Source organism: Psychroflexus salarius, from assembly GCF_900129035.1.
GTDB classification, from domain to species: Bacteria; Bacteroidota; Bacteroidia; order Flavobacteriales; family Flavobacteriaceae; genus Psychroflexus; species Psychroflexus salarius.
In genome coordinates this window covers 1-57,671 of record NZ_FQTW01000004.1, presented here as the reverse complement: position 1 = coordinate 57,671, position 57,671 = coordinate 1, and the positions used below count along the sequence as shown (strand labels likewise).

47 protein-coding genes and 4 tRNA genes are annotated in these 57,671 nt (G+C 34.1%); 32 read left to right on the top strand and 19 right to left on the bottom strand.

Annotation, left to right across the window (positions count from 1 at the left end; translation table 11 throughout):
* Positions 1-20 precede the first annotated feature (20 nt).
* Positions 21-91, bottom strand: a tRNA-Cys gene (locus tag BUB82_RS06315).
* 52 nt (positions 92-143) lie between these two features.
* The gene (folB, locus tag BUB82_RS06310) at positions 144-500 is read right to left on the bottom strand and encodes a dihydroneopterin aldolase (RefSeq protein ID WP_073192762.1); all 357 of its coding nucleotides are present in this window, start codon (positions 498-500) and stop codon (positions 144-146) included.
* 105 nt (positions 501-605) lie between these two features.
* Between folB and BUB82_RS06305 the strand changes: the two genes are divergently transcribed.
* Both BUB82_RS06305 and hemB read left to right on the top strand, forming a co-directional pair.
* Positions 606-2,279 (top strand): glutamine--tRNA ligase/YqeY domain fusion protein, encoded by a 1,674-nt coding sequence (locus tag BUB82_RS06305; protein WP_073192761.1) that lies wholly within the window; start codon positions 606-608, stop codon positions 2,277-2,279.
* Between the two features lie 3 nt (positions 2,280-2,282).
* On the top strand, positions 2,283-3,278 hold the full coding sequence (gene hemB, locus BUB82_RS06300; protein ID WP_073192760.1) for a porphobilinogen synthase: 996 nt from the start codon (positions 2,283-2,285) through the stop codon (positions 3,276-3,278).
* 3 nt (positions 3,279-3,281) lie between these two features.
* Here hemB and BUB82_RS06295 read toward each other — a convergent pair whose 3' ends face one another.
* Positions 3,282-3,761: a UpxY family transcription antiterminator gene (locus BUB82_RS06295; RefSeq protein WP_073192759.1), complete on the bottom strand. Its 480-nt coding sequence runs from the start codon at positions 3,759-3,761 to the stop codon at positions 3,282-3,284.
* 1 nt (position 3,762) lies between these two features.
* A complete protein-coding gene (polA, locus tag BUB82_RS06290) occupies positions 3,763-6,579 on the bottom strand; it encodes a DNA polymerase I (RefSeq protein ID WP_073192758.1) in 2,817 nt (938 codons plus the stop codon).
* Positions 6,580-6,746: 167 nt separating this feature from the next.
* Between polA and hpt the strand changes: the two genes are divergently transcribed.
* Genes hpt through obgE form a run of 3 tightly spaced genes read left to right on the top strand, consistent with a single transcriptional unit; the run spans position 6,747 to position 8,869 of the window.
* Positions 6,747-7,271 carry a hypoxanthine phosphoribosyltransferase gene (gene hpt, locus BUB82_RS11910; protein WP_073192757.1) on the top strand — a complete coding sequence of 175 codons (525 nt, stop codon included), beginning with the start codon at positions 6,747-6,749 and terminating at the stop codon, positions 7,269-7,271.
* 2 nt (positions 7,272-7,273) lie between these two features.
* A complete protein-coding gene (locus tag BUB82_RS11905) occupies positions 7,274-7,846 on the top strand; it encodes an adenylate kinase (RefSeq protein WP_073192756.1) in 573 nt (190 codons plus the stop codon).
* A 3-nt stretch (positions 7,847-7,849) separates the two neighbouring features.
* On the top strand, positions 7,850-8,869 hold the full coding sequence (gene obgE / locus BUB82_RS06275; protein WP_073192755.1) for a GTPase ObgE: 1,020 nt from the start codon (positions 7,850-7,852) through the stop codon (positions 8,867-8,869).
* Positions 8,870-8,895: 26 nt separating this feature from the next.
* Here obgE and BUB82_RS06270 read toward each other — a convergent pair whose 3' ends face one another.
* On the bottom strand, positions 8,896-10,050 hold the full coding sequence (locus BUB82_RS06270) for a sensor histidine kinase (protein ID WP_073192754.1): 1,155 nt from the start codon (positions 10,048-10,050) through the stop codon (positions 8,896-8,898).
* A gap of 93 nt (positions 10,051-10,143) precedes the next feature.
* On the opposite strand from BUB82_RS06270, the gene BUB82_RS06265 reads away from it, so the two are divergent.
* Together BUB82_RS06265 and purE are read left to right on the top strand one after the other, a co-directional pair.
* Entirely contained in the window at positions 10,144-11,310 is a 1,167-nt protein-coding gene (locus BUB82_RS06265; protein WP_073192753.1) for a 5-(carboxyamino)imidazole ribonucleotide synthase, read from the top strand.
* Positions 11,297-11,791 carry a 5-(carboxyamino)imidazole ribonucleotide mutase gene (gene purE, locus BUB82_RS06260; RefSeq protein ID WP_073192752.1) on the top strand — a complete coding sequence of 165 codons (495 nt, stop codon included), beginning with the start codon at positions 11,297-11,299 and terminating at the stop codon, positions 11,789-11,791. The genes BUB82_RS06265 and purE overlap by 14 nt, the downstream gene beginning before the upstream one ends.
* Positions 11,792-11,799: 8 nt before the next feature.
* On the opposite strand, the gene BUB82_RS06255 is transcribed toward purE, so the two are convergent.
* The 5 genes from BUB82_RS06255 to BUB82_RS06235 form a co-directional block, all read right to left on the bottom strand.
* Complete coding sequence (locus tag BUB82_RS06255; RefSeq protein ID WP_073192751.1) at positions 11,800-12,582, bottom strand: DUF3050 domain-containing protein; 783 nt, start codon at positions 12,580-12,582, stop codon at positions 11,800-11,802.
* A gap of 80 nt (positions 12,583-12,662) precedes the next feature.
* Positions 12,663-13,841: an acyl-CoA dehydrogenase family protein gene (locus BUB82_RS06250; protein WP_073192926.1), complete on the bottom strand. Its 1,179-nt coding sequence runs from the start codon at positions 13,839-13,841 to the stop codon at positions 12,663-12,665.
* Between the two features lie 156 nt (positions 13,842-13,997).
* Positions 13,998-14,714, bottom strand: coding sequence for a tRNA1(Val) (adenine(37)-N6)-methyltransferase (locus BUB82_RS06245; protein WP_073192750.1), 717 nt, complete (start codon positions 14,712-14,714; stop codon positions 13,998-14,000).
* A 1-nt stretch (position 14,715) separates the two neighbouring features.
* Positions 14,716-15,243 (bottom strand): ribosome maturation factor RimM, encoded by a 528-nt coding sequence (gene rimM / locus BUB82_RS06240; RefSeq protein ID WP_073192749.1) that lies wholly within the window; start codon positions 15,241-15,243, stop codon positions 14,716-14,718.
* Between the two features lie 14 nt (positions 15,244-15,257).
* The gene (locus tag BUB82_RS06235) at positions 15,258-15,821 is read right to left on the bottom strand and encodes a 30S ribosomal protein S16 (protein WP_073192748.1); all 564 of its coding nucleotides are present in this window, start codon (positions 15,819-15,821) and stop codon (positions 15,258-15,260) included.
* 129 nt (positions 15,822-15,950) lie between these two features.
* On the opposite strand from BUB82_RS06235, the gene BUB82_RS06230 reads away from it, so the two are divergent.
* From BUB82_RS06230 to dnaE, 4 genes are all read left to right on the top strand, one after another.
* Positions 15,951-16,751: a DUF6252 domain-containing protein gene (locus BUB82_RS06230; RefSeq protein WP_073192747.1), complete on the top strand. Its 801-nt coding sequence runs from the start codon at positions 15,951-15,953 to the stop codon at positions 16,749-16,751.
* A gap of 6 nt (positions 16,752-16,757) precedes the next feature.
* Positions 16,758-17,219, top strand: coding sequence for a hypothetical protein (locus BUB82_RS06225; protein ID WP_073192746.1), 462 nt, complete (start codon positions 16,758-16,760; stop codon positions 17,217-17,219).
* A gap of 79 nt (positions 17,220-17,298) precedes the next feature.
* A complete protein-coding gene (locus BUB82_RS06220; RefSeq protein ID WP_073192745.1) occupies positions 17,299-18,318 on the top strand; it encodes a pirin family protein in 1,020 nt (339 codons plus the stop codon).
* Positions 18,319-18,372: 54 nt separating this feature from the next.
* Positions 18,373-22,722: a DNA polymerase III subunit alpha gene (dnaE, locus tag BUB82_RS06215; protein ID WP_073192744.1), complete on the top strand. Its 4,350-nt coding sequence runs from the start codon at positions 18,373-18,375 to the stop codon at positions 22,720-22,722.
* 109 nt (positions 22,723-22,831) lie between these two features.
* On the opposite strand, the gene BUB82_RS06210 is transcribed toward dnaE, so the two are convergent.
* On the bottom strand, positions 22,832-24,229 hold the full coding sequence (locus BUB82_RS06210; protein WP_073192743.1) for a dipeptidase: 1,398 nt from the start codon (positions 24,227-24,229) through the stop codon (positions 22,832-22,834).
* A gap of 101 nt (positions 24,230-24,330) precedes the next feature.
* Here BUB82_RS06210 and BUB82_RS06205 point away from each other — a divergent pair.
* Positions 24,331-24,412: transfer RNA gene (locus BUB82_RS06205), tRNA-Leu, on the top strand.
* 82 nt (positions 24,413-24,494) lie between these two features.
* On the opposite strand, the gene BUB82_RS06200 is transcribed toward BUB82_RS06205, so the two are convergent.
* On the bottom strand, positions 24,495-25,196 hold the full coding sequence (locus tag BUB82_RS06200; protein ID WP_143185656.1) for an aldose 1-epimerase: 702 nt from the start codon (positions 25,194-25,196) through the stop codon (positions 24,495-24,497).
* Between the two features lie 73 nt (positions 25,197-25,269).
* Between BUB82_RS06200 and BUB82_RS06195 the strand changes: the two genes are divergently transcribed.
* Positions 25,270-25,518 (top strand): type II toxin-antitoxin system ParD family antitoxin, encoded by a 249-nt coding sequence (locus tag BUB82_RS06195; RefSeq protein ID WP_073192741.1) that lies wholly within the window; start codon positions 25,270-25,272, stop codon positions 25,516-25,518.
* Positions 25,515-25,817: a type II toxin-antitoxin system RelE/ParE family toxin gene (locus BUB82_RS06190; RefSeq protein ID WP_317041051.1), complete on the top strand. Its 303-nt coding sequence runs from the start codon at positions 25,515-25,517 to the stop codon at positions 25,815-25,817. The genes BUB82_RS06195 and BUB82_RS06190 overlap by 4 nt, the downstream gene beginning before the upstream one ends.
* 125 nt (positions 25,818-25,942) lie before the next feature.
* On the opposite strand, the gene BUB82_RS06185 is transcribed toward BUB82_RS06190, so the two are convergent.
* A complete protein-coding gene (locus BUB82_RS06185) occupies positions 25,943-26,203 on the bottom strand; it encodes a hypothetical protein (RefSeq protein WP_143185655.1) in 261 nt (86 codons plus the stop codon).
* On the bottom strand, positions 26,166-27,434 hold the full coding sequence (locus BUB82_RS06180; RefSeq protein WP_073192738.1) for an SO_0444 family Cu/Zn efflux transporter: 1,269 nt from the start codon (positions 27,432-27,434) through the stop codon (positions 26,166-26,168). Before BUB82_RS06180 ends, BUB82_RS06185 begins: the two co-directional genes overlap by 38 nt.
* Positions 27,435-27,644: 210 nt before the next feature.
* On the opposite strand from BUB82_RS06180, the gene BUB82_RS06175 reads away from it, so the two are divergent.
* Positions 27,645-28,871 (top strand): BaiN/RdsA family NAD(P)/FAD-dependent oxidoreductase, encoded by a 1,227-nt coding sequence (locus BUB82_RS06175; protein ID WP_073192737.1) that lies wholly within the window; start codon positions 27,645-27,647, stop codon positions 28,869-28,871.
* On the opposite strand, the gene BUB82_RS06170 is transcribed toward BUB82_RS06175, so the two are convergent.
* Positions 28,864-29,340 carry a TspO/MBR family protein gene (locus tag BUB82_RS06170; RefSeq protein WP_073192925.1) on the bottom strand — a complete coding sequence of 159 codons (477 nt, stop codon included), beginning with the start codon at positions 29,338-29,340 and terminating at the stop codon, positions 28,864-28,866. The genes BUB82_RS06175 and BUB82_RS06170 overlap by 8 nt on opposite strands.
* Positions 29,341-29,470: 130 nt before the next feature.
* On the opposite strand from BUB82_RS06170, the gene mvaD reads away from it, so the two are divergent.
* The 4 genes from mvaD to BUB82_RS06150 all read left to right on the top strand — a co-directional run bounded on the left by mvaD (position 29,471) and on the right by BUB82_RS06150 (position 33,331).
* Positions 29,471-30,538, top strand: a complete 1,068-nt coding sequence (gene mvaD / locus BUB82_RS06165; RefSeq protein WP_073192924.1) for a diphosphomevalonate decarboxylase — start codon at positions 29,471-29,473, stop codon at positions 30,536-30,538.
* Positions 30,539-30,624: 86 nt separating this feature from the next.
* Positions 30,625-31,563, top strand: coding sequence for a mevalonate kinase family protein (locus BUB82_RS06160; protein ID WP_073192736.1), 939 nt, complete (start codon positions 30,625-30,627; stop codon positions 31,561-31,563).
* Between the two features lie 8 nt (positions 31,564-31,571).
* Complete coding sequence (locus BUB82_RS06155; RefSeq protein WP_073192735.1) at positions 31,572-32,474, top strand: geranylgeranylglycerol-phosphate geranylgeranyltransferase; 903 nt, start codon at positions 31,572-31,574, stop codon at positions 32,472-32,474.
* A gap of 53 nt (positions 32,475-32,527) precedes the next feature.
* Positions 32,528-33,331, top strand: coding sequence for a pseudouridine synthase (locus BUB82_RS06150; RefSeq protein WP_073192734.1), 804 nt, complete (start codon positions 32,528-32,530; stop codon positions 33,329-33,331).
* Positions 33,332-33,414: 83 nt separating this feature from the next.
* Here BUB82_RS06150 and BUB82_RS06145 read toward each other — a convergent pair whose 3' ends face one another.
* Positions 33,415-34,557: an acyl-CoA dehydrogenase family protein gene (locus BUB82_RS06145; RefSeq protein WP_073192733.1), complete on the bottom strand. Its 1,143-nt coding sequence runs from the start codon at positions 34,555-34,557 to the stop codon at positions 33,415-33,417.
* 114 nt (positions 34,558-34,671) lie between these two features.
* Between BUB82_RS06145 and BUB82_RS06140 the strand changes: the two genes are divergently transcribed.
* From BUB82_RS06140 to BUB82_RS06095, 10 genes are all read left to right on the top strand, one after another.
* Positions 34,672-35,736: an anhydro-N-acetylmuramic acid kinase gene (locus BUB82_RS06140; RefSeq protein ID WP_317041050.1), complete on the top strand. Its 1,065-nt coding sequence runs from the start codon at positions 34,672-34,674 to the stop codon at positions 35,734-35,736.
* Positions 35,737-35,812: 76 nt separating this feature from the next.
* Positions 35,813-37,039: a Glu/Leu/Phe/Val dehydrogenase dimerization domain-containing protein gene (locus BUB82_RS06135; protein ID WP_073192732.1), complete on the top strand. Its 1,227-nt coding sequence runs from the start codon at positions 35,813-35,815 to the stop codon at positions 37,037-37,039.
* Between the two features lie 8 nt (positions 37,040-37,047).
* Entirely contained in the window at positions 37,048-38,427 is a 1,380-nt protein-coding gene (gene nhaD / locus BUB82_RS06130; protein WP_073192731.1) for a sodium:proton antiporter NhaD, read from the top strand.
* A 65-nt stretch (positions 38,428-38,492) separates the two neighbouring features.
* Complete coding sequence (locus tag BUB82_RS06125; protein WP_073192730.1) at positions 38,493-39,185, top strand: MotA/TolQ/ExbB proton channel family protein; 693 nt, start codon at positions 38,493-38,495, stop codon at positions 39,183-39,185.
* Positions 39,186-39,194: 9 nt separating this feature from the next.
* Positions 39,195-39,587, top strand: coding sequence for an ExbD/TolR family protein (locus tag BUB82_RS06120; RefSeq protein WP_073192729.1), 393 nt, complete (start codon positions 39,195-39,197; stop codon positions 39,585-39,587).
* Between the two features lies 1 nt (position 39,588).
* Positions 39,589-40,467, top strand: a complete 879-nt coding sequence (locus BUB82_RS06115; protein ID WP_073192728.1) for an energy transducer TonB — start codon at positions 39,589-39,591, stop codon at positions 40,465-40,467.
* 5 nt (positions 40,468-40,472) lie between these two features.
* Complete coding sequence (locus BUB82_RS06110; RefSeq protein ID WP_073192727.1) at positions 40,473-41,693, top strand: bifunctional folylpolyglutamate synthase/dihydrofolate synthase; 1,221 nt, start codon at positions 40,473-40,475, stop codon at positions 41,691-41,693.
* Between the two features lie 85 nt (positions 41,694-41,778).
* Positions 41,779-41,853 (top strand) — tRNA-Val (locus tag BUB82_RS06105).
* A 39-nt stretch (positions 41,854-41,892) separates the two neighbouring features.
* Positions 41,893-41,967: transfer RNA gene (locus BUB82_RS06100), tRNA-Val, on the top strand.
* Positions 41,968-42,497: 530 nt separating this feature from the next.
* A complete protein-coding gene (locus BUB82_RS06095) occupies positions 42,498-42,908 on the top strand; it encodes a response regulator (protein ID WP_073192726.1) in 411 nt (136 codons plus the stop codon).
* On the opposite strand, the gene BUB82_RS06090 is transcribed toward BUB82_RS06095, so the two are convergent.
* The 3 genes from BUB82_RS06090 to BUB82_RS06080 are packed head-to-tail and all read right to left on the bottom strand — an operon-like array spanning position 42,905 to position 48,198.
* Positions 42,905-45,784, bottom strand: a complete 2,880-nt coding sequence (locus tag BUB82_RS06090; RefSeq protein ID WP_073192725.1) for a response regulator — start codon at positions 45,782-45,784, stop codon at positions 42,905-42,907. The two genes, BUB82_RS06095 and BUB82_RS06090, sit on opposite strands and share 4 nt — an antisense overlap.
* Complete coding sequence (locus BUB82_RS06085) at positions 45,778-46,854, bottom strand: FIST C-terminal domain-containing protein (protein WP_073192724.1); 1,077 nt, start codon at positions 46,852-46,854, stop codon at positions 45,778-45,780. The genes BUB82_RS06090 and BUB82_RS06085 overlap by 7 nt, the downstream gene beginning before the upstream one ends.
* Positions 46,855-48,198 carry a sigma-54-dependent transcriptional regulator gene (locus tag BUB82_RS06080; RefSeq protein ID WP_073192723.1) on the bottom strand — a complete coding sequence of 448 codons (1,344 nt, stop codon included), beginning with the start codon at positions 48,196-48,198 and terminating at the stop codon, positions 46,855-46,857. It abuts the gene before it with no gap.
* 492 nt (positions 48,199-48,690) lie between these two features.
* Here BUB82_RS06080 and BUB82_RS06075 point away from each other — a divergent pair, with 492 nt between their 5' ends.
* From BUB82_RS06075 to BUB82_RS06065, 3 genes are all read left to right on the top strand, one after another.
* Complete coding sequence (locus BUB82_RS06075) at positions 48,691-50,532, top strand: tetratricopeptide repeat protein (protein ID WP_073192722.1); 1,842 nt, start codon at positions 48,691-48,693, stop codon at positions 50,530-50,532.
* A gap of 285 nt (positions 50,533-50,817) precedes the next feature.
* Positions 50,818-51,150: a hypothetical protein gene (locus BUB82_RS06070; RefSeq protein WP_073192721.1), complete on the top strand. Its 333-nt coding sequence runs from the start codon at positions 50,818-50,820 to the stop codon at positions 51,148-51,150.
* A 3-nt stretch (positions 51,151-51,153) separates the two neighbouring features.
* Positions 51,154-57,671: thrombospondin type 3 repeat-containing protein (locus BUB82_RS06065; protein WP_200796292.1), on the top strand; the 6,518-nt coding region annotated here is incomplete at its 3' end.

Sequence of the window (57,671 nt, the reverse complement as noted above, 5' to 3'; positions counted from 1 at the left end):
AATATTAGAGGTTTATTTTGAGGTGTCGAGCGGATTCGAACCGCTGTAGATGGTTTTGCAGACCACTGCCTAGCCACTCGGCCACGACACCATTATTTTATAAGAATTGCAAATTTAATAAAACTCTTTAAAATTCAAGCAAATTATCTGCGTTTTGTCATTAAAATTGTAACACCTTCAACATCACCACCAATTGGTGGGTTTAGCTTGCAAACTTTTACTTCAGCAAAACTAACCAAGTCAAGCTCATTAAAAATGCGATCTAAAATACGTTTACCAACATGCTCAAGTAGTTTAGAGCGTATGGCCATTTCTTCTTTAACAATAGCGTTTAAGCTTACATAATCTACGGTGTCATTTAAATCGTCACTTTTAGATGACTTTGTCAGGTCGGCTTCAACCTTTAAATCAACACGATAATTACTGCCAATCTTAGACTCTTCAGTTAAGCAACCGTGGTTACTAAATATTCTAATATTTTCTAAAATAATAGCATTCATAGCTTTTTTCTTGCAAATATAAACTTATTTCAGGCGTTAAATATGTTTGTATCTCATCAATTCACTACATAAAAATCAGTAAATTTGTTGACTTAATTAATTACTATGTCTGAAGAAAAAAAGTCACTAAATTTTATTGAACAAATTATAGAAGACGATTTAAATAACGGCTATAATAAAGAGCAACTCAAATTTCGTTTTCCACCAGAGCCTAATGGGTTTTTACATATTGGTCATGCATCGTCTATTTGTTTAAATTTTGGTTTAGGGTTAAAATATAATGCACCTGTTAATTTAAGGTTTGACGATACTAATCCAATTAAAGAAGAAAAAGCTTACGTTAATGCTATTAAAAAAGATGTTGAATGGCTTGGCTTTAAATGGGCTAAAGAATGTTATGCTTCAGATTATTTTCAGCAGCTTTATGATTGGGCTGTTGAGTTAATTAAACAAGGTAGTGCTTATGTTGATAGCCAATCTTCTGAAGCTATTGCAGCTCAAAAAGGAACACCAACTGAGCCTGGACAATCAAGTCCCTATCGTGAGCGACCTATTACTGAAAATTTAGAGTTGTTTGAAGCCATGAAAAATGGTGAAACACCACCAAGAGCCCACGTTTTAAGAGCTAAAATAGATATGTCTTCTCCAAATATGTTAATGCGGGATCCTGTCATGTACCGTTGTTTACACGAACCACATCATCGTACAGGAAACGATTGGCACATTTACCCAATGTACGATTGGGCACATGGCGAATCTGATTTTATAGAACAAGTGTCACATTCATTTTGTACGCTCGAATTTCAACCACATCGTGAGTTATACAATTGGTTTGTTGAAAAAGTTAGTCACGAAGGAGAATTACTCCCAAAACAGCGTGAATTTGCTAGACGTAATCTAAGCCATACCGTAGTTAGTAAACGAAAATTACTTCGATTAGTAGAAGAAAACATAGTGAATTCTTGGGATGATCCGCGAATGCCAACAATTTCAGGTCTAAGGCGCCGTGGTTTTACGGCTGCATCAATTCGTAATTTTGCCAATGATATCGGTATTGGAAAACGTGAAAATATGATTGATGTTTCTCGTCTTGAATTTTCAGCAAGGGAAGACCTTAATAAAACAACGCCACGAGTTATGGCAGTTTTAAATCCCTTAAAACTTATTATTACTAACTATCCTGAAGATAAAACAGAGCAGCTAACTGCTGAAAATAACCCAGAAGACCCAGAATCTGGTTCTCGTCAAATACCGTTTTCTCGTGAAATTTATATTGAACAAGAAGATTTTAGAGAAGAAGCTAACCGAAAGTTTTTTAGATTAAAACTAGGAAAGGAAGTTCGACTAAAAAATGCTTATATCATTAAAGCTGAGAAAGCGATTAAAGATGATAACGGCAACATTATTGAAGTGCATTGTACTTATGATGAAGATAGTAAAAGTGGTAGCGGTACCGAAGCCTCAAAACGTAAAGTAAAAGGTACGCTGCATTGGGTTTCTGTTCCTCATGCTATTCCGGCTGAAGTAAGACTTTACGACCGTTTGTTTACTGTTGAAGATCCAACGGCTCATAAAGAAAAAGACTTTCTTGACTTCGTAAACCCGAAAAGTCTCGAAGTTATTACAGCACAAGTTGAACCAAGTTTAAAAACAGCTAAAGCACTAGAAAAGTTTCAATTTCAACGTATCGGCTACTTTTGTGTCGATCAAGATTCAAGCGAATCTAATTTAGTTTTCAATAGAACTGTTACACTCAGGGATTCCTGGAAAAATAAATAATATATGTACCCACTTAATCGCTTCCGAAGATTGCGCCAGAATGATAGTATTCGTCAACTAGTGCAAGAAAATCAGCTCAGTACAAACGATTTTATTGTGCCTCTTTTTATAGTTGAAGGTGAAAATATTAAGGAAGAAATTCCATCAATGCCAAATTACTTCAGGCAAAGCTTAGATCACATTCCTGCTGAAGTTAATAGTTTATGGGAACTCGGTTTAAAAGCGGTGCTGCTATTTGTTAAAGTAGATGAATCTCAAAAAGACAATACAGGAAAAGCCGCTACTAATCCACAAGGTTTAATGCAAAAAGCCATTAAACTTATAAAAAAAACCAGACCTGAAATGCTTGTAATGACCGATGTGGCACTTGATCCATTTTCAAATTTAGGTCATGATGGTATTGTAGAAAATGGCGAAATTGTTAATGATAAAACGGTCGAAAAACTTGCTGAAATGGCATTGAGTCATGCACAAGCAGGAGCGGACTTTGTGGCGCCAAGCGATATGATGGATGGCCGAATTTTAGCAATGCGTTCAAAATTAGAAGATGCTGGTTTTCATCATACAGGAATCATGAGTTATTCTGCCAAATATGCCTCAGCATTTTATGGGCCATTTCGAGATGCACTAGATTCAGCGCCAGTTGATGTTAAAGACGTACCTAGAGATAAAAAAACTTACCAAATGAATCCTGCTAATCGGCAAGAGGCAGTAACCGAGACTTTAGCTGATATTGATGAAGGTGCAGATATAGTAATGGTAAAGCCGGGTTTATGTTATCTTGATATTGTTAGAGATCTTGCTAATCATGTAGATGTTCCTGTGGCTGTTTACCAAGTTAGTGGAGAATACGCCATGTTAAAAGCTGCTGCAGAGAAAGGTTGGCTAAATCATGATGAGGTTATGCTTGAGCAACTAACAGCAATAAAACGCGCCGGAGCAAAATTAATTGCTACTTATTTTGCAAAAGATGCCGCTCAACTTTTAAATTCAAAGTAAATTTTAGCTTTCAAGTTTTAAAAGATAACCCAAGGGCTCAATAATTACCCAGCATTTATTGTCTTTAACATACTTGACAGTTCCTTTAATGTTTTTGAAGCCTTTCTCGGTTAAATCAACTTTATAACCAGGCTTTAAATCTTTTATATCATGAGATTTAAAGCCTTTTTTAAAATTGATAGACTGTTTTAAAATTTCAATCTCACTATCACTAATAATAGCAGCTTGTTTTTGCCAAAACAAATATCTTACAACATTTGGTACCTCAAAAACGCGCTCTCGCAAATGATTTTCGATGTGAACAAATAGCATTGAAGGTAAAACAGGTGTATCAACTTTCTTTTTTCTATCGCTCCATTGTTTTATGATTTTGATTGTAGGGCAATACACTTGAATACCTATTTTTTCAAGCTGTAGAGCTGTTTTCTTTTCAGCATTTGGTTTGGTGTAAATGACAAACCAATTTTTAAGTGATGTAGTCATGTTAATGCGCTTCTAGCCAGTTTTGACCGATTCCGATTTCAACATCTAATGGGACATCAATTTTAAAAGCATTTTCCATATGATTTTTGATGAGTGGTTGAAGTTCATCCAGTTCATCTTTATGTGCATCAAAGACTAATTCATCATGGACTTGTAGTAACATTTTAGATTTAAAACCACCTTCAATCAAGGCTTTGTGTATATTAATCATGGCAACTTTAATAATATCAGCGGCACTGCCTTGAACAGGTGCGTTGACGGCGTTTCTTTCAGCAGCATTTTTGACCACGTGGTTTCGCGCATTAATGTCTTTTAAGTAACGTCGACGACCCATAACGGTTTTTACATAACCATGTTCACGTGCAAACTCGACTTGATCGTCAATGTAATCACGCAATTTAGGATAAGTTTTGTAATAGGTTTCAATAAGTTCTTTAGATTCGTTTCGGCTGAGTTCTGTTTGGTTACTTAAACCAAATGCCGAAACGCCATAAATAATACCAAAATTTACTGTTTTAGCATTGCTGCGTTGTTGACGCGTCACCTCTTCAATTGGGACGTTAAAAACTTTTGCAGCTGTTGAGGCGTGTATATCTTCACCATTTTTGAAGGCATTTAACATGGTTTCTTCTTGACTTAATGCTGCAATGATGCGTAATTCAATTTGTGAATAATCGGCTGCGAGTAAAACGTAATTTTCATCTCTTGGGACAAAGGCTTTTCTAACTTCACGGCCACGTTCTGTCCTGATCGGAATGTTTTGAAGGTTTGGGTTGTTAGAGCTTAGTCTGCCAGTCGCAGCAACAGTTTGCATAAATTCGGTGTGTACGCGCTTTGTTTTAGGATGAATTTGTTTTGGCAAGGCATCAACATAAGTGCTTTTTAACTTAGAAAGTTGACGCCATTCTAAGACGTCTTTTACAATTTGATGGTCGTTTGCATGATAAGACAAAACATCTTCGGCAGTTGAATATTGCCCTGATTTAGTTTTTTTAGGTTTATCGGCTATTTGAAGTTTACCAAATAAAATATCGCCAAGTTGCTTAGGTGACCCAATGTTGAACTCTTCATCGGCGGCTTCAAATATGTTAGTCTCCAAACGCTTTAGGTCACTATTCAGTTCTGCAGATAAGTTTTCAAGTGCCGCTTTATCAAGTTTTATCCCTTCAATTTCCATAGCGGCTAAAACACGTAATAATGGAATTTCAATATCGCTATAAAGTGGTTTGTTGTGTGCGTCTTCTAATTCTTTTTCAAAATAGTTTTTGAGTTGAAAGGTGATATCTGCATCTTCAACAGCATATTGGGTTTGTGCATCAAGTTCAACTTCTCTAAAACTTTTTTGCTGTTTACCTTTTTTACCTATTAAATCTTTAATGGGTTTTGGTGAATACATTAAGTAAGTTTCAGCTAAAATATCCATGTTGTGGCGCATATCAGGATTGATGATGTAATGTGCCAACATGGTGTCAAACAATGGTCCTTTAACTGAAATGTTATGATTAGCTAAAACTTTGATGTCATATTTAAGGTTTTGTCCTACTTTTTCTATTGTTTCAGCTTCAAAAAAAGGTCTAAATTGTTCTAAAATTTCTTGGGCTTCAGCATCATTTTCGGGAATACTTATGTAGTAACCTTTGTGTTTTCCCCATGAAAAGGCCATGCCTACTAATTTGGCATCTAGTGTTTTTAAGCTTGTTGTTTCGGTATCAAAGCAAACAGAGGTTTGCTGCATTAACTTTTTAACAAATAAATTTAAGGCTGTTTTACCATTGATAAGCTGATAAAAATGAGGCGTGTTTTCAAGCGATTTATAGCCTTGGAAGTCAGCTGCGTTAGCGTCTTTAGAAGAAGTATCATTACCAAAAAGCGAAAATTGACCAGCACCAGCTGTCTGGGCGTCGTCTTCAGTTGAAGTTGGTGCGTCTTCCGATTGGTTATACATTTTCATAAACTGCTCGGTTAAACGTCTAAACTCCAATTCTTTGAAGATTGAAACTACTTTTTCGACATCTGGCGGTGAGAGTTCATAACTCTTTTCATCAAAAGTAACCTCACATTCGGTAAAAATGGTGGCTAATTTTTTAGACATTAGTCCTAATTCTTGATTGGCTTCAATTTTTTCTTTGGTTTTACCTTTAAGGTCGTCAATATTTTCAAACAAGCCTTCCATACTACCATATTTGGCAATAAATTTCTTGGCTGTTTTATCGCCAACGCCAGGCAAGCCAGGAATATTATCTGCAGAGTCGCCCATCATACCAAGATAATCGATCACTTGTTCAGGACGTTCGACTCCAAAACGTTTTTGAACTTCAGGAATACCCCATTTTTCAATGCCATTCCCCATTCGCGCTGGACGATACATGAAAATATGTTCTGAAACAAGTTGAGCAAAATCTTTATCAGGCGTCACCATGTAAACTTCATAATTCTGCTGCTCGGCTTGTTTGGCTAGCGTGCCGATAATATCATCAGCTTCCATTCCTGAAATTTCTTCGATAGGAATATGCATCGCCTTAATAATTTGCTTAATCACAGGAATCGACTCGCGAATGACTTGTGGTGTTTCGTCGCGATTAGCCTTATAGTCACTATACATTTCAGTTCGTTCTGCACTGCCGTCTTTGTCAAAACAAACCGCTAGGTGATCAGGCTTTTCACGCTTAATGACGTCAAATAATGAATTCATAAACCCCATAATTGCTGAGGTGTCTTGACCTTTAGAGTTAATTCGTGGATTTTTAATTAAGGCGTAATAACCTCTAAAAATTAAGGCATAAGCATCGATTAAAAACAAGCGTTTCTTGGCGGACATAGCAATAAGATTTAATGAAACGTAAATGTAATAATAAAGCGATTAAGGGCTAATAAATACCTTAGAAACTTCAGCTTTTAGCTCTAAATTTTAATCACCTGTAAATAACTTGAAGCTAACATTCAGTATTCAAATTACATCGCTTATATTTGCTACTTTTATAACGTATGAAACTTCACGATTTAACATTCGAGCCTTACATTTCAGCAGAAAAAATTCAAAACACCGTTAAATCTTTAGCAGTAACAATAGCAAAAGATTACACTACAAAAACGCCTGTTTTTGTAGGTGTTTTAAATGGTGCATTTATGTTTTTAGGCGATTTAATGAAGTATTATCAGCAACCTTGCGAAATTAATTTTACCAAATTAGCATCTTATCAAGGCACAAGTTCAACCGGTGAAGTGCAAACCTTAATCGGTTTAAATTCGCTTGAAGGCCGAGATGTTATAATTGTTGAAGACATTGTCGATACCGGTCATACGCTTGCAAAAATTATCGATTTGTTAACTGAAGCTAAGGTTAATTCATACAAAATTGCAAGTTTATTTTACAAACCCAAAGCTTATAAATATGACTTTAAAGTCGATTACGTTGGACTTGAAATTCCACCAAAATTTATAGTAGGATACGGCTTAGATTATGATGGTTTAGGTCGAAATTTACCAGAGATATATCAACTAAAATCATAACAATGACCAATATTGTTTTATTTGGCCCACCAGGCGCAGGAAAAGGCACACAAGCCGAACGTTTAAAAGAAAATTTTAAGTTGAAACACATTTCAACAGGCGACATATTTAGAAAAAATATTAAAAATCAAACAGACCTAGGAACTGAAGCTAAAGCCTACATTGATAAAGGTGAATTAGTGCCAGATGAAGTGACCATCGGTATGTTGAAAACAGCCGTTGAGGAAGATAAATTTGGAAACGGTTTTATCTTTGATGGCTTTCCTAGAACAGTGGCTCAAGCAGAAGCCTTAGATGAATTGTTAGCTGATTTAGACACCGAAGTTCATGCGATGTTATCACTTGAAGTTCCTGACCAAGTTCTTGTAGATCGCCTTTTAGAACGCGGCAAAACTTCAGGTCGAGCAGATGATGCAAACGAAGATGTTATAAAAAATCGTGTTAGTGTCTATTATAAAGAAACCTCAGTTTTAAAAGATTATTATAAATCAAAACATAAGCTGCACACAGTAAATGGTGTTGGTAGTATTGAAGAAATCGCTAACCGCTTAGCTGATATTGTAAAGACATTATAAGGAATGACTGAAGGTAATTTTGTTGACTATATTAAAATTTTTATCAAATCTGGAAAAGGTGGTAAAGGATCTACGCATTTAAGACGTGAAAAAGCCGTTGCAAAAGGCGGTCCAGATGGTGGTGATGGCGGTCGTGGAGGCCATGTTATTGTTCGTGGCAATAAAAATTACTGGACGCTATTTCATTTAAAATTTAAACAACATGTTCGTGCAACCCATGGCGGTGATGGCGGGAAACAAACCAGTACAGGACATGATGGTGAAGATGCGATTATTGAAGTGCCTTTAGGTACAATTATTCGTGATACAGAAACTAACGAGATTATAAAAGAAATCACCGAAGATCAGCAAGAATATATAGCTGCAAAAGGTGGTCAAGGCGGTAAGGGTAACGCACATTTTAAGACATCTACTAACCAAACGCCACGTTATGCGCAGCCAGGAATTGAAAGTGAAGAAAAACAAATTACGCTAGAGCTAAAAGTCTTAGCAGATGTTGGTTTGGTAGGTTTTCCTAATGCAGGAAAATCTACATTACTTTCGGTCATAACAGCGGCTAAGCCTAAAATTGCTGATTATGAATTTACGACTTTAAAACCAAATCTAGGAATAGTTAAGTACCGTGATTATAAATCATTTGTCGTTGCCGACATTCCAGGTATTATCGAAGGTGCGGCCGAAGGTAAAGGATTAGGCTATCGCTTTTTAAGACATATTGAGCGTAATTCAACTTTGTTGTTTTTAATCCCTGCAGATGCCGATAATGTTGTTAAATCTTACGAGATTTTACTCGACGAACTGAAGCGCTATAATCCTGAATTATTAGATAAGTCACGTTTGATTGCAATTTCAAAATCTGATATGCTAGACGAAGAACTGAAAGCGGAGTTAAATGAAGAACTGAAATTAGGCTTCAAAAACACACCATATTTATTTATTTCATCTGTGGCTCAAGAAGGATTACAGGAATTAAAAGACAAGCTTTGGGAGTCTGTTAATGCTGATAAAGCCAGGTTAAACTAGCTAAACTTGAAAACTAACAAAATAGGTTAAAGCATTTGTAATTTAATTTCAAAACAAGCGCCTTGTTTAACATCACTTTGTTTAACGCGTATTTTGCCTTTATGATAATCTTCAATGATTCTTTTGGCAAGCGATAAGCCAAGTCCCCAGCCGCGCTTTTTTGAGGTGTAACCGGCTTCAAAGATTTGCTTATGACGATGTTTAGGAATACCTTTTCCTTGATCACTTATCAATATTGATACCCAGTTTTTAGTGATTTCGCTGGTAATTTTGATCTTACCTTTGCCTTTCATAGCATCAACAGCATTTTTTATGATATTTTCTATTGTCCAACTGTATAAAACAGTATTCAGTTTAACATCAACAACTTCTTCAGTTAACTGAACTTCAAAATGAATTAGCTTACTGTGTTTATTTCGCAAATAGTCAATAGCAGATTTAGTTTCTTTAATTAAGTCTGTTTTTGTTAGTACAACTTCAGAACCAATTTTTGAAAATCTATTGGTGATGGTCTGTAACCGATTAACATCTTTTTCCATTTCATCAATATAACTTTTATCGACTGAAAGATTTGTTTTTAAAATCTCTATCCAACCGACCAAAGATGATAAAGGTGTACCAATTTGATGTGCTGTTTCTTTTGCCATTCCTGCCCACAGCTTGTTTTTTTCACTGTATTTTGAAGTCCGAAAAAATAAAAAAATTAAGCCTGTAAAAAGTGCGAAAATGAGTAGTAAAATGATAGGGTAATACTTGATTTTTTCAAGAATTTGAGAATTACCATAATAAATGTACTGGTAGTTGTTGTTACCTAAATCGACTTTTATGGGCTTATTCGTACTTTTTAGCTCTTTAAGAAATTGATACAACTTCAGTGAATCTTCTTCGATTTTTGGTGGAATATTGTTATATCGAAAAATGGTTCCTTGTTCATCAGTGTTTATAATTGGTATTTCAAGATCTGTACTTAAAATGTACAATTCTAAACCTAAATCTACATCTTTAGTAGAAGCATTGTTGAAGGATTTTTGGGCTTCAGACCAAATGGCCATTTTTTGGCGCTCATCTTTTTTAATTCGTTCATAGAATAAGGCCACATTCCAAGACACTAAAATGACAATACTTAGCGATGAAAAAATAATAAACCATCGCGCAAAGTCTTTATTTTCAAAAATTCGCATGGGTGCTTTTTTCAATATTACAAAAATAGAACGATAAATTACTGATTATATTTAATCAAGAACCCCTATTTTTACGCTGTAATATTTTAGGCTATGTATAATTATTTCTCTTCAAACTTTACACTTGGAATATTGGGCGGTGGCCAACTCGGCAAAATGTTGCTTAACGAGACTCGAAAATATGACATAAAAACGAAGGTTTTAGACCCAAATCCTGAAGCACCAAGTGCTATTGCATGCAATCAGTTTGTTTGTGGAAGTTTACTCGACTACAAAACAGTGATGCAGTTTGCTGAAGATGTAGATGTGTTAACTATTGAAATTGAAGCCGTTAATATTGAGGCTTTACGAGATCTTGCTCAACAAGGAAAAAAAGTTTATCCTTCAGCTGAAACTTTAGCAGTTATTCAAAATAAGCAAATACAAAAAGATTTTTATAAAAATAATAATATTGCAACATCAAGGCATTTCAATTTTGCGTCAAAAGTAGAATTAGTTAATCATCTCAAGGCTCATCCAAATTTATTTCCTCAGGTTTGGAAAGCTGCCACTGGCGGTTATGATGGTAAAGGCGTTCAAGTTATCAAGAATTTAGACGATGCAAAACAGTTACCAGATGTCGCTTGCTTACTTGAAGATCTCGTCGATTTCAAAACAGAATTAGCGGTTATTGTTGCACGAAACTCTTCAGGCGAAGTTAAGTCTTATCCAGTTGTTGAAATGGAATTTCATCCAGAAGCCAATCAAGTTGAGTATGTGTTATGCCCAGCAAGAATTTCAGATGAAATAGCTCAAAAGGCGAGAGACTTAGCTGAAGAAGTTTCATCTAAAATTAAGCATGTCGGTTTATTAGCAGTCGAATTATTTTTAACACAATTGAATGATGTTTTGGTCAATGAAGTTGCACCTAGACCTCATAATTCTGGTCATTTTTCTATAGAAGGAAGCTATACCAATCAGTTTGAACAGCATTTACGCGCTGTATTAGATTTGCCATTAGGTGACACATCAACCAAGCAGGCTGCTGTGATGGTAAATTTAGTTGGTGATGAAGCTTTTGAAGGAAATGTATTATATAAAAACATAGAACATGTCATGTCGCTAAAAGGTGTAACTCCTCATATTTATGGCAAAAAATTCACGCGTCCATTTCGTAAAATGGGCCATGTTACTATTATAAATCAGTCAATTGAGCAAGCAAGAGAAATCGCTGCTCAAGTTAAATCTCAATTAAAAGTTATTGCTCATGAAAACGCATAAAGTAGCTGTTGTGATGGGAAGCACAAGTGATCTTCCTGTCATGCAAGATGCCATTGATATTTTAAGACACTTCGGTTTAGAAGTTGTTGTTGATGTGGTTTCTGCTCATCGCACGCCCGAAAAAATGTTTGATTTCGGAAAAAATGCACATCAAAACGATTTTAAAGTTATTATTGCTGGCGCTGGTGGTGCGGCACATTTACCTGGAATGTTAGCATCATTAACACCTTTACCAGTAATTGGTGTGCCTGTAAAATCGAGTAATTCGATTGATGGCTGGGACTCAGTTTTATCAATTTTGCAAATGCCTAATGGTGTTCCTGTGGCAACAGTAGCCTTAAATGCTGCTAAAAATGCAGGTATTTTAGCTGCTCAAATTATAGCCAGTAATGATAAGGTTTTACAAGAGAAATTGATTGCCTACAAACTTGAACTAGCAGAAAAAGTTTCTAAAATGTCGTCTTCATTAAAAAACAATTAACTCAGCTGTTAAGCAATTGCCTTTTTAAGCATAATTTCTTTTTGAATGCCATCCCATAGGATGTGACGAAGTTTCAAGGCCTCAATAGCGCAATGCTCTGCTTCTTCCCAATATTGGGTGTTGTTGCCACATAGTTCAGAAATTAATTCTAGTGCCATTGGTCCGTGTTCATCTTCATCTAATTCAATATGACGATCAAAATAGTATTTGAATAAACTTAAGTCTTCTTCAGGAAAATTCTGTTGAATTTCTCCAATAATAGAGGTAAACATATCTGGGATGAGTTCTTCACGACCAAAAGTGAAGGCTGCTGCTATTTTATGCGCTTTTCCTTCGTTGATGAGCTGAAATGTAAACTTCAAAAACTGCTTGACGCTTGTAGGAAGTTGACTGTCTTCAACTTGTTTAATAAGTGAAGCTGAAGTAGAAAGTGATTCAATAAAACGGCTAACTTCATTAGTGTTTGCATTGGCTTTTTTCATGGCATCTAAATACATTTCAAAATGACTTTGACGCTTGCCTTCTTGATTAAGATCAGTTTCTTCAGCTAATACAATTTCATTAATTAAATAGCGGTGTTCAGGTTTTCCAACGGGTTTCCAAGGTGTACTTACGCATGTGAGTTGTTGCTGCAGGGCTTTTAGTAAAGACATAAAATCCCAGACGGCAAAAACATGATGTTGCATGAAAATTTGTAAATCTTGAGGCGATTCAACATGCTTGTATAACTCATGTTTTAATAGACTTTCTCTATATGACTTTGTATGGCTTTTAAGTAATGAAATTGACATAGCAAATTTTTATTTAAAAATAGAAAGCAGCTAACTAAAGCTGCTTTTTTGAGTTTAATAATTAGGAAAAAATTATAGATTTATTTAAAAGCTGGAATTCCTGTAATATCCATTCCTGTAATAAGTAGGTGAATATCGTGTGTGCCTTCATAAGTTATGACACTTTCTAAATTCATCATATGGCGCATAATACTATAATCACCTGTAATTCCCATTCCGCCTAAAATTTGTCTTGCTTCACGAGCTATGTTAATGGCCATTTCAACATTATTGCGTTTGGCCATAGAAATTTGAGCTGTTGTAGCCTTGCCTTCATTTTTAAGTTGACCTAAGCGTAATGCCATCAATTGTGCTTTAGTGATTTCGGTTATCATTTCAGCTAATTTTTTTTGCTGAAGTTGATAGGCTGCAATTGGTTTATCAAACTGAATGCGTTCTTTTGCGTATCTTAAAGCTGTATCGTAGCAATCCATTGCTGCACCAATAGCGCCCCAAGCAATACCATAGCGGGCAGAGTCTAAACAAGATAGAGGCGCACCAAGTCCGCTTTTACCAGGAAGTAAATTTTCTTTTGGAACTTTAACGTCATCAAAAATAAGTTCGCCTGTTGCAGATGCCCGTAAAGACCATTTGTTGTGGGTTTCTGGTGTTGTAAAGCCTTCCATGCCACGCTCTACAATGAGTCCGTGAATTCGGCCTTCTTCGTTTTTTGCCCATACTACGGCAATATCACAAAAAGGTGCATTTGAGATCCACATTTTTGCACCGTTGAGCACATAGTGGTCGCCTTTGTCTTTAAAATTAGTGGTCATACCACCAGGATTTGAACCGTGATTTGGTTCGGTAAGTCCAAATGAGCCCATAAACTCGCCTGAAGCTAATTTGGGTAAATATTTTTTCTTTTGCTCCTCTGTACCATAAGCATAAATTGGAAACATGACGAGTGATGATTGTACCGAGGCGGTTGAACGGACACCGCTATCGCCACGTTCTATTTCTTGCATAATTAAACCGTAAGAAATTTGGTCTAGGCCAGCGCCACCATATTCTTCAGGAATGTAAGGTCCAAAAGCGCCGATGTCTGATAAGCCTCTAATAATCGATTTTGGAAATTCAGCTTTTTGAGCCGCATCTTCAATAATCGGGCTTACATCACGCTTAACCCAATCACGTGCTGCTTCGCGAATAAGCTTGTGTTCTTCGGTTAATAAATCATTAATATTGTAATAATCTGGTGCTTGAAAAGTATCTTGTTTCATAATTTTAAATTGAATTTCAAAATTAACTAATCTTGCAGCATTGGTCAAGGTACAAGTGTTATATTTTTATTGAATTTGTAAATTTTAAGCTTTGAAATTGAAAAACAAATAAACAACATTAAAATTTAAGTGCTTAAAATTATAATTATTGAAGTTTTAAAGTTTAAGGTAAAAGTCTTTAACTAAGTTGAAGTATTCAGTAGTGTATTGATGCCGCTCAATTTCAATTGTGAGTTCGGTGACTTCAACAGGTGTTTTTAATTCGTGTTCTAGGCAAATTAAACTCCTTTTAATTGGTGAGTTTTTGTGGCCTTTAACGTGCAAAATTTCAGCAGGAAATAACTCAAAATTTTGGGCAATGTCTAAGAATTCAGCTTCATTTAGATATGGAATAATCACGCAAAATTTTCCATTTTGATTTAAGAGCTGATTAGCGCTATAGAGCAATTCTTTGTAGTTTAGGCTGTTGGTAAATCTTGCATTTGTTCTTGCGCTAGACTTTATGTTGTTTTGTGGTTCAAAAAATGGTGGATTAGAAATAATTAAATCGTAAGATTCATCTATTTCATCTACAAACTCTTGTAAACTAGCGTGATAACAGAATAGTCGGTCATTCCAAATACTATTTTCGAAATTAGTAACACAATCTTCATAGGCATTATTGTCAATTTCTATAGCGTCTATGAGTTCTGCTGAGCTGCGTTGTGCAAGTTGAAGACTAATTACGCCAGTGCCAGCGCCGATGTCTAAAATGCTGTTGGGCTGATGCTTAATGCTTGCCCAAGCGCCTAATAAAACGCCGTCTGTACCAATTTTCATGGCGGTTTTGGCTTGCGTGATGCTAAATTGTTTAAAATGAAATGGTTTTGACACGTTAATCTAAGTAAAGTTCAAGCAGACCGTCGGGTAAATTAAAATGAATTTCTTGATTAGCTTTGTCAATTTTTTCAATAAAGACATCGTTTACAGGCACTAAGATTTCAGTGTTGCCTTTGTAAATAATAAATAAGGCTTGAGGCGAAGTGCTGTCTACAGATTTTATTTTACCAAACTCGCCATAGTGTTTATCAAACACTTTATAATTTGTGACTTCGTGATAATAAAATTGATCGTCATCAAGTTCCGGTAATTCGGTGAGCGGCAGGTACACATCTTTTTTAATTAACTCAAGGGCATCAGCTTCATCATCAACATCTTCAAGCTTAACGCGAAGTAAATTACTGCGTTGTAAATTAGATTGTAAAATAAAAAAAGGAACCAGTTTTTGGTTAATTTCAACCAAAACTGATTCCAAATGTTTGTAAGTTTCAGGCTCGTCAGTATCTAATTTGATTTGAACTTCGCCTTTAAAACTGAATTTGCTAACGATTGTACCAAGATAAAAGCAATCATCTTTTGTCATCGTTAACGCGCTGTTTAAGCTTTTTCTTCTTTAGATTCTTCTTCAGCAGATTCTGCTTCATTAGTCTCTTCGGTTGCTTCTTCAGCTTCTGCTTTGGCCGCTTCTTCAGCTGCTTTAGCTTCGTCTTCAGCAGCTTTTGCTTCAGCCTCACGCTTAGCATTTACTTCTCTTTCAGCATCTAATGCTTTTTGTTTAGCTTCTTCTTTGGCTTTTTGAGACTTTTCAGAAGCATTTTCAATCGATGCATTTTTTTCTTCTAACCAAGCCTCAAATTTCTTGTTGGCTTCTTCTTCAGTTAAAGCACCTTTATCAACACCTGCTAGCAAATGTTTCTTTAATAAAGCCCCTTTGTAAGATAAAATACGTTTTGCTGTGTCGGTTGGTTGTGCACCATTACGCAGCCATTTTACAGCATTATCAACATCAAGTTCGATAATGGCTGGTTGAGTAGTTGGATCATAAACTCCTAGTTTTTCTAAGAATTTACCATCTCTTTTCTCACGACTATCGGTAGCAACAATCCAATAAAAAGGTTTTCCTTTTCTACCGTGTCTCTGTAATCTAATTTTAGTTGGCATATAAGATTAAATTTTAAGGTTCTCGACCTCAGTTATTAATAAGGCGCAAAGATAAGTTTTATTTTTGATACACAATCAATTATATTTTTAGAATTTTTATTTTACATTTGTTAGCAAAATTTTAAGATAATGAAGATTTACATTCTAGCTATTTTGGTACTTGTTTTAGGCAGTTGTTCTGATGATATTATTAAAGATGAGGCAACCGTTCAAGGCTTAGTCAATAACGATTTTTACAAGGCAGTCTCAGCAACAGCTTCAGTAGATGAAAATGGATTATTTTCTATAAGAAGTTCTTCTACGGAAGTGATTAGTTTTAGAACTGAATCTATGAATCTCGGTACTTATGAAATTACACCAAATGGTATAAATACGGCTAGTTACGAAAATGTAAATGGTGTTGTTTATACCAGCAATCATGAAGATGTTGTTGGTGAAATTACAATTACCCAAGTTGATGAAGATGGCTTTGATGGTACGTTTTTCTTTAACTTAAAAAATGCTGAAGGTGAAGAGGTTTTTATTAGAAGCGGCTCCTTCTTTAATGTACCACTTTTGGACGCAGAAATTGATGACCCTACTGATCCTACAAATCCTGATGAATTTTTAAATGCAAATGTTAATGCAACTGCTTTTCAAGCTAATGTAATTAATATTCAAGAAAGCAATGGTGTATTTACAGTTTTTGGCTCGGTTGATAATGCGGTAATTACAATTGTTTTTCCAAATACGCTTGAAGCAGGTAATTATGATGTTTCAACTGAAGACAACATTCAGCTAGGTTATTCTGAAAGTGAGACTGTCGAGTTTGCTGAAACAGGAAATTTAACCATTTCTGAAATTACTGACTCTGCGATTTCGGGCTCATTTGAGTTTACAACAACAGCGGGAATTCAAGTTTCTTCAGGTGAGTTTTCAGTGAATTTGTAGGAAAAAATGCAGATTTATTATCCTAGAAAGCGATTTCGAGGACTAGCTTTAGTTTGTTTAGGTTTGCTTTTTGTAGCAACCGTAAATTTGACTAGCGAATTATTGATATTTCAAATAGTTGGTGCTCTTATCTTAATATTAGTAGTCCTGTTAGGGTTTACTTTATTAAGTATCCTTGCGTCAAAATTCAGGTTATTAACACTCACTGAAACTGAATTTATTGATTACAGGGTTTTAAATTCACCTATTAATTTAAGCGATATCAGAGGTTTTAGCATTGATAATCAAAGTTTACAATTACAGTTGAAGCCAACTGCTCAACTAGAATTTAAAACTTTTCATAGGCTGTTTTTACATCTTTTTTATAAAGATCATCAATTAAAATTAAATACTTCAATCTTATCAGCTAGTCAAATTAAGCTGTTAAAACATCAACTTAAATCAAATTGCTCATCATCTAGTCTGTAACTAAATCATAACAAGTTTTTAATTTTATATCAATTAGCTATAATAGCCGTATTTTAGTTTCAATTTAATTACTAAAACTATGGGAACAATTAAAGCTATAAAACCACTCGGTTTTCATTGGGAAACGATAAACCCTTTTATATTTTGTGCTTATCATCAAGATGATTTTCCGCAAGGAAAGCTTAATTTAGGACCTGATCATCGGTATTTGAAAAACAGATTATTAGGGAATGATTTCACTAAAAAAGATGGTTTTAGAATGTACCATGGTCAAAAAGTACCAGGATTTCCTTTCCATCCACATGCTGGTTTTGAAACCATTACTTTGGTTGAAGAAGGTTTTGCCGACCATACAGATTCATTGGGTTCCTGCGGACGTTTTGGCCATGGTGATGTGCAATGGATGACTGCAGGTAAAGGTGTTTTGCATTCTGAAATGTTTCCATTAATACATCAAAACAAGCCTAATCCATTAGTGTTATTTCAACTTTGGCTCAATCTACCAAAAGCTTCAAAACAGGTTAATCCACATTATAAAATGCTTTGGCATGAAGAAATTCCTGTAGTTCCAATTCAACAAAACCAGCAAACAGTTGGTCAAGTAAAAATAATTGCAGGGCATTATCAAAACATCAAAGCTTTATCACCTACACCGAATTCATGGGCAGCAAACCCAGAAAACGAGGTTCAAATTTGGCGAATAACATTACAAGCTGGTGCAGAATTTGTAATACCAAAAGCAAAGGCGCCAAAGCTTAATAGACAATTGTTTTTTTACAAAGGCGACTCTATTAACGTTGAAAATCAGTCGATTTCATCAGGTCATTCATTAGAGCTCTCACCACTTAAAAGTCCTAAGATTACAGTTAATTCTAAAACAGCAGAATTTTTGTTTCTACAAGCCAAACCCATTAATGAGCCTGTAGTGCAGCATGGTCCGTTTGTGGCCAACTCAAGCCATGAAATTAATACAATTATCAAAAACTATCAGCAAACACAATTTGGTGGTTGGCCTTGGCCAGAAGCCGAATTTACTCATGGTCCTAATCCGCGACGATTTGCTAAGTATCCTGATGGTACAACCGAAGAAAAATTATAAATTTGAAGTTTCAGCTTCTAGTCTCTTTGCTAAAACTATTTTAATACTTTTACTATGTACATCATTTTTGATACCGAAACCACAGGTCTTCCAAAACGTTGGGATGCGCCTATAAGCGATGTGGATAACTGGCCAAGAGCTATACAAATTGCTTGGCAAGTTCACGATCAATGGGGTCAATTAATTGAAGCAGAAGATTATTTAATTCAGCCTGATGGTTTTGATATTCCTTATGATGCAGAACGTATTCATGGTATTTCTACAGCACTAGCAGAGACGGAAGGTAAAGAGCTAAATTTTGTTTTAGAGCGTTTTAACCAAGCGCTTGCAAAGGCAACATTTGTAGTTGGACAAAATGTTGGTTTTGATGTGAATATTATGGGAGCTGAGTTTTTTAGAGCTCAACTTGAAACACCAATGCTCAATATGTCCGTTTTGGACACTTGTACTGAAAAAACAGCAAAATTATGTCAAATTCCTGGAGGTCGTGGTGGAAAATATAAATTACCAACTTTAACTGAGCTACATGAGCATCTTTTTAATCAACCATTTAAAGAAGCTCACAATGCTACCGCCGATGTTGAAGCAACAACCCGATGTTTTTTAGAGTTAGTCAGAATTCATAATTACACTGAAGAAGAGTTAAAAGTTGAGTCTGGTTATTTAGAAGAATTTAAAGCAAAACATCCTTCTGCAATTCAGCCAATAGGTTTAAAGCATGTTAATTTAAAGCAAGCTTCAGATAAGCTAAAAGCAAAAGAAGCTTCAACTGAAACGCAACCCACTAAAGAAGAAATTCAACAAAACTTAGCACAATTAGAGGCTAATCATTTTGTTCACCTTCATAATCATAGTCAATTTTCAGTGTTACAATCTACCAGTTCTGTGGCTGATTTAGTTGCTGCTGCTGCAAAACATCGTATGCCAGCTGTTGCCTTAACAGATCATGCCAATATGATGGGTGCATTTCATTTTGTGAATGCCATAAAAAAGCACAATAAATCTATTACTGAAGATAGTGACCTTGTACCACTTAAACCTATCATCGGATGCGAATTTTTTGTTTGTGAAGATCACACCGATAAATCCAGAAAAGATAATGGCTACCAGATTGTTTTACTTGCAAAAAACAAAAACGGTTATCATAATCTTGCAAAATTATCTTCAATCGGTTTTACCAAAGGCTTTTATTATGTGCCAAGAATAGATAAGACTTTAATTGAGCAATATAAGGAAGACATCATCGCTCTTTCTGGAAATATGTATGGTGAAGTGCCAAGTAAAATTTTAAATCTTGGTGAAAAACAAGCTGAAGAAGCCTTAATATGGTGGAAAGAGACTTTTAAAGATGATTTTTATATCGAGTTGATGCGGCACCATCAAGAAGATGAAGATCGTGCCAATGATACTTTAATAACGATGGCTAACAAACATGATGTTAAGTTGTTAGCGACTAATAATACTTATTATATCAATCAGCAAGACGCCAATGCACACGATATTTTACTTTGTGTTAAAGATGGTGAAAAGCAATCTACCCCAATCGGTCGTGGTCGAGGTTACCGTTATGGTTTACCTAATAATGAATATTATTTTAAGTCGGCCGATGAAATGAAATCTTTATTTAAAGATTTACCAGAAGCCATTACCAACACAGAAGAAATAGCTGATAAAGTTGAAACTTTTGACCTTGCCAGAGATGTTTTATTACCAGCCTTTAGAATACCAGAAAAGTTTCAAGACGCTGAAGATCTAAATGATAATGGTAAGCGTGGTGAAAATGCTTACCTGAAACACTTAACTTATGAAGGCGCCAAAGAGCGATATGGAGAGCTAACAGAACCTATCAAAGAGCGTTTAGACTTTGAACTTTCGGTAATCGCTAATACAGGATATCCAGGTTACTTTCTAATTGTTGAAGATTTTATTCGTGAAGCTAGAAAAATGGGCGTTTCAGTTGGGCCAGGCCGAGGTTCAGCAGCAGGAAGTGCAGTCGCTTATTGCTTAAAGATTACCAATATAGATCCAATTAAATATGATTTACTGTTTGAGCGTTTTTTGAATCCTGAACGTGTAAGCATGCCTGATATTGATATTGATTTTGATGATGAAGGTCGAAGCAAAGTTATGCAGTACGTGATTGATAAATATGGTGAAAATCAGGTGGCACAAATTATAACTTATGGAACAATGGCAGCTAAATCTGCTATTCGTGATACAGCTCGTGCTTTAGATCTACCACTTTATGAAGCTGATCGCATTGCCAAGTTAGTTCCTGACATGTCTAAATTGAGTAAAATTTTTGGTAAAACGGATAAAGAGCTCAAAGAAAAATTTAGAGCTGAAGACCTTGTAAAAGTGCAAGAGCTTTTAGGGATTTCAGAGCAAGATTCGCCTGAAGCCGATACTGTAAATCAGGCTAGAATATTAGAAGGCTCAGTTAGAAATACAGGTATTCATGCTTGTGGCGTAATTATTACACCTGATGATATTACCAAATTTGTTCCCGTTTCTTTAGCAAAAGATTCAGACTTATACGTGACGCAATTCGATAATTCAGTTGTTGAAGATGCTGGTTTACTTAAAATGGACTTCTTAGGTCTCAAAACCTTGACTTTAATTAAAGATACAGTTGAAATTGTAAAAGCACGCCATGGTGTAGAGCTTGACCCTGAATCTTTTCCTTTAGATGACCAAAAGACCTACGAGCTTTTTCAACGTGGAGAAACTGTAGGGATTTTTCAGTATGAATCACCTGGCATGCAAAAACATATGAAAGATCTTAAGCCAACAGTTTTTGAAGATCTTATCGCTATGAATGCCTTGTATAGACCAGGACCAATGGAGTATATTCCTAGTTTTATTAAGCGTAAACATGGTGGCGAAGAAATTTCTTATGATTTACCTGATATGCAAGAATATCTTGAAGAAACTTACGGTATTACTGTTTATCAAGAGCAAGTGATGTTGCTTTCTCAAAAGCTAGCTAACTTTACAAAAGGTGAAGCTGATGTTTTACGTAAAGCTATGGGTAAAAAGTTGAAGGATGTACTGGCTAAATTGAAACCAAAATTCATTAATCAAGCTAAAGATAATGGCCATCCTGAAGAAAAGTTAGAGAAAATATGGAAAGACTGGGAAGCTTTTGCAAGTTACGCTTTTAATAAGTCTCATTCAACTTGTTACGCATTTGTAGCATACCAAACAGCTTATCTAAAAGCACATTATCCAGCTGAGTATATGGCGGCTGTTTTATCTAACAATATGAACGATATTAAAAAGGTCACCTTTTTTATGGAAGAATGTCGCCGAATGGGTTTAGATGTATTAGGTCCTGATGTTAACGAATCTTACTACAAATTCTCCGTAAATAAAAATAACGCCATTCGATTTGGAATGGGTGCTGTAAAAGGTGTTGGTGGTGGTGCTGTTGATACTATTGTGCAACATCGAAAAAAAGATGGTCATTACAAGTCTATTTTTGATCTTGCTAAGCGCATAGATTTACGAGCAGCTAACAAAAAAGCCTTTGAGAGTTTAGCTTTAGCTGGTGCTTTTGATAGCTTAGGTGAAGTTCATCGGGCACAATATTTTCATCAAACAGAAAGTGATCTTAACTTTTTAGAGAAAGTGCTCAAGTATGCTTCTAAATTTCAAGAAAATCAAAACTCTGCTCAAGTAAGTTTGTTTGGTGAAGCTAGTGAAGTTCAAATCCCTGAACCAGAAGTGCCGCCTTGTGAACCTTGGCATACAATGAAAACGCTTAAAGCAGAAAAAGAAGTTATTGGGTTATTTTTGTCTGGTCACCCACTTGACGATTTTAAACTTGAAATAAAACATTTTTGTAATACGGATATTAGATGTTTTAATTCTATTGAAAAGTTTTTGAATAAAGAACTTCTCTTCGCCGGTGTGGTAACCGATGTTCAACATCGGGTCAGTAAAAACGGTAAGGGTTTTGCAACTTTTATTTTAGAAGATTATTATGAAAGCCATGAATTCTGGATTTTTGGTGAAGACTATTTAAAGTTTAGACATTTTTTAGTGTTAGATAATTTTGTTCATGTTAAAACAACGGCAAGACAATTTATCAACAAAGAGACTGGTGAGAAAGGCCGAACACGTATTACATTTAAAGCATTTAAGCAATTACAAGATGTAGTTCAAGAGTTTGCAACTAAACTTACGCTAACTTTAGATATAAAAGAATTAAATGATGATTTCGTAAAACAGCTAGAACAAGTAATTAGCCAGCATAAAGGCTCGAAGCATGTTAAATTTAAAATTAGGGATTATCAGGATAAAATTGAATTGCAAATGCCAAGTAAAAGCAAAAAAGTAGAAATTTCTAAAGAATTACTCCTATCACTTCAAGATTTTAATTTGAGTTATAAGCTCAACTAGATTTTATAAATTAACACACGGTCTGGAAACTTCAACCTGACCGTGTGTTATAGTATTTATTGATTATTTTTTCTTATTGTTTTAAAAAAATGCCCCTTTAAATTATCTATTAATTATTTTCAGCTTGTTTTAGTTCTGTGAAATGTTTGTAGAAGTAAGGAATGGTTTCAATTCCTTTTAGAAAATTCCAAACCCCAAAATGCTCATTAGGTGAGTGAATCGCATCAGAATTTAGCCCAAAGCCCAGTAAAATTGTTTTAGATTTTAGATAACCTTCAAACAAAGAAACAATTGGGATGCTGCCACCGCTACGCTGAGGTATGGCCGGTTTGCTGAAAACGTCTTGAATGGCTTGGTCTGCAGCTTGATATTCAATACCGTCTATAGGCGTTACGTAGGCTTGACCTCCGTGATGAGGTTTTACTTCTACAGAAACACTTTTAGGTGCTATTTTTTCAAAATGAGTTTTAAAGAGTTGCGTAATTTCTTCCCAGTCTTGATTCGGCACCAATCGCATTGAAATTTTAGCAAAAGCTTTACTAGGGATTACGGTTTTTGCACCTTCGCCAATATAGCCGCCCCAGATGCCATTGACATCAAGAGTTGGTCTAATTGAACCACGTTCTAATGTGGAGTAGCCTTTTTCGCCATGGATGTCTTTAATATCAATATGCGCTTTATATTCTTCTAAGTCAAATGGTGCTTCACCCATTTTCTGACGTTCGGATTGGGATAAATTTTCAACTTTATCGTAAAATCCGGGTATAGTGATGTGATTATTTTCATCTTGAAGAGAAGCAATCATTTGGCTTAAAATGTTAATTGGGTTGGCTACTGTCCCGCCATACAAGCCAGAATGTAAATCTCTATTTGGGCTGGTGACTTCAACTTCTACGTAGCTTAAGCCTCTTAGCCCTGTTGTGATTGACGGCGCTTCTTTGCTAATCATTCCTGTGTCTGAAATGAGAATGACATCATTTTTAAGTTTTTCTTGATTGCGTTCTAAAAACCACTCTAAACTGACGCTGCCAACTTCTTCTTCACCTTCAATCATAAACTTGATATTACAAGGTAAATTCTCGGTCTTAGTCATAAATTCTAAGGCTTTAACATGCATAAACATTTGGCCTTTATCGTCACAAGCACCACGAGCGAAAATGGCGCCTTCAGGGTGAATTTTGGTTGGTTTTATGACAGGTTCAAATGGTGGGCTGTCCCACAAATCTAAAGGATCTGGCGGTTGCACATCATAATGTCCGTAAACTAAAACGGTTGGTAGGCTTTGATCAATTATTTTTTCACCATAAACAATTGGTAATCCTGGTGTTTCACAGATTTCGACAGCGTCACAGCCAGCCTGACTCAAGGCTGTTTCAACAGCTTTAGCTGTTTTTATGGTATCATTTTTATAACTAGAATCAGCGCTGATTGAAGGTAGTTTTAATAGTTCAACGAGCTCATTTATAAAACGATCTTTATGTGAGTTAATGTATGATTTCGGATCCATAAGAATGATTATTTTTAAAAGTTACAATTTAAAAATAATTAAGGAACTAATGTTTGAAAATTTAGATTATTGTTTATATTTGCAAACCAATTTAAATAGCCGCGGATGTGGTGGAATTGGTAGACACGCTAGACTTAGGATCTAGTGCCGCGAGGCGTGAAGGTTCGACTCCTTTCATCCGCACTTCTAAAAGCTGAACAACCTGTTAAAGGTGTTCAGCTTTTTTGTTTATAGCTTTTGAGTTATTATTAAATCAAAAGCTCTATTAATTGATGAATTTCATTGTCCACCTAAGGTTATATACTTGTCCCGACTCTAGAACTTGCAAACCAGACTTATGATTAAAACTATCAGAATAACCAGTCATAGGTTCAATTGCAAGTGCATTTTCAGCTTGGGGTTTATATAACTGTAAGTAGTTAATTTTAGGTTTTGAGGTTAGTTCTACTTCGTAAGTTGGTGTTTTAAATTTTACCTTGTCAGAGCTAATAATGTAACAATCATCTAGTTTATTTGGAATTTCAAAAGGTAAATTAATATTAGATTTACATGTATCAACACCAATTAATTGGTGATTATGAATGACTTTACGATGACTCTCAAATTCAAGAGTTGAGTTATCTATTGAGGTTGTTTTGAAGTAAGGATGCCAACCTAATGTAAATGGAAATGCTTTAGAGTCTGTGTTTTTAATAGATATACTAAAACTGAAACTATCTTGACTAATTTGATATTTTAAAATTATATCATAGGTGAACGGAAATCCATCAACGGGATTTTGTTCTTGGTAATTTAATGTAAGTGTGTCTTCATCTGGATTCCTTTCATTCTCTATTACTTTAAAAGCTTTATTGTAAACTAAGCCATGAATAGCATTATGACGGTCAATTTCATTAATGTCTAATTGGTAATGTTTATTGTTAAACGTATACTTACCATCTGATATTCTGTTGTTAACAACAAGCATAACCAACAAAATTTCACGAATTTGATTTTGAAAATATACCAATAGTTGGTATATTTGGTAAAACTTTTAAGTTATGGCCAAAAATACGTCGATATTATTAGGAGACTACTTTGATAGCTTTATAGATCAGCAAATAAAAAAAGGAAAATATTCTTCTGCAAGTGAAGTTGTAAGAGCTGCTTTAAGAATGTTTGAACACGAAGAGTCAAAAAAAACCGAACTTATTAAAGAACTCAAGAAAGGTGAAAAATCAGGATTTGTAGAGAACTTTGATCGTAAAAAACTTTTAAAAAAACTTCACCAAAATCATCTGACTGAATGATGAATTATAAAATTAGTGAAGAAGCAAATCGAGATATTGAAAACATTTGGGTTTATACATTTGAAAACTGGTCTCTTGAACAAGCGGACAGATATTTAAACTTAATAATAGATGAAATTGAATATTTGACTAAAAATCCGCATTCTGGAAAAGATTATGGTCAAATTAGAAAAGGATATTTTCGTTCTCTAGTAAAGTCACATTTTATTTTCTATAAAATCAACCTTAAAAATGAACAAATTGAAATCATAAGAATTTTGCACCAAAGAATGGATATTGAATCTCGATTGAATGAATAAAATGCCAGTTGCCAACACTGCATATCGCTCATTGCGGAGTTTGTGGCTTAATCGAAGGTTTGTAGTTATCTGGAAATTAAAATCCATAATTGAAAAATAATCGCTAATTTTGCCGCAACAAAGCGTTATGCGGAACCGGCAAACGGAAATAATACAGCACTCGCATAATTTTCTTGATAAGATGTCTGCGATAGATCTCCAATAATTTCATAGTCACGAAACTTTAAGCTCTTGACTCGTCCACCTTCATTAGGAGCTACCATCAATTGAATGGATTGACTTGAGTTACTCAGCTTAATTAAGCTTGAATCTTTTTCTGGAGAAATGTTGTTTAAATCAACTATATTTCTATGATTTACCTTCAAATTGGTAGCCAATGCTTTCAATTGTAGATTTTATTTGATCTTCAGTTGCTTGACCTTCAACCTGAACTGTTCCTTTGTCTAAATTAACATTTACATCATTGACTTGCTCTAAGTTACCTAGATTTTTTTCAACATTTGCAACACAATGGTTACAGGTCATTCCTTTTATTTTATAAGTTGTCATATCTGTTGTTTTTAAATTTTGTTTTTTTGGTATAAACCGAATAATTTCGGCTTGGATAATTAAGTAAATAAGTATGATACCGCTACCAATCATTAACCAATGTGGCAGGATATGATGTTGCTGTTCTGTGATATTGGTGATAGGTAAAAAATAATTGTAGAGTGATTCAGGCAAGATGTAGTCTATTAAGAAGCCAAAAAGTAAAGCACCGCCGATAATAGAACTTAAATAGACTAAGGTTGTTTTTTTACCGATCGTATTCCACAAAACGGTAAAGGTGGCAATATTTGTTGCTGGTCCAGCCATTAAAAACACAATAGCAGCTCCTGGCGAAATTCCTTTTAATAATAATGCGGCTGCAATCGGAACACTAGCTGTAGCACAAACATAAAGCGGAACACTTGCTATTAAAACAATAAGCATATTTAACCAGGCTTGATCAACATACTCGGTAAATAAACTATCGGGTACAGCTACAGTTATCAATGCGGCTAAAGCTAGGCCTAATACCAAATAGCGTGAAATATCTTGTAAAAATGTAACGAAGGCATATTTAAAAATACGGTTAAACCAGCCTTGCTTATTTGAGGCTGAATCTTCTACCTCACATGAGTTACATGAATCATCTGTGCAGTCAGACGCATTAATTTGTTCGGTCAAAACATAATTATCGGCTATAAATCCGCCGAAAACACCAGTAACAAAAGCAATAATCGGTCTTATAATTGCGTAAGCCCAACCCATTAAAGCATAGGTGATTAATATACTATCAACACCGGTTTGTGGTGTAGAAATTAAAAATGATGTTGTTGCGCCTTTTGAAGCGCCATTTTTGTGAAATGAAACGCCTGTCGGAATAACACCGCAAGAGCAAAGCGGTAAGGGAATGCCGAACAAAGCAGCTTTTATAGAAGAGGCAAATCCTGGTTGACCTAACTTACGTTGTAACCAGTCTTTTGTGAATACACCATTTAAAAGACCTGCTATTAAAAAACCTAGTAATAAATATGGTGCCATCTCTATGGTTAAATCCCAAAGCGCCGTAAAATAATTTTTAAAAAAATTCATATTACAAAATTACTTAATTTAGAATAGTTCTATGTAATATTTGTTACTGATTTTATGCTAATGTTTATCGAAATCATTTGAAGTCCATTAAAAATTCTCAAACTTATTTTACAATGAATAATCATTTGTTTAGCTATCACCGCTTATATTTTTATAGGCGAAGATTGATGTTAGTTATAAAAGGCTAATTTTGTATAAAAATAAATTCGAATGTCTGAAATAATTGATTGTATTGTAGTTGGAGGTGGAGCGAGTGGCTTTTTTTTTGCCATTAATTATGCCGAGCAGCATCCAGATCAATCGGTTGTGATTTTAGAAAAATCAAAACAAGTGCTTCAAAAGGTAAAAATTTCTGGTGGTGGCCGATGTAATGTTACCCACGCGGAGTTTATTCCTAAAGATTTATCGAAGTATTACCCGCGTGGTGAACGCGAATTAATCGGACCATTTCATCGATTTATGACAGGCGATATGATGTCATGGCTAGAGCAACGTGGCGTAGCACTTAAAATTGAAGATGATGGCCGTATCTTTCCAACCTCAGACTCATCACAAAGTATTATCGACTGTTTTGTAAATGAGGCGCGTCGTTTACATGTATCAGTAAAAACATCTCAAGTAGTTACTGATTTTAATTACGTTAATAAACGCTGGCAGGTGACAACTAAAACCCACAACTTTGAAGCAAAACAATTAGTGATTTCAACTGGAAGCAGTTTAAAAATATGGAAAAAATTAGAACAATTAGGACATAAAATCATAGCTCCAATACCATCATTGTTTACATTCAATATTCAGCACAAAAAACTAACGCAGTTACAAGGTTTAAGTTTATCAACGCATATTAAATTATACGAAATAAATTCCACTAAACGCATGTTGTTAGAGTCTTCTGGCGCTACATTAATCACGCATTGGGGTTTAAGCGGTCCTTGCGTTTTAAAACTTTCGGCATGGGGAGCTAATCTACTCAATAAGCTAAATTATCATTGCTTAATCAGTATTAATTGGCTGCCAGATTTAAGTGAAGATGAGGTTAATGAGGAGCTTAAAAAAATGAAATTGGAGCAGTCAAAAAAACAATTGAGTAAGCAGTTAAGTTTTAATTTACCTAAGCGATTTTGGCTTTTTATTTTGGAAGAAGCCGAAGTAAGTATTACAAAAAATTGGGGTGATCTCTCAAAATTAGAACTTAATAGAATTTCTTCTACTTTGCAAGCGTTTACAGTTGAAGTTAAGGGTAAAAGTACATTTAAAGATGAGTTTGTAACAGCAGGTGGTGTTCACTTAAAAGAAATCGATTTTAAAACTTTTAGAAGTAAACAATTACCTCAATTAAAAATAATTGGCGAGGCGCTAAATATCGATGCCATTACAGGTGGATTTAACTTCCAAAATGCTTGGACAAGTGCTTATATTGCCGCAACGACTAATTAAGTCGCCAAATTTCAAAATTAAGTAGCATAGCAAACGCCACCCAAACTAAATAAGGAATAAGTAAATAAGCAGCCTTGTTAGAAACCACTTTAAACCACTTAAATGTAAGTAAAATTAAAATTAAAAGTGCTACAATTACAAATAAGGCATATAGCGGTTTTTGTAAACCAAAAAATACAATAGACCACAAAGCATTCAGCAATAATTGAAAACCAAAATGGTACAAAGCTGTTTTAACCCATACATGATGAAAGCCTCTATGCCAAACTAAAGCAGCAGAAACGCCCATTAAAATATACAAGATAGTCCAAACAGGTGCAAATAACCAATTTGGAGGATTAAAAACAGGTTTATTTAGCGTTAAATACCAAGTATTAACACTGGTTTGGGTAGCGATAGACCCAATAAAACCAATAGCTAAACAAATAAAAACAGCAATTATTATTTTATAAATAAATTTTATCTTCATGAGGTTCCAATTTCGCATCCTAAAATAGACATTTTATATATGAACTGCAACTCGTGATTAGCCTTCATTGAACTGGTCTAAAAATTATAATTTACTTGCATATTTTAAATTATCTTTGTTAAAAAAACTTATGCAGGCTAAAGATTTTATTGCACCAAATTTCAAGCATCATTTTGTAGGTAAAAAAGTTATATCGACTGCACCAAGTAATATTGCTTTGGTTAAATATTGGGGAAAATATGATCAACAACTACCAACCAATGCCTCTATAAGTTTTACTTTAAACACTTGTAAAACAACTACTGAAATACATGTAGAAGAAAAAAATACAACTGAAGACTTTAATTTTCAGGTGTATTTTGAAGGGAAATTGAAGCCAGATTTTAAACCTAAAATTGAAAGCTTTCTAAAAAAAATTGAAGTTTACAGTCCTTTTTTAAAAGACTATAAATTTTCAATACATACCAAAAACACCTTTCCACATAGTAGTGGTATAGCTTCCTCAGCTAGTGGTCTAGCAGCTTTAGCAAAATGTATTGTCGATTTAGAACAATCTGCAAATCAATCACAATCAGCTGACTATTATAAGCTAAAAACTTCATTCTTGGCACGTTTAGGATCAGGTAGTGCTTGTAGAAGTACACATGGTAATTTAGTGGTTTGGGGTCAACATTCATCAATTCCAGAAAGCTCAAATCTATATGGGATTGAGTTTCCATTTGAAGTTCATGAAAAATTTAAAAACTTCTGTGACAGCATACTATTAGTAGATAAAGGTCAAAAACAAGTCAGCAGTTCTGTTGGCCATCAACTGATGTATCAACATCCTTTTGCAGAACAACGATTTAAGCAGGCTAATGAAAATTTAACGCAATTAACTTCAGTTTTGCAAAATGGAAATTATAAAGATTTTTTTTCACTTGTAGAAACTGAGGCTTTAAGTTTACATGCGATGATGATGACGAGCAAGCCTTATTTCATCCTGATGCGTCCAAATACTTTGCAAATTATAGAAGCGATTTGGGACTTTAGAAATTCAACTCAAACACCGCTTGGCTTTACCTTAGATGCAGGTGCAAACGTGCATTTGTTATACCCTAAATCAGTTGAAAGTGAGGTTAAATCTTTCATTAAAAATAGCTTAGCAAGCTATTGCCAGAACAAAGAATACATTCATGACCAGGTTACAATAGATTAAAACACTGTTAACAAGTTGCTTAAATGTTTGTTGTATCTCATTTTTTGTCTAATTTCGTGATACCTAACCACAGAAACACTTAAAAAATGAAAGGACCATTATTTTATTCTAAGATTTTATTGTTTGGTGAATATGGAATTATTAAAGATTCTAAAGGATTATCAATACCATATAATTTTTACAATGGCGCATTAAAGATTGATGATGAACTGAGTGATACCGCCAAGTCATCAAACTTAGAATTAACACGTTTTTCTGATTACTTGAAAACATTAAACCAAAACCAAGATATCAAAGTTCAATTTGATGTTGACGCTTTACAGCATGATATTTCTAAAGGATTATATTTTGATAGTAGCATTCCGCAAGGTTATGGTGTCGGGAGTAGTGGTGCTTTGGTTGCTGCAATTTATGATAAGTATGCCATCGATAAAATTACAGTTCTTGAAAATCTAGGTCGAGAGAAACTACTGACTTTAAAATCGATTTTTGCAACAATGGAGTCCTTTTTTCATGGTAAATCTTCAGGACTTGACCCTTTAAATAGCTATTTAAGTTTACCAATCCTTATTAACTCTAAAGAAGATTTAGAGCCAGCAGGAATTCCTTCTCAAACATCAAGTGGTAAAGGAGCTGTTTTTTTACTAGATAGTGGTATTGTTGGAGAAACAGCGCCAATGGTAAATATCTTTATGGAAAACATGAAGCAAGAAGGCTTCAAAAACATGATTAAGACCAAATTTGTTAAACATACTGATGCCTGTGTTGAGAATTTCTTAACAGGAGATTTCAAATCTTTATTTAAAAATATTAAAAGTCTTTCAAATACTGTTTTAGATAATTTCAAACCTATGATTCCCGCTAAATTTCATGACTTATGGAAAAAAGGTATTGAAACCAATGATTATTATTTAAAACTTTGCGGCTCTGGCGGTGGTGGTTATATTTTAGGTTTTACTGAAGATTTTGAAAAAGCTAAAAAAGCACTATCAGGATATAAGCTTGAAGTGGTTTACACCTTTTAAACACTTTTATGTCAACCGAGACTAATAAGTTTTTTTTAAAGTTATTCAGTTTATTTTCGGTAGTTCGAGGTTATAATTTATTAGTACTTGCTTTAGCTATATATTTCGCGTCTATTTTTATTATGGCGCATGATATACCTGTTAAAGATGTTTTATTTGATTTAAATCTTCATTTACTTGTACTCTCAAGTTTGCTAGCTATTGCTTCAGGATATATTATCAATAATTTTTATGATTCTGAAAAAGATTTAATCAACAGACCTGCCAAAACACTCTTAGATAATTATGTCAGTCAAAACACTAAATTAGGGGTTTACTTTGGCTTAAATTTTTTAAGTGTTATCGTTGCTAGTTACGTTTCATTTAAAGCAGTTTTATTTTTTTCAGGTTATATATTTTTATTGTGGATTTACTCTCACAAATTGAAAAGAAAAGTTGGTATTGCTACACTAATGGCTAGCATGCTGGCTGTTTTACCCTTTTTTATAGTATTTGTCTACTATAAAAATCTTGATCTAGTCATTTTTGTTCACGCTTTATATTTGTTTCTACTCGTTAGCATTAGAGAGCTGATTAAAGATTTAGAAAATCTACGAGGCGATTTTGTTCAAGAATATCAAACATTACCTGTTGTTTATGGAATGCGATTGACTAAAAAAATAATTAGTGTATTGTGTGTTTCCTTAATTGTGCCAGCTTTGGTGCTTATAAGTTTATTTGACATCGGCTATATGACCTATTATTTCGCAACGAGTGTCTTATTCTTCATTTTTTTCATTTTAAAATTATGGCAGTCTCGAACAAAAAAACACTATGTATTGCTTCATAACCTACTTAAACTTGTAATTGTTATCGGTATCTTTAGTATTGTATTAATTGATTTACAGCAAGTTGTTGATCGAATATTCTAAAGCGAAAGGTTTTAATCTCAAATTTTAAAGCTTATCTTTGCAAAAAATTTAAAATGCAAAAAAAATCATCAAATTCGAAGCACAAACCAAAAGGTAATAAGAAGAATTTGAAGCAGGCTAAAGTAGACCAGCAAATAAAAGACCCTAATGCTGGTATGCGATTGAACAAATACATAGCTAATTCAGGCGTATGTTCAAGACGAGATGCCGATATATATATTAAATCTGGAAATGTTACAGTAAATGGCGAGGTTATTACTGAAATGGGACATAAAGTAAAACTTCAAGACGAAGTAAAATTTGACGGTCGTAGAATAAATCCAGAACCTAAAGTTTACTACTTACTTAATAAGCCAAAAGGCGTTTATTGTACCGGAAGTTATAAAAATAATAATACAACCGTTTTAGATATGGCAGCAAGAGTAACTAAAGCTGCGGTAAAACCTGTTGGTACATTAGAAAGTTCTGCGCTTGGTTTAATCTTATTAACTAATGATGGTACTTTAGCCAAAAAGCTATCTAATTTAAAAAGTGGTATACATCAACTTTATGATATTGAGCTTAAAAAACCTTTAGATTATGTTCATCTTAATCAGATAAAAGACGGGATTATTATTGAAGGTCACAAAGTATATATTGATGACATTAGCTATGTTGAAAATAAATCTAAACATAATATTGGGTTAGAATTGAGAAGTCAGCGACCAAAAATTGTACAGAAAATATTCAAGAAATTAGGTTACGAAATTGTAAAGCTAGATCGTGTGATGTATGGTGATTTAACCAAACGAGATTTACCTAGAGGTCGTATGCGTGAGTTAAATAAACAAGAAATAATTAATCTTGGGATGTTATAGTTCCCTATTGAAATATAAAACTAAAAACCGCCTCAATTTGAGACGGTTTTTTTATTTATAGAAGAAAGATTTTAAAAACCAAACTAATCTTTAAAAACGCTTCTTGAAATAACAATTTTCTGTATTTCAGAAGTACCTTCATAAATTTGAGTAATCTTGGCGTCTCTCATTAAACGTTCAACATGGTATTCTTTAACATAACCATTTCCGCCATGAACTTGAACGGCTTCAGTAGCTACTTCCATAGCCACTTGAGACGCATATAGCTTTGCCATTGCACCAGATAAGTCGTAATTATTGCCCTGATCTTTATCCCAAGCCGCTTTCATAACTAAGTGTCGCGCTGCTTCAATTTGAGTATGCATATCGGCAATTTTAAAAGCGATAGCTTGGTGATTCATAATTTCAGTACCAAATGCTTTACGTGTTTTAGCATATTCTTTGGCTAATTCATAAGCGCCAGCAGCAATACCTAAAGCTTGTGCTGCAATACCAATTCGGCCACCTGAAAGTGTTTTCATGGCAAACTTAAAACCAAAACCATCTTCACCAATTCGGTTTTCTTTAGGAACTTTAACATCATTGAAGTTTAAAGAGTGCGTATCACTCCCGCGAATTCCCATTTTTTGCTCTTTTGGGCCAACTTCAAAACCTTCCATGCCTTTTTCAACTATAAAAGCATTAATACCTTTATGCTTTTTTTCACGATCGGTTTGTGCAATCACTAAATAAATATCAGCAGAATTACCGTTAGTAATCCAGTTTTTAGTACCATTAATTACATAATGATCACCTTTATCAATAGCAGTTGTTTTTTGAGAAGTAGCATCACTTCCAGCTTCAGGCTCGCTTAAACAAAACGCACCAATCTTTTCGCCAGTGGTGAGTTGAGATAAATATTTTTCTTTTTGCTTAGGTGTACCATAAGTGTCAAGTCCCCAACATACAAGTGAATTGTTAACAGAAACAACAACAGAGGCAGATGCATCTACTTTAGACAATTCTTCCATAGCAATCACATACGAAATCGTATCCATTCCGCCACCACCATACTCAGGTGAAGCCATCATTCCCATAAAGCCTAATTCGCCCAATTGTTTAATCTGAGCTTTTGGAAATTCTTGTTTCTCATCACGTTCAATAACGCCTGGTAATAATTCGTTTTTAGCAAAATCACGCGCCGCTTGACGAATCATTTCATGCTCTTCAGTTAGTTTAAAATCCATCTGTATTAATCTCATTTTGTTAATAGCACAAATATAATGAGAACTACCGAATTTTCAGTGTTTATTCGTTATTTTTACGAATTGTTAAATGAAATTGATTTTTAACCTAAGATTTTGGAAATACCTCAAAATAATTATCATGTCCTAGGCCTGATGTCTGGAACTTCACTTGATGGTTTAGATATCGTTGAAGTCCTTTTTACAAAGGCATCAAACTGGAAGTTTGAAATTTTAAATGCTAAAACTTATTCATACAACACCTCTTGGCAAAAGCGATTAGCCGAAGCACACCGATTATCTTCAGTCGAATTACAAAAATTATCTGAAGATTTTGCAGAACTTTCGGCCAGATACTGCCTTGATTTTAGGTCTGAATTTAAGTGTGGTAAGATTGACTTTATTTCGGCTCATGGTCACACGGTTTTTCATCAACCTGAAAAAGGCATTACCTTGCAAATCGGTAATGAAGCTTTATTAGCTCAGTTAACACAATTGCCAGTAATTTGTGATTTTAGAGTGCAAGATGTACAATTAGGAGGTCAAGGTGCACCATTAGTGCCAATTGGTGATCAATTACTGTTTCAAGATTATGGTGCCTGCTTAAATATTGGTGGCTTTGCAAATATATCTTTTCAAAGTGATGGAAAGCGCGTTGCTTATGACATTTGCGCTGCTAATAAAGTTACTAATTATTATGCACGACAACTCAACTTAGATTATGATGTTGATGGTAAAATAGCTGAATCATCACCAATTAATACAAGATTATTAAAACAACTCAATCAGCTGAGTTACTTCAACCAGTCGCCACCTAAGTCTTTAGGTTTAGAATGGATAGAAGCTCAGGTTTTTCCTCTAATTGATTCATTTTCGCTTTCACCAGAATATATTATAGCCACTTTTACACATCATATAGCTCACCAAATTACCGAAAACACTAAAGACTTTAGCAATGTATTAATAACAGGTGGTGGTGCGTATAATAAATATTTATTCAAATTACTTCAACAATTCCTAAAAGATAAATTAATTTTACCATCGCATAATTTAATCGATTTTAAAGAAGCCTTAATTTTTGCGTTTTTAGGGGTTTTGAAACATAGGAATGAAGTTAACATTTTGGCTGATGTGACAGGTGCCAAACATGACCATTCAAGTGGTGTTTTATTTTATCCTTAAAATAACTAAAACAGAATTTAATTAACCAATGCCAATTGATATAATTTGGCATATTTAACCTAACAAATACAATTACATGAAAGAATTGCTCGAACAATATGAAAGTAAATTACCAGAAATTGTTTTTCACTGGAAAGATTCTGAAACCGAAGCTCAAGGCTGGACAGTTATTAATTCACTTCGTGGTGGCGCTGCAGGTGGTGGAACTCGTATGCGTGAAGGATTAGATAAAAATGAAGTTTTATCACTCGCAAAAACCATGGAAATTAAATTTACGGTTTCTGGTCCTGCCATTGGTGGTGCTAAATCAGGAATAAACTTTGATCCAAGTGATCCTAGAAAAAAAGGCGTACTTGAACGTTGGTATAAAGCAGTATCACCATTATTAAAAAGTTATTATGGTACAGGTGGTGACTTGAATGTTGATGAAATTCACGAGGTGATTCCTATCACCGAAAGTTGCGGCGTTTGGCATCCACAAGAAGGCGTGTTTAACGGTCATTTTCAACCAACTGAAGCCGACAAAATTAACAGGATTGGTCAGTTACGTCATGGTGTGATTAAAGTTCTTGAAAACCCAGATTACACACCAGATTTACTTCGTAAATACACAGTTGCTGATATGATTACAGGCTTTGGAGTAGCCGAAGCTGTTAAGCATTACTATTCAATTTATGGTGGTGATGTTAAAGGAAAAAAAGCTATTGTTCAAGGCTTTGGTAATGTAGGTTCAGCGGCGGCTTATTACTTAGCATCAATGGGCGCAAAAGTTGTCGGAATTTTAGACCGTGCAGGTGGTTTGATTAATGAAGGTGGCTTTAGCTTTGAAGAAATAAAAGAACTCTTTTTAAACAAAAATGGTAATACTTTACATGCTGAAAATTTAATTCCGTTTGATGAAGTTAATACTAAAATTTGGCGTCTCGGTGCTGAGGTTTTTGCACCATGTGCAGCTTCACGTTTAATTACTAAACAACAAGTTGACGCAATGATTAATTCTGGTCTTGAAGTGATTTCATGTGGTGCTAATGTACCATTTGCAGATAAAGAGATTTTCTTTGGCCCTATCATGGAATATACCGATGCTAAAACAAGTTTAATTCCTGATTTTATTTCTAATTGTGGTATGGCTCGTGTTTTTGCTTACTTTATGGAGCGTAAAGTACAGATGACAGATGAAGCCATCTTTAACGATACTTCAATTACCATTAAAAATGCAATTCAAAATACTTATGATAATAATAGCGATAAATTAAATATTAGTCGTACTGCATTTGAAATTGCACTTAATCAACTTTTATGACTTATTAAATGACAACATTTATTATTTTAATTTTCGTGATTGGCTATTTAGCCATTACCCTTGAGCATCCACTCAAACTTGATAAAGCAGTTCCAGCCTTACTGATGGGAACTTTAATGTGGGCGCTTTTATCGATTGGTTTTAACCAATCCTGGTTTGATGTGATAAACTATAAAGGTGAAGTTTTTAGTCTAGCTGAAGGTTATAGCGAAACTGAAGCTTATGGTTTTAAGAAAAACCTCATGCATCATTTTAGTAAAATTGGTGAAATCCTTTTCTTTTTAATCGGTGCAATGACTATTGTAGAAATAGTTGATTTACATCGTGGATTTGGCATCATAAAAAAAGTTATCAAACCTAAAAGTAAACAGCGTTTATTATGGGTTCTCGGAATTTTAGCCTTTGTTCTCTCAGCGATTATAGATAACCTTACAGCAACTATAATTCTAATTACCTTATTGCGAAAAATATTAGCAAAACACCAATATCGCGTCTGGTATGCCGCAATGATAATTATCGCCGCAAATGCTGGTGGCGCTTGGTCTCCAATTGGTGATGTGACTACGACTATGCTTTGGATTGGAGGTAAGGTCACAGCCGTAGGCCTATCTGAATACTTAATTATTCCTTCTTTAGCATGTTTTGTAGTCCCGTTTTTTATAGCGACTAAGTTGAAACCATTTCGAGGAAGAGCTATTAGAAAAGAACTTATTATTGATGAAGACACTGAACGCTTATTGAGTAGTAAAACCATGCTTTATGTGGGTTTAGGAGCAATTGTATTTGTGCCTATTTTTAAAATGATAACAGGTTTACCGCCTTATCTCGGGATGATGTTTAGTCTTGGTTTAGTTTGGCTTGTGTCTGAATATGTTAAACCAGTAAAAAACTTACCTTCAAATCAGAAGTACCGCTACTCAACTCATAAGGCATTGTCTAAAATTGAGTTTTCTAGTATTTTGTTTTTTCTAGGAATTTTACTGGCAGTTGCAGCGCTTGAAAGCTTAGTTTTTGGAAGTATAAGCGGTGTTGAGGTTGGTACGCTTCGTTATGCTGCTGAAAGTATTTCAAACGCTATCCCGAATATGGATGTCGTAGTAATTTTACTAGGTATGCTTTCAGCTTTGATTGACAATGTCCCAATGGTTGCAGCAACAATGGGTATGTATACTTTCGAGGTAGATAGTCCTGTGTGGCATTTTATCGCTTACTCAGCAGGTACAGGCGGGAGCTTGCTTGTAATTGGTTCAGCTGCAGGTGTAGCTGCCATGGGAATCGAGAAAATTGATTTTATTTGGTATCTTAAAAAAATCACTTGGTTAGCTTTGGTTGGTTTTCTGGCAGGTGCAGGTATTTTTGTATTTATTGAATATTTTTTCTACAACTAAGATAAAAATCTAAAAGTTAACAATTAAATTTTAAATTTGACGTTATTACACAGAAGCTATTACTTATGATTTACACGATTTTACAAGAAGTTTCTTCAGAACAAGCTGAAGGTGTTTCTGAAGAGAAAACCCTATCAGTAATCGATTTAATTTTTAGCGGTGGCGCTGGTGGTACAATTATTATCGCCATTCTTGCTGTCTTGCTTTTTGTAGCCTTTTACATCTATTTTGAACGTTTATTTGCCATCAAGGCAGCTTCAAAAACAGATAAAGATTTTATGAATAAAATTAAAGATAACGTTACAAATGGTAATATTGAAGCGGCTAAAATGCATTGTGCTCAAGAAAATTCTCCTGTAGCTAGATTAACAGCTAAAGGTATTTCCCGTATTGGAACTCCGCTTGAAGATATTAATACGGCTATAGAAAATGCCGGGCGTTTAGAAGTCTACAAATTAGAAAAAAATGTAAGTGTGCTTGCAACTATTGCTGGTGCAGCACCAATGATAGGATTTTTAGGGACAGTTATCGGTATGGTTTTAGCGTTTTACGAATTAGCCACAAGTAGTGGGCAAGCTGAAATGGGCTCGCTAGCCGAAGGAATATACACAGCCATGACAACAACAGTTGCGGGTTTAATTGTAGGTATTATTGCTTACATTGCTTACAATCACTTAGTGGTTAAAACGGATAAAGTTGTGCATCAAATGGAAGCCACTGCAGTCGACTTTTTAGACTTACTTAACGAGCCTACTTAATTCTAACTTATGAATTTACGCGGAAGAAATAAAGTTAGCCCAGAATTTAGCATGTCGTCTATGACAGACATCGTGTTTTTATTGCTGATATTTTTCATGCTAACTTCGCCAGTAATTACGCCAGAAGCTCTTGATTTAATTTTACCAAAAGCTAAAGGTAAAACAACCAATAAGCAAAATGTGTCTGTAAGTATCACAAAAGACTTGAAATACTATGTTGATGGAGAGCAAGTGCCGCTTAAAAATTTAGAAACAGCTTTAAAATCTAAGTTAAATGGCGTAGAACAACCGACTGTTATTTTAAGAGCAGAAAAGGATGTAATTTTACAAAAAGCGGTCGACGTGATGTCTATTGCTAATGACAATAAATACAAACTTGTTTTAGCCGTAAAACCAAACTAAATTGAAGTTCCTTAAAACAAAACACGAGCGTAAATCATTTATTATTACCACTGTAATATATGCTATTATTTTGGTCTTGATGTTTATGTTTGGATTTAAATATTTTGATCCACCAAAAGAAAAAGGAATTGCCGTTAATTTTGGTACAACCGATTTTGGTGCAGGAGAAGTTCAACCTCAAAAACCTATAAAAACCGCACCTGTTCAGGATACTCCAGAACCAACGCCTGTAGAAGAGGCAGCATCAGCCATAGAAGAGGAAGAAGTCATCAACCAAACTACTGAAGATGCGCCTGTAATTAAAGATGATAAGAAAGAACAACCAAAGGAAGTTCAAAAAGAAAAACCAGAAAAGCAACCTGAAGAGGTTCAGCCTAAAAAAGAACCTAAAGAGCAAGAAGAACCAAAAAAGCCTGAGCCTAAACCTAAGCCAAAACCTGACAAGTCAGTAACAGATGCTATGGAAAGTTTGATGAATGGCCCTGAAAATAATGGTCAAGAAACCAATGGTGAAGGAAATGATACTTCTGGCGGAGATAAAGGCAACCCTAATGGAGATCCTAATGCTAAAAACTATTATGGTACTGGTAAAGGTTTAGATGGTGATGGTAATTACAGACTTGGCGGTCGTAAAGCCTTAAATAAAGAAAAATACATTCAAGATTGTAATGAATCTGGTGAAGTCGTGGTACGTATTGAAGTTGATCGTAACGGTAAAGTTATTCGTGCTATTCCTGGACAAAAAGGAACAACCAATACTAGTCCTTGTCTATTAGAGCCTGCTAAACGTGCTGCATTAGATACTCAATTTAATAGTGATACTAATGCACCTAGTAAGCAAGTTGGTTTTATTACATACGTTTTCAAACTCTCTGAATAACTGTGATGACCTATCAATATTGCATAGATTGGTTATTTCAACAATTACCAATGTACCAATCTAAAGGTGCTTCAGCCTATAAAGCCGATTTAAGTAATAGCTTAAAACTTGATGCCTACCTCAATCAACCACATCATTCCTTTAAATCAATACATGTTGGTGGAACTAACGGTAAAGGTTCAGTAAGTCATATGCTAGCTTCAGTATTACAAACTCAAGGCTATAAAGTTGGTTTGTACACATCACCACATTTAAAGGATTTTAGAGAACGCATTAAAGTTAATGGACAATGTATTTCAAAAGAAGCTGTTGTTGAGTTTGTAGAACAGCATCAAACTTATTTTGAAAAACAAGCGCTGTCCTTCTTTGAAATGACGGTTGGCTTAGCTTTCGATTACTTTAAATCACAAAAGGTAGACATTGCCGTTATTGAAGTCGGTTTGGGAGGTCGCCTAGATTCTACAAATATTATTTCCCCAATTCTATCAGTTATTACCAATATTGGTTTAGATCATACGCAATTTTTAGGTGAAACACATGCTCAAATCGCTTCAGAAAAAGCGGGAATTATTAAGCCAAAAACACCAATTGTTATTGGAGAAACGCAACTTGATACTGAAACTATTTTTAAAGCAAAAGCCAAGGCTGAAGACGCACCAATTTATTTTGCCAATCGGTTGAAGTTAAAAGTTCCAACAACAGATTTGCAGGGTTATTATCAACATCATAACGCAACAACAGTAGTTTGTGTTCTAAAGGTGTTGCAAGAACATTTAGGCTATAAAATTTCAAATGAAAACTTAACACAAGGTTTTTCAAATGTAATTAAAAACACTGGTTTATTAGGACGTTGGCAAATTTTAAGTGAAAATCCCAAAATTATAGCAGACACTGCACATAATTTTGAGGGTTTAAGTTATGTTATTCCACAATTACAAAAGCTAGATGCAAAACGGCTACATATTGTTATTGGAGTTGTTAATGATAAAGATTTGTCTCGTATTTTGCCTTTATTTCCACGTGATGCAGAATATTATTTTGTTAGCCCAAAAATAAAACGTGCCTTAGTAGCTCGGCAACTTCAATTAAAGGCTAAGGCGTATCAATTGTTAGGAGAAACTTACGCAAGTGTTCAAGCCGGTTTGTTGGCTGCTAAATCAGTTGCCTACTCTGATGATGTTATTTATGTTGGTGGCAGCACGTTTACAGTAGCCGAAGTTGTTTAAAGTCCAGATTAATTAAATCAGAAAAAACTTAAGTTTATATTTTGAGATATTAAAAATAGATTTATATTTGCATCCGCAATAGCGAGGGTGCGTAGCTCAGTTGGTTCAGAGCATCTGGTTTACACCCAGAAGGTCAGGGGTTCGAATCCCTTCGCACCCACAAAGCTCAAGCTTCGGTTTGAGCTTTTTTGTTCTTATCGGGTCATTAACTCAGTTGGTTCAGAGTGTTACCTTGACAGGGTAGAAGTCACTGGTTCGAATCCAGTATGACCCACATCAAGCAGAGTCCCAATATCTAGGATATTGGGATTTTTTATTTAGGAGTGCTCTAAAGCTGTGCTTTAAGAGGACGGATAAGTAAAAATCCCTAAATTATGCGATAGCATAATTGGGATTCTATTTGCAGGAGTGGGCTTCAACTCTGGATCATAACAATAATCCAGTATGACCCACATCAAGCAGAGTCCCAATATCTACGATATTGGGATTTTTATTTGGGAGTGCTTTAAAGTTCTGATTTACGAAAGCTAATGTTTTCCGCTAAGTTTTATGTCGTGAAAGAAATTCGTGAACATGCTATTGTGTTAACGGCTTTAAGTATTTTAAATCTTTTTTTAACTTTAAAGTTATATATAAGTAATATTAGTTGTTTCATATTAGTAATTCGTTCTATAGAATTTCTAAAAATTAGAAAACAGTCTATTTTTTATACTCAACAATAAGACTGATCAAAATCTATTATACTAAAAATCAATACTTTATATTACTGGTACAACTTTGGCTATTAGGTCCTAAAAAAATATAATGAGAGTAGCTATAATTGAAGATTGCGATATTACAAGATTTTTACATGCGACTTTAATCAAAGACTTAGACTTAACTATTAATTTACAGCAGTATAGTTCTGGTGAAGATTTTTTGAAAGACTTAAAGTCTGATCAAATTGATATGCCCGATATCGTATTGACTGATTATAACATGGGCCAACTAAATGGTGTTGATGTTATTAACGAGTTAGCAAGTTTCTGCTCTGCTCATCAAATCACACATAAATTTCGTTCATACCTTGTGAGCGCTAATGTTGATGTAAAATCTATTTTAGATGATTGTGATAAGGATTTCTGTCAAGGATTTATACCTAAACCATTAAATAGTAAGCGTTTAAAGGATATTATTAGTGCAAAGCATGGTGAATATCGCTTGAGAACGGCTTAATTTTTGCCTGATTGATGTTTATTACTTATGTTTTTTTCAAGCTTTATTAGAGCTATTTTAATAAGATTGCTTTGATATTCTATGACTTCTAAGTCATCCGAGTTTTCAACTAGTTTTATTTTTTCTAAAAGTTCATCAAGCATTAAGTCTGAAATACTAGGCTTAATTTTGTGCAGGGCATTTTTAATCAAGCTTACATTTTTACTAAGGTATGCTTGATCTAATTTTGTTACTGTTTCTTTTATAAGTATTTGGAAAGTGCTAAGTAATTCGTCTATGAAATTTGAATCTCCAGCTGCTATTTCATTCAAATTTTTGAGGTTATAATCGATATTGATTTTAGGGTCTTCATTTTGCTCTGTATCTTTAGGTTTATTAACAAAAATACTGGTACAGGTTTCTAATAATTTTTTTTCTGTAAATGGCTTCGTGATGATTTTGTTAATGCCTTTATTAATGTAAGAATCTAAATCAGTTTTAAATACATTTGCTGTTATTGCTATGATTGGCGTTGTTAGGCTTAATTTATTTCTTATTATTTTTGTTGCCTTAATGCCATCCATTATTGGCATTTGTATATCCATTAAAATTAAGTCATAAGTATTATTTTTTTCTTTAAGTGCTTCTATTGCTTCTAGGCCATTTTTAGCTAAACTGATGTTGGCTTTTTCTCTTTCTAAGATTCGTTTTGCGATTAAGGCATTCATCTGGTTGTCTTCTACAAGGAGAATGTTTTTCTCTCTAAGTAAATCAAATTTTTTATGCTCTTTTTTCTTACGACTTTGTTTTTCAGCAGTTTTGAGGTTGAGAAAAAGTTCAATTAGAGTTCCTTTATTCTTTTGAGACTCAATTTTTATTTTACCATTAAGTAAGTCTATAATGTTTTTAGAAATGGGCATACCTAAGCCTGTGCCTGAGTTTTCATTACTGTTTTTTTCTCTTGAGAATTCTGAAAAAATGTCATTGAGAAATTTCTTTTCAATGCCAATGCCATCATCTTTAATACTGAAAAGTACATCAACGTAATTTTCATTTTTTTGCAAGCACTTAACACTAAATTTAACACTTCCATTATTTGTAAATTTAAGGGCGTTATTTAGAAAGTTGACTAATACCTGAGAAATTTTAGTGGCATCAGAATGAACATCTATATTGAGTTGCTCATCAAAATTAAAGAAGTATTGATTATTATTTTTCTTTGCTAAGAAAGCTAAAATTGTGAATGTGTTTTGACAGAGGTCTTTTAAGTTAAAGTTGCTGCTATCAAGACTAACCTTACCTGCTTTTATTTTAGCTAAATCTAATACGTTATTAACTAAGTTTAGAAGATAAGAAGATGCGTTGATGGTTTGGTTGAGGAGTGTTTTTCGATCTTCTGTTTTGTTTTTGTAGTTAATGAGTTCGTTAATATTTCCATTAATAACATTTAATGGAGTTCTCATCTCATGACTGATGTTTGCTAAAAACTTTTCTTTTTCATTGGCTGCAACTTCAGCAACTTTTTTAGCTTTTATAAGCTGCTTCTCTAATTTTTTTTGCTTTGTATTGTCAATAAAAGCCCCTATTATGCCTGTTTTTTCTCCGTAAATATTATTTTTTGTCCCTAAGCTAATTAAAATACTTCTTTTAAATCTATCTTTTGTAAATGCATCTAATTCTAAATTTAAGTTTTGATTTGGTTCTAATTTGTTTAAGGCGCGCATTAAATAGTCTTGATTATCGACAGGTATAAATTGCTCAATAGCATTTTTCCCTTCTACCTCATCAATGGTGTATCCAAATAATTTGGTGGAGGTTTCGTTTATAAACTCTACATTAAAGTGATTGTCGACTTCAATTAAACCAATTTCTACATTTTCAAGTAAGGATTGGTATTTTTGCTCTTGGTACTTTAGTTTTTCTTGAGCTTCTTTTCTTAATTGAATATTAACTAGTAATTCTGCGAAAAGTTGAAGCAGGCTTTTTTCTTTATTAGTATAAGTTCTTATTTGTTTAACTGAATCAAACCCTACAAAGCCCATTAAATTAGATTTGTAAACTAATGGTAAGGTAATAAGACTTTTAATGCCCTGAGATGAGAGTATATTTTTTAAGCAATATTCACCACCGTCAGGCAATTTAGAGACGTCTTCAACAACAAAGGCTTGACCTAGTTTATGCTTATTAATCCAATCTGGAATTTCAGATGTAGGGATATTTTGTAAGTTATCTATTTCAGGTGATATGCCTTCCGAACACCACTCATAGGTGTTAGAAGATGTTTTTAATTCTTTATCGTAATTAAATATGTATGATCGGTCGGCATTAACAAAAGCACCTATTTCTGTCAAGGAGTTTTGTATATTGCTTTCTATGTCTTTTAAATCAATATTGACATAGGTAGAGGCCATTTTAATCAGTAAATTTTGAATGGCTATTTCTTGATCGATTTGTGTTTGAATTCTGTTTTTTTCTTCAGCAATTTCAGCATTTTCAAGTGCATTCGCGTAAAACTGAAAAACAGGGATTAAACTCTTGCAAAAGTTTGGTGAAATGGGTTGGTTTCTAACTAAAACAAAATATCCGAAATTGGTTAGTTTAAATATCGAGTAATGTAATTTATTAATTCTTGAGCAGCAGAAATAAAGTTCTTTTAGACATTCTTCTTGAATAATGTGCTTTACTTGTTCTAAGTCTAAATCTTGTAAAAATGCCTTTGGAAACACAGCACCACTTGCCACATTAATTTTATCTTCTTCTAGTATAAAAGCAGAAAGGCAGTTGAGTTTTTTAACATAAAAAGGTAAAGTTTCTTTAAACAGTGTTTCTTTACTAGTTGCTTTTATGGCAAACGTAAGTTCAAGAATAATCTCTTTTTCATGTATTGGATTTAACATTTTGCAGTGGTTACAATTTTATTGAACATTTCTAAGTAGGAATCACCTTGATTAACAATTTCACCGATTGAAAAGGCACCAATTAGATTGTTTGGTGCGATTTTATTGAGTTCTAAACTAATGTTTTCTTGATGAAATAGTTTTCTAGAGATACAGTTAAAACAAATGGCGTTCTGGTTTTTATTAATTCTTATAGCTTTGGTTGAATTTAACAAACCTTCAGAAGTACCGAACATAATTTTAATAAATTCGCCTTCCTCAATTTTGTCAACAACTAAAATGCCTTCTCTTTTCGTAATTCCGTAAGGATCTCTAATAATTAGTTCGCTATCTAATCTAAGCATTCCTAGTGGAAATTGTTTAGCGACTTCAAAAAAGTTAGTTTTATTAATATTTAAGTTATATTCTGAAGCGATTATTTGCTGATAAACTTTAAAAGCTGGCTCCCAATTGATCGATATAATTTCATTACCCACACATTCGGTTACCTTGTAGATATTATCTGAAGATTTCCAACCGTGAGCATAGTTAATTTCAAGTTTAGATTTTAATTGAAGGATTAAACCTGAATTTGAGGCAAAGCCCTTATTGCTTACAATTTCTTGACCTTTATTTTTAGAAATTGATCCACAACCAGCGCCAAAGTAGTTAACTGTATTGCCAAAAGTGTTATACAAGCTTTTTAAAAAGATAGTTTTATCTGTGCCAAAAGCACTGACTAGAGTAAAAATAGATTTTACATCATTATTATGTGAATTTGTTTTGAGCCTGTTTATTGTTTTGTTTAAATCTTTGGGTTCTAAATCTAAAGGTAATAGGCTTGCGTTTACAATATCAGGCATAGCAACTAGTATGAAGCCATTATCACTTGCTTTAGAGTTATAAATTAAACTTGGGAATGTACCGCCATAAATTTCTAATTGGTGGTCATTAATCATGCCTAGATATTCAGCTCTAAAATCATCTTTTATTAGGTCTGAAACTAAGACTAGAGCTTTAGTTGTACCATTGTTGTTAAATTGCTTTAAAGCCTTTAAAAGTTGTGCTTTGTTTTTAATTAAAAAGTGCATCTATTTTAGTATTATTCTTTTTTGTTTGGCTAAGTGATATATGGTTGAAACACCAATATTAAGTAGTTCGGCTACTTGTTTAACGTTAAAGTGATACTTTTCTAAATAATACTGAACTATTTCGTCGGTGTGTTCTTGCAATGTTTTTTCTTCGCTAATAAATGTTCTTGTCTTATTGGGAAGCCTAATGTCATTTTTTTGAATTGTATGGTTTTCGCATAAAACACATGCTAATTCTATTATAGATTTTAGTTCTCTAATATTTCCAGGAAAAGGATATGATTCTAGTTTTTTTAAAGCATTTGTTGATATAGAAGGTACTTTTTTATGATTTTGTTTTGCAAAAATTTCTTTAAAATGAAGGCTTAGTAATTTTATATCTTTTTGGCGTTTTCTAAGCGGTGGTAGTTGAATAGGAAACCCATAAATTCTATAAAATAAATCTTCTCGAAAGTTTCCGTTTTCAATTTCAGTTCTTAAATCTTTATGTGTTGCGGTAATTAATTTAAAATCTACGCTAATTAATTTACGGCCACCAAGTCTTCTGATTTTTCGTTCTTCAAGAGCTCTTAGTAACTTCGCTTGCAATTCAATTTCTAATTCGGCTATTTCATCTAAAAAAAGTAAACCTTTATGTGCTTTTTCAAATAAGCCGGCTTTAGATTTTTCTGCTCCCGTAAAGGCGCCTTTTTCATATCCAAATAATTCACTTTCAATCAAGTTAGATGGTATAGCAGAAACATTTATAGACACAAACTCACCAGTGATTTGTGTGGCATTTTTATAGATACTTTGTGCAACCAGTTCTTTTCCTGTACCAGTTTCTCCAGTAACATGTATATTAATGTTTGTTGTAGCTGCTTTCTTAATATTTTGTTTTAGAATTTTTATATCTATACTTTCACCAATTATAGTATTGTCTTCTTTAACTTGTTTTTTTACTTGTGATTTTAAAGATTTAATTTCATTTTTTAGCTGTCTTTTTTCTTTAATATTTTCAACAGACTTCCATAAGCTATTTTTTAAATGCTCTGTTTTAATAATATAGTCTCTAACCCCAATTTTAAATAAATCAACTACGTTTGTGATATTTTCTTGGCCACTTATTACTAAAATATCTTGATGTGGGTTTTGTTTTAAAATTTCATGAATTAATTGTTTTCCATTCATTTTAGGCATTAAAAAGTCAACACAAATTAAATTGGGTTGGTTTTTAAGCGCGCTTAAAAGTTGAAAGGGGTCATCGAATAAAGTAACATCGTGATCAGGATTCATACTTAAAATGTGCCGTATTTTCTTTGAAGACCAAGGATCATCATCAATCACAAAAATTGAATAAGCCATATGTTAGTTTATTATGCGAAATTTTAAATATCAAAACTAAGCAATTTCTAAAATATAGAAACGATTTATAAAAAATAGATCGCATCTTAATTTTAAATAACTGAAAATCAATTTAATATGTTTAGGCAGTGGTTTTGCTAATATTGTTGTGTTGAAATATTTCTCCTTATAAAAATTAGTCTTTGTATGATTTATTACCTGATTTCGATTTTTGTTTTAGCTTTTTGCAGACTCTACTATATTGGTTATAAAGATAAAGACAGAGCGCTTTTGTCTATGAATCATCCAAGCCAGAAAGATGACGGAAAACAAAAGCTTTCATAGGTTTGAATTATAGTAGTTCTGCGTATTAGTATTCTGCAGAATATTTAATTCCATGTTAGATTTTGGTTTTTTGAAAATTATCAAGTGTAGTTAAATCTAAACTTTTACGTAAAATTTATTCAAAATAATTGCTTTAATTTTACTATTATTGCTAAAAAATCCCCAAAAATGTTTTCAAAACAATATCTTCTTGTTTTATGCTTGTTAATTTTTACTTCTACTATAGTAGCTCAGGATATTGATACAAAGTCTATTTATAAATATCAAAAAGACGCTTTTAGACTTATATTTAAGCAGCCTAAGCGAGCGATTAATATTACTGATAGTTTAATATCTATACATAATCATTGGCCAGATTCTTTAAAGGCTAATAACTTTAAAAACAAAGCTATACTAAATGCCATACAAAATGATTTAGACACCGCCTTGTATTATTTTAACTTAAGTCTAGAACATCTAGATCCAAAACAGCCTGAATATCCAAAAATGCTTAATAATATTGCAGTTGTTTACAAGAAACAAAATAGATTCCAGAAAGCTTTTGAAGTTATAGAACTAGGCGATAGTATTGCAAGGGCAGAATCAAACTATAATGCTTTAGCACTGCTTGCTGGTCAGAGAGCAACTTGCTACACAAGATTACAAAACTTCAACTTAGCTATTGATTTTCAAAAACAAGCTATTGACTATTTTGAAAAAAATAAGGCTAGTCGAGAAGAATTAATTATTGAAAAGCACAATTTAGCAAACCTTTACATGGAATCTGGCAATTATACTATCGCCAAAAAGTGTTTTAAAAGCTTAATACCTAAGTTAAAAGACATTGATCGCCAACAAACCTATTATTTAGCTCAACTCAATTTAAGTAAATGTGAGATTAAATTAGGTAATTACCGAATAGCTGATAGCCTGGTTATATTATCAAAGTCAGGTTTAAAAGAATTTAATAATACTAACTTCTTGAGTTATGCAGATGAGTTAAAAGCTGAAATCTTAGTTGAACAAAAGCAATTTGATGAAGCTAAGCAACTTTATCAATTTATTGTAGATAAAGCCTTTTTAAACAATAATGAACGCCTATATGATATTGCTAGTAAGTATGTAAAAGTCTTAATAGAAACTAATAACCTTCAGCAATCAAGAGCTTTTATTAAGAAGATTTTAAATTTTTCTCAAACCAACCCTACTAGGAGTTATGGTTTAATCGATCAGATAGAATTTTTTAAACAAGTGTCTTCGCTAATTTCTCCAGAAAATATAAATGATCCTAGTTTTTATGCATTAAAGCGACTTTCTGTTTTGCAGGACTCTCTACATCAACTTTCAAATTTTGCTTTAAAGCGACAATTAGCTTTAGAGTATGAAAAGCAATTAGCCGAAAAAGATAACATCATACTTTCCAAAAAAATTAGTAGCGAAAAGGACAAAAATTTTATATTAATATTCTTTGCATTATCGGTTACGCTTATATTGCTATTTATGATCAATTATTTTCGTAATAAACAAAAAATAGCCCGATTAGAAGATTTAAAAAGACAAAGAGAAGAAAAGCTTTTAAAATCTAAACTAAAGGCTGAACAAAATTTAAATGAATTTAAAGAACATGAAATAGAAAAGCAAAAGGCTGAAGTAATGGCTTTAACTGTTGAGCGAACTAAGACAATTAATAAATTTATTGAACTCTCCAAAGAATTTGATAAACAGACCCAAAAAAAAATAAGCGAAAAGATTTCTCAAGTCACCAAAACCGACAAATACTGGGATCACATTCAGCAAAAGTTTAAGCGTTTAAATCCGCACTTTGTTAGTCAATTAAAACAACTTTATCCTAACATCAGTAATTCACAAATAGATTTCTGTACTTTAGTAAAAATGCGACTAGACAATAAAAGAATTGCAGATATACTAAACATCACCCATGAATCTGTGATTACAAAAAAGTATAGAATAAAGAAAAAAATGGGTCTTGATAAAACAATAGATTTTACATCTTACATAGAATCTTTATAAAAATTACATTATTACTTTTCCTACTTATTTGAGATGATCTCATCTAATTTTTTTCCTTCATAAAATGTTTTCATAAAAAATACTTAGTACATCTGCAGATGAAGCTTGTTAAATATAAGTCTGTTGACAATGGTTTAATTATCTGATTTTCAATTAACTGTATTTTAAATCTATAATTTGTCTATATCTAAAATTGAACTGTCTATAATTAATCTATGCTGTAAGTTGCGATTTATTGCTATGTCTATAGTTTATTTGTTCCATATACTTATAAAACCTAATTATATGAAAAACATTTTAATTACAGCAATGTTATTTGCTACAGTATTTATTGGTTTTGGGCAAACCAAAAATGCAACAGATAAAACTATTATTTCAGGTCAAATTGTTGATTACCTGCCTAAAATCTTAAATGATTTCAAAGTAGATAATAGAATTGTAGTTGTTGATAAAGAGTATTTTGAACTGATGCCTAAATCTAAAATAGTTGATTTAAGAAGATCATCTGAAGGTTTATCAACATTTTTATTAGTTGAAGTATTTTATTCTACATATCAAATAAGTTATTCCTTCTATAAAAATGATAGACTAATTAATAGAATTTTTAAAAATTACTAACCTATGAAAAAAATTATCTTCACATTATTATGTTTAGTGTTTACTTATTCTGTTGCACAAAACTCAGCAGCATACGTAAGTAATACCTCTCAGCCTTGGGGTCAAAACAGCTTGATCCAAGGTATGGATGAAATTTACCCTTCAGATTACACGCACTATTTTTATAATTCAGTCGATGCTAGTGACGTTTTCGTTTCAAGTAGAAATTTTGTTTTTGTTGAAGGAGGTGATTCTGACACGTCGATGATGCTTAATTTTCTTAATAGTAATATGACTTTAATTGAGTCTTGGGTAAACAATGGCGGAATACTTTTTATAAGTGCTGCAACGAATGAATATTTTCCTAATAATCAATTTTCTCCTGGTTTTGGTATAACATCAACAAGGATTTTGATAAGAAGATCAGAACCATTCAATGTAAATCACCCGTTTTACACAGATACTGAATATACCCCAATAATAGCTGATGAATATACTGGGAGCTTTATTGCTCACAATGTTTTAACAGGTCCTGGTTTAGACCCTATCATTAAAGTTTCAGACCAAGATGCTAATGCAGGCGCTGGTAATGTATTTGCTGAAAAAACCATAGGTAGTGGTAAGGTGTTGTTTTCAGGAATGACTACGCCTTTTTTTCTGACCAATGCAGGTTGGCAACCTCAACCTCAAATGACGAATATGTTATATGCTATGATAGACTATGGTAAGTCTTTAGGTTTTTCAGCTTCTGTTGATAATATTACATACACATCTGGAGATTTGACAGCGCAAACAACTCAAGACTCTCAAACTTATTTCCTAGTAGTTGAAGCAGCAGCTACAGCACCTACTGAAAGTCAAATTATTGCTGGTGTAGATTATAATGGAGTTAACGTACTTTTTGAAAATAATATTTCAACTACAGCCAACACCCCTTTTGTAGAAAATATTACAGGTTTAACTTATGGTACAGATTACACTGTTTACTTTGTGTCTGAATTTGATGATGGTTTCGGTAATCAAGTTACAAGTGAAATATCTTCAATAAACTTCAGCACCTTACCCAACGATACACCGGTAGTTTCCGCCATAGATGATTTAAGTTTTTGTGTGGGTGAGACCTTTGCTCCGGTTAATTTCACGGTGAGTGATGACTTTCCTGCCACACCGCTAACGGTGACAGCAGCTTCATCTAATCAATCATTAATTCAAGATGCTGGCCTAACAATTTCTAACTCAGGTACAGACTATCAATTAACATATAGTTTTGTTTCAGGAGCAATAGGTTCTACAGACATTACCATCACTGCAACCGATGGTGAGGGTGAATCTACCACAGAAACCTTTGAGATAGCCCTTAACCCGAGTGCTTCAATTACGGCAACGCCGGGCAGTACCGATGCTTTAAATAGCGGATTTGCTTATGTGGTAGATCCAGGTATTACCATTGTTCAAGATCAATCCATCAGCGAGCTTAGAGTAAGCATTACTAATGTGCAATCAGGCGATAATTTAGAAGTAGGCATGACCTTACCAGCAGGAGTGACAAGCTCATTTGATGCAACCACAGGCGTTTTAAGTATATCAGGAAGTATGACCGATGCCGAAGCACAGTCGATACTTCAGGCGGTTAAGTTTAGTACAACGAGTACAAATTTAAGTAGCCGTGATATAGAGTTTACCTTAGGAAGCGCTCAACCTTTAGAAGATAACGGTCATTTTTACGAATTTGTAGCCGACCCAGGTATTACTTGGCAAGACGCAGAGACAGCAGCGAGCAATCGCAGTTTATATGGTTTACCAGGCTATTTAGCCACGGTGACCAGCCAAGCTGAAAACGACTTTATTTTCGCTAAATTAGCTGGAGAAGGTTGGATAGGTGCGAGCGATGCAGCTACTGAAGACCAATGGTTATGGGTCACAGGCCCAGAAGCGGGTACACAATTCTGGCAAGGTGAAGGATCTGGTAGTGCTGTAGGTGGCGAGTATAACAATTGGAGTACGAATGAACCTAATGATTCTGGTGGCGAAGATTATGCCCACTTTAGAACAAATGGTACCTGGAATGATTTTGCCTTTGACAATTCGAGTATAGACGGTTATGTGGTCGAGTACGGCGGTTTAACCGATGAGTCTTGCGTACAGCTGTCAGATATAAAAACCGTAACTATAGAAGATGCCGAGGTGGTTTGTACATTTGATGTAGATATCACCAAAACAGATGAAACTTGTGGGAATTCTGGTGATGGTACTGCAAGTGCTAATATAAGTAATGGCACCGAAACCGATATCTTCACTTATGAATGGACAGGTCCTAACGGCTTTACCGCGAGTACAGAGACGATAACCGGTCTTGAGGAAGGGATATATAATGTGACAGTGATCAACCAAGAAGGTTGTATAGCAACCTCAAGTACAGAGATAATCGAATCGATTGAGGTGGCTATCGATGTTCCAGAATCAAGCTATGTTCTTGCTATTAATGAGGCCATTACGCCGATACAGCCAACAGAAGTTCCTGATGGTAATACCGTATTTAGTATTACGCCAGAATTACCAACAGGCCTAAGTTTAAACACATCAACAGGCGAAATTTCGGGAACACCTACAGTAGCTCAAGATGCTACGGAATACACCTTAACAGGAACATCAGTAACCGGTTGTACAGATACAGCTATCTTTATATTGGGAACGAATACAGACCCAGAGATAGATCCGGTGTCTGATATCACTGAAAATTGTCCGAACACAGACGCTGTGGTTGATGTAATTATTTCAGATAATGAAACCGCAGCTGATGATTTAATACTAACAGCGACTTCAAATAACACTTCGTTATTGAATACCTTTGATATTACAGCCACTGGCGCAACAAGAACAGTGACCATGACCCCTGAAGCAGATCAGACAGGAACCGTAACGGTTACTTTAAGTCTCGAAGATGAGTTTGGAGCAATTGTTCAATCAAGTTTTGATGTGACCTTTATAGAAACAAGTCCTGTAGCGGTTACTCAAAACATAACTGTGCAATTAGATGAAAGTGGTCAAGTCTCAGTTGATCCTACAAGTGTTGATAATGGTTCATACAATTTCATAGAAGATTTAAACGATTCTAATAGTTTTCAATTTTATTTGAATACATCTGGAAATATTGGGGTTTCAAAAATTGACAATAATTCGTTTAACTTTACATATTATACAAGTTTTAATCGTGCTAAGTTTAATATTGTTTCAACTTCTCCTCAGAACCAATCTATAAAAATTGGTGATCCTGTTTATTTCAAATATACCGGTCATCAATCTGGAACACAGGTCACTCAGGATATGAGATTATATGAGTCTGGATTCTTCTGGATCTCAGGTTCAAATAATTATAATGAATCAAATTCTACTTTCGTAATAGAGCAAGATGGATTGGTCGCTGGAGATACATTTGATCCTACAAAACCATTTTATGTAAAAAATCTTGCTTCTGGTAATTATATGAGTGAAATTGGAAATTGTTGTGGTTCAAACACAGGTATAACTTCTACTGCTAGTCTTGAAAATGCTGTGCCATATACCTTACGATTTGCAACTGACCCAGAATTAGACTGTTTGGTCACTTTAGATTACAGTTTAGATACTACAGACTTTGATTGTACAAACGTTGGTGTTAACACGGTAACTTTAACGGTGACTGATGTCAATGGCAATGAATCTTCAGAAACAGCGACAGTTAACGTTGAAGATAATATCGATCCAACAGTTTTAACGCAAGACATTACAGTTGAATTAGATGAAAACGGTGAAGCAAGTATTACAGCCGACCAAATTAATAATAGTAGTAGTGATAGTTGTGGTATTGAAAGTTTAGTATTAGATACAACAGAATTTGATTGTTCTAATGTTGGAGCTAATACAGTAACCTTAACGGTAACTGATGTTAATGGTAACGAATCTTCAGAAACAGCTCTTGTTACAGTTGAAGATAATATCGCTCCAACGGTTATAACACAAGATATCACGGTTGAATTAGATGCTAATGGTGAAGCGAGTATTACAAAGACACAAATTGACAATGGTAGTACTGATAATTGTAGTATTGAAAGTTTCACTTTAGATGTGACTGAATTTGATTGTTCTAATGTTGGAGCTAACACAGTAACTTTAACCGTTACTGATGCAAATGGTAACGAATCTTCAGAAACAGCGACAGTTAACGTTGAAGATAATATAGATCCAACTGTTGTAACACAAGATATTACAGTTGAACTTGATGCAGAAGGTCAGGTTGCAATTACTCCTGAAATGATTGATAATGGTACAACTGATAATTGTTCGTTTGAAGCTTCAGTTTCTCCTTCAGTTTTAGATTGTTCAAATATAGGCGCTAATGAAGTGACTTTATTTGTAACTGATACATCTGGTAATCAGTCATTTTCTACTGCCACAGTAACGGTTCAAGACAATACTGTTCCAACGGTTCAAACGCAAGATATCACGGTTGAATTAGATGTCAACGGTGAAACAAGTATTACAGCCGACCAAATTGATAATGGTAGTAGTGATAATTGTGGTATAGAAAGTTTAGTATTAGATGTAACTGAATTTGATTGCTCTAATGTAGGTGCTAACACAGTAACTTTAACCGTTACTGATGTTAATGATAACGAATTTTCAGAAACAGCTCTTGTTACAGTTGAAGATAATATCGATCCAACTGTTGTAACGCAAGATATCACGGTTGAATTAGATGAAAATGGTGAAGCGAGTATTACAGCCGACCAAATTGACAATGGTAGTAGTGATAATTGTGGTATAGAAAGTTTAGCTTTAGACGTCACTGAATTTGATTGTACAAACGTTGGTGTTAACACGGTGACCTTAACGGTGACTGATGTGAATGGTAATGAATCTTCAGAAACAGCGACAGTAAGCGTTGAAGATAATATCGATCCAACGGTTGTAACACAAGACATTACAGTCGAATTAGATGAAAATGGTGAAGCGAGTATTACAGCAGACCAAATTGATAATGGCAGTATTGATAATTGTGGTATTGAAAGTTTCACTTTAGATGTGACTGAATTTGATTGCTCAATGGTCGGTGAAAATACAGTCACTTTAACGGTGACTGATGTGAATGGTAATGAATTTTCAGAAACAGCGACAGTTAGCGTTGAAGATAATATCGATCCAACGGTTGTAACACAAGACATTACGGTTGAATTAGATGTAAACGGTGAAGCGAGTATCACAGCAGACCAAATTGATAATGGTAGTAGTGATAATTGTAGTATTGAAAATTTAGTATTAGATATAACAGAATTTGATTGTTCAAATGTAGGAGCTAACACAGTAACTTTAACAGTTACTGATGTTAATGATAACGAATTTTCATCATCAGCAGTAGTAACTGTTGAAGATAATATAGCGCCAACAGTAATTACTCAAGATATTTTAGTAGATCTCGACGATAACGGCGAAGCGAGTATTACAGCCGACCAAATAGATGCTGGTAGCAGTGATAATTGTGGTATAGAGAGTTTAGTATTAGACATCACAGACTTTACGAGTGCAGATGTTGGTGAGAATACGGTAACTCTAACAGTAACCGATGTAAACGGTAATGTATCCACTGAAACAGCAATTGTTACTGTAGGTGATAACATACCACCAGTAGTCATTACACAAGATATAACGGTTGAATTAGATGAAAACGGTGAAGCAACTATCACACCTGACCAGATTGATGCTGGCAGTACTGATAATATTGCTATTGCAGCGCTTGCGCTTGATACTTCTAGTTTCAATTGTTCAAACCTTGGAAACAACACGGTAAGCTTAACAGTGACAGATGTAAATGATAATCAAGCATCGGCAGAAGCTACTGTTACAGTCATCGATGTTATAGCACCAACTCTTGATATTCAAGATACTGTAACTGTGTTTTTAGATGAAAATGGCGAAGCAACATTAGAGGCTGAGACTGTCGATAATGGGAGTTTTGATAACTGTTCAATTGCGAGTATAGCTATATCTGAACCTATTTTCTTCTGTAGTGATGAAGGCGAAAACATTGTCACTTTCCAAGCGACTGATATTTCAGGAAACGTTTCTACACTTCAATTCGTGGTGAATGTTGTGAGCGAGTTTGATGATAATGACGGTGATGGCATTAAAGACAATTGTGACTCAGATGATGATAACGATGGTATTCCAGATACCGAAGATAACTGTCCATTAACATTCAATAAAGAGCAATTTGATTTAGATGGCGATGGTATTGGTGATCGTTGCGATGATGATATTGATGGAGACGGCGTTATGAATTCAGAAGATAATTGCCCAGAAGCCTATAATCCAGGCCAAGAAGACCGTGATGATGATGGTATTGGAGATGTGTGTGATTTAATGGAAATTAATGTGTCTGAAGCCTTTACACCAAATGGTGATAGCATTAACGATACTTGGATGATTTACAATTTAGAGAGTTATCCTAATACGTCCGTGAGAGTCTTTAATAAATGGGGTGATGAAGTCTTTAAGCAAACCAATTA

Excerpts from the sequence above, each read along its gene's own strand:
- BUB82_RS06255 (WP_073192751.1), bottom strand. The coding sequence starts at position 12,582 with ATGTCAATTTCATTACTTAAAAGCCATACAAAGTCATATAGAGAAAGT.
- BUB82_RS06265 (WP_073192753.1), top strand. The coding sequence starts at position 10,144 with ATGTATAATTATTTCTCTTCAAACTTTACACTTGGAATATTGGGCGGT.
- BUB82_RS06220 (WP_073192745.1), top strand. The coding sequence starts at position 17,299 with ATGGGAACAATTAAAGCTATAAAACCACTCGGTTTTCATTGGGAAACG.
- BUB82_RS06175 (WP_073192737.1), top strand. The coding sequence starts at position 27,645 with ATGTCTGAAATAATTGATTGTATTGTAGTTGGAGGTGGAGCGAGTGGC.
- BUB82_RS06095 (WP_073192726.1), top strand. The coding sequence starts at position 42,498 with ATGAGAGTAGCTATAATTGAAGATTGCGATATTACAAGATTTTTACAT.
- hpt (WP_073192757.1), top strand. The coding sequence starts at position 6,747 with ATGAAACTTCACGATTTAACATTCGAGCCTTACATTTCAGCAGAAAAA.
- purE (WP_073192752.1), top strand. The coding sequence starts at position 11,297 with ATGAAAACGCATAAAGTAGCTGTTGTGATGGGAAGCACAAGTGATCTT.
- BUB82_RS06235 (WP_073192748.1), bottom strand. The coding sequence starts at position 15,821 with ATGCCAACTAAAATTAGATTACAGAGACACGGTAGAAAAGGAAAACCT.
- BUB82_RS06200 (WP_143185656.1), bottom strand. The coding sequence starts at position 25,196 with ATGCTTGTTGTTAACAACAGAATATCAGATGGTAAGTATACGTTTAAC.
- obgE (WP_073192755.1), top strand. The coding sequence starts at position 7,850 with ATGACTGAAGGTAATTTTGTTGACTATATTAAAATTTTTATCAAATCT.
- BUB82_RS06145 (WP_073192733.1), bottom strand. The coding sequence starts at position 34,557 with ATGGATTTTAAACTAACTGAAGAGCATGAAATGATTCGTCAAGCGGCG.
- BUB82_RS06295 (WP_073192759.1), bottom strand. The coding sequence starts at position 3,761 with ATGACTACATCACTTAAAAATTGGTTTGTCATTTACACCAAACCAAAT.
- BUB82_RS06090 (WP_073192725.1), bottom strand. The coding sequence starts at position 45,784 with ATGTTAAATCCAATACATGAAAAAGAGATTATTCTTGAACTTACGTTT.
- BUB82_RS06135 (WP_073192732.1), top strand. The coding sequence starts at position 35,813 with ATGAAAGAATTGCTCGAACAATATGAAAGTAAATTACCAGAAATTGTT.
- BUB82_RS06080 (WP_073192723.1), bottom strand. The coding sequence starts at position 48,198 with ATGGCTTATTCAATTTTTGTGATTGATGATGATCCTTGGTCTTCAAAG.
- BUB82_RS06070 (WP_073192721.1), top strand. The coding sequence starts at position 50,818 with ATGAAAAACATTTTAATTACAGCAATGTTATTTGCTACAGTATTTATT.
- BUB82_RS06110 (WP_073192727.1), top strand. The coding sequence starts at position 40,473 with ATGACCTATCAATATTGCATAGATTGGTTATTTCAACAATTACCAATG.
- folB (WP_073192762.1), bottom strand. The coding sequence starts at position 500 with ATGAATGCTATTATTTTAGAAAATATTAGAATATTTAGTAACCACGGT.
- BUB82_RS06085 (WP_073192724.1), bottom strand. The coding sequence starts at position 46,854 with ATGCACTTTTTAATTAAAAACAAAGCACAACTTTTAAAGGCTTTAAAG.
- BUB82_RS06225 (WP_073192746.1), top strand. The coding sequence starts at position 16,758 with ATGCAGATTTATTATCCTAGAAAGCGATTTCGAGGACTAGCTTTAGTT.
- BUB82_RS06250 (WP_073192926.1), bottom strand. The coding sequence starts at position 13,841 with ATGAAACAAGATACTTTTCAAGCACCAGATTATTACAATATTAATGAT.
- nhaD (WP_073192731.1), top strand. The coding sequence starts at position 37,048 with ATGACAACATTTATTATTTTAATTTTCGTGATTGGCTATTTAGCCATT.
- BUB82_RS06270 (WP_073192754.1), bottom strand. The coding sequence starts at position 10,050 with ATGCGAATTTTTGAAAATAAAGACTTTGCGCGATGGTTTATTATTTTT.
- BUB82_RS06075 (WP_073192722.1), top strand. The coding sequence starts at position 48,691 with ATGTTTTCAAAACAATATCTTCTTGTTTTATGCTTGTTAATTTTTACT.
- hemB (WP_073192760.1), top strand. The coding sequence starts at position 2,283 with ATGTACCCACTTAATCGCTTCCGAAGATTGCGCCAGAATGATAGTATT.
- BUB82_RS06305 (WP_073192761.1), top strand. The coding sequence starts at position 606 with ATGTCTGAAGAAAAAAAGTCACTAAATTTTATTGAACAAATTATAGAA.
- polA (WP_073192758.1), bottom strand. The coding sequence starts at position 6,579 with ATGTCCGCCAAGAAACGCTTGTTTTTAATCGATGCTTATGCCTTAATT.
- BUB82_RS06180 (WP_073192738.1), bottom strand. The coding sequence starts at position 27,434 with ATGAATTTTTTTAAAAATTATTTTACGGCGCTTTGGGATTTAACCATA.
- BUB82_RS06190 (WP_317041051.1), top strand. The coding sequence starts at position 25,515 with ATGATGAATTATAAAATTAGTGAAGAAGCAAATCGAGATATTGAAAAC.
- BUB82_RS06195 (WP_073192741.1), top strand. The coding sequence starts at position 25,270 with ATGGCCAAAAATACGTCGATATTATTAGGAGACTACTTTGATAGCTTT.
- mvaD (WP_073192924.1), top strand. The coding sequence starts at position 29,471 with ATGCAGGCTAAAGATTTTATTGCACCAAATTTCAAGCATCATTTTGTA.
- BUB82_RS06125 (WP_073192730.1), top strand. The coding sequence starts at position 38,493 with ATGATTTACACGATTTTACAAGAAGTTTCTTCAGAACAAGCTGAAGGT.
- BUB82_RS06170 (WP_073192925.1), bottom strand. The coding sequence starts at position 29,340 with ATGAAGATAAAATTTATTTATAAAATAATAATTGCTGTTTTTATTTGT.
- BUB82_RS06155 (WP_073192735.1), top strand. The coding sequence starts at position 31,572 with ATGTCAACCGAGACTAATAAGTTTTTTTTAAAGTTATTCAGTTTATTT.
- rimM (WP_073192749.1), bottom strand. The coding sequence starts at position 15,243 with ATGACAAAAGATGATTGCTTTTATCTTGGTACAATCGTTAGCAAATTC.
- dnaE (WP_073192744.1), top strand. The coding sequence starts at position 18,373 with ATGTACATCATTTTTGATACCGAAACCACAGGTCTTCCAAAACGTTGG.
- BUB82_RS06230 (WP_073192747.1), top strand. The coding sequence starts at position 15,951 with ATGAAGATTTACATTCTAGCTATTTTGGTACTTGTTTTAGGCAGTTGT.
- BUB82_RS06210 (WP_073192743.1), bottom strand. The coding sequence starts at position 24,229 with ATGGATCCGAAATCATACATTAACTCACATAAAGATCGTTTTATAAAT.
- BUB82_RS06150 (WP_073192734.1), top strand. The coding sequence starts at position 32,528 with ATGCAAAAAAAATCATCAAATTCGAAGCACAAACCAAAAGGTAATAAG.
- BUB82_RS11905 (WP_073192756.1), top strand. The coding sequence starts at position 7,274 with ATGACCAATATTGTTTTATTTGGCCCACCAGGCGCAGGAAAAGGCACA.
- BUB82_RS06120 (WP_073192729.1), top strand. The coding sequence starts at position 39,195 with ATGAATTTACGCGGAAGAAATAAAGTTAGCCCAGAATTTAGCATGTCG.
- BUB82_RS06160 (WP_073192736.1), top strand. The coding sequence starts at position 30,625 with ATGAAAGGACCATTATTTTATTCTAAGATTTTATTGTTTGGTGAATAT.